Origin of the sequence: Paenibacillus cisolokensis, assembly GCF_018403665.1 — a bacterium.
In the GTDB taxonomy this organism is placed as follows: Bacteria; Bacillota; Bacilli; order Paenibacillales; family Paenibacillaceae; genus Paenibacillus_AH; species Paenibacillus_AH cisolokensis.
In genome coordinates, this window is sequence record NZ_BOVJ01000165.1 from 1 (window position 1) to 42558 (window position 42558).

Consider the following 42558-nt stretch of genomic DNA (forward strand, 5'->3'; position numbering starts at 1 on the left):
TGAACCCGCTCTATCTGTTCGTCGACGAAGGCGAGGCCCGAGCGGAGTCGCGGGCGGACTGCGGCCTACCGGTAACGCCATGACACGGCTGCGCAAGCTGGAGATGGCGGGCTTCCGGCGGGCCGACAGCGGGGTGGCGTCATGAACGCCGTCAAGCGGTCCGGCCCCGCAGAGCGGCCGGCTGCGCGGCGGGAAGCCGTATATTCCGCCGTACCGGCGGGGGCGGAAAATTCCGGCCGGCCCGTGTACCGCTGGCTCGACTGGCTCGGCTTGAGCTTTCCGGAGCGGCGGGCCGCGGGGAAGGACAGGGGCGGGGAAGCTCTTCCGGATTACGGCGAATATCATCTGAGCGCCGGCCGGTTTTGCTTCTTGCGCTGGCGGGCTGCGCGCTTGCGTTTGCGGGAGCCTATTTATTCTACCGGTCGGTCGCGCTCTCGCTATTGTTTGCGCCGGCCGGCATGCTCTTTCCGCGTTTCAGGCGCCGGTCGCTGCAGGCCGGCCGCCAGGAACGGCTGAGGCTGCAATTCAAGGAGGCGTTATTTTCGCTCACATCGTCGCTTGCGGCCGGACGCTCGGTCGAAAATGCCTTCTTCGCGGCGACGGAAGATCTCGCGCTGCTTTATCCCGATCCGCATACCGACATCCGGCGGGAGTTTGCAGCGATTTGCCACCGGTTCGAGAACGGCGAGCCGCTCGAGAGCGCTCTCCGCCATTTCGCCGACCGCGCCAGGATCGATGAAATCAGCCATTTTGCCGACGTTTTCACGACCTGCAAGCGGGTGGGCGGCGATCTTGTGGAAGTGATCAAGCGAACGTCGCAGCTGATCGGGGACAAGCTTGAAGTTCAGCAGGAAATTGCGGTCATGCTTGCCCGCAAGCGGTTCGAATCGCGCGTGATGATGGCCGTGCCGTTCGTATTTCTCGCTTTTCTCGGATTTGCAGCGCCCGACTATATGGAGCCGTTGTACGGCGGGTTCGGTTATGTGCTGCTGACGGCGGGTTTGGCCGTAATTTTGGCCTGCTGCTTGGCCATGATCCGCATTATGAGCATCCGGTTATGATGCTGTGCGGCGGCCAAAGGAGATTAGCGGAAGGGGTGAGGCTTATCGCTTGGTTGTTGACGGCTGTGCTGGCCGTCATCTGGGTGCTGCTTGCGGTCGCCGCTCGTTCGCCGCAACTTGCGCAAGCGGCTGCTCGTCCGCCGCAACGAACGCAGGCGGCCGCAGCCGGGAAACCGGCAAAGGCCGGCGGTTTCGATCTGAACGAGCATGTCATGACCTTGCCCTTTATGTGGGCGCTGGAGAGTTGCCGAGGATATGAACGGATGTCATTGTGGTTGGCCGGCCGCCATCAGCAACTGTTGGTGCTTTACGGACAGGGCTGGACGCTGGAGCGGACGAAACGTTTTGTCGCGCATGCGTTCGGGAGCGGATACGGGGCGCTGGCCGGCAGCGCGGCGATAGCCGCCGCCGGAGAGGAGACGGCCATTCTCGGCCTGGGCGTCGTGCTTGCGGCGCTGTTGCCGGCCGTCCGTTTTCACGGCGTGACCGCCCGGCTGGAGAAGCGCAGGCAGGATATCGTGCTGGCGCTGCCGGATATGCTGAGCAAGCTGATGCTGCTGGTCGGCGCGGGCGAGACGGTGCAGAGCGCGCTCATGCGCTGCGGCGACGGTTTGCGGCAAGCCGGTCATCCGCTTTACGACGAATGGGCCAGGGCGGTAAGCGCGATGCGCAACGGCGAGCCGTTCGGCAAAGCGATCGAGCAGTTCAACCGGCGCTGCGGCGTACGCGAGGTGGCCGTTTTCACGACGGTGCTGCTGCTCAATTACCGCCGCGGCGGCGATCAATTCGTTCTTGCGCTGCGCGAGCTGTCCTATACGCTCTGGGAGAAGCGCAAGTCGGCGGCGAGAGCGAGAGGGGAAGAAGCGTCCTCGAAGCTGCTTTTTCCGCTCGTCGGCATCTTTTTGTCATGATGGTGCTTGTGGCGGCCCCGGCGATGATGCTGATGTCGTAAAAGTAATGGCAGCGGGCGGGTTGCACGAAAAATCGATTTCATGATTGCGGAAGGAGAACGTATTCGATGAGAAAATGGTGGAAAGCATGCAAGCGGCGTGCGCAATCGTTTCGGCATGCGGAGGACGGAATCGGGACGCTGGAAATTATATTGATCATTGCGGTGCTCATTATAATCGCTCTCCTGTTCAAGGATTGGATTATCGAGCTGGTCAACGATTTGATGGGCAAAGCTTCCGATAAAGCCGATGAAGTGTTTGATTAACCGCGGCTGCCGTCTCGCCGTCCGATTTCGTCGCGACGACGGAAGCTTTGCGCTGGAAGCGGCGATGGTGATGCCGGTCATATTGACGATCGTTTTCGTCCTGCTGTTTTTCGGCCTGTATATGTATCAGAACGTTATGCTGTACTACACCGCTTCCGCGGCCGCGGAGCAAGCGGCTTTCGGTTGGGACAATAGCAGCCGCGATCCGAAGAGCGGTCTTGCCCCGCCGGGACAATATGACGGCTTGTACTGGCGATTGGGCAATGACGACATGCTCCGGTCGTTATTCGGCATCGGGGACGCGCCCGAGAAGACCGTCGTTGTGATACCCGGGGAACCGGGAGAAGACGATCGGCTGCCGGCGCGCAAACTGCTCAGGACGGCCGGACAGATGCCGTCAGGCTACGAAGGCGATGCCGGGTACGGACGGGAAGGGCTCCTCCGTCTGGTGGAAATAAGACTTCGCGAGCCTGTGGAATCTTCGCCCTTGGCGAAGTTCCGGCTTGAGGCCGAGCCTGCTACGCGCGCGGCGTCGGTCGTTGCGGATCCGGTCGAATTCATTCGCAGCGTCGACCTTGTCCGCTATTATGTGAACAAGTTCGGCCGGAAGCCGGAAGGTCGCACACAGGCGGGAGAAGTGCTCTCGTCCTTGCCCGGCGCGAGGGGGGAGCGTCACTGAACCGAAAGGCGAACGGCCGGCGGATCGGCGTCGGAGGGAACGATAGCGGGAAGAATAGCGGCGGGAAGGACGGCTATGGGAAGAATGGCGGCGGGGGAAACGACCGAGGATCGGTGACTGTGTTCCTGATCATTATAACTGCGGGCATGCTGCTGTTTACTTCGCTTCTGATCGATTTTTCGCGCATCGCCGCTTTCAACCGCAAGCTGGACGGCGCGACGCGGGCGGCGGTCCGCTCTGTGCTTGCCGCTTACGATGCGGGACTGTACGAGCGGTACGGGTTATTTGCCCGGGGCGGTACGCCGGATGACGAAATTATGGGTCCGGTGCTGGAAGACTGGCTGAACGGGCCGGACGGCGGCCATTTTCGCCTGCTCGACGCACGCCTTGTCGAATACGGCACCAACGTGTCGCAGGTGCTCGGCGATCATGACGTGTTTCGGCGCCAGGTGCTGGAAGAGATGAAATACAAGGCTCCCATCGATCTGACGCTTGAGCTGGCGTCGAAGCTCAAGCCGATGTCGGGCGCGATGAAGGAAGCGGCGGCGGCCGTCGATCTGCTGGAACGGCTGCGGAAGCTGTACGACCGGCGGGAGCAGCATTTGGCAGCCGCCATCGAAACGCAGCGCGAGGCTGCGAACGCGGCGAAGGACGCCAATCTTGACAGCCTGCTGCCGCTTCAGGGAACGGCCGGCCTTTCGCGGGATACCGTGCAGGACGTCGCGGCAGGCTATGCGCAATATACCGCCTGGATCGCAGCGGATGCGAGCCGTGAGGAAGGAACCGAGCCTGTGTACGCCGCCGAAATTGCCGCGTACGAGCGGATGGCGCGAGCGGTCAGTCAGGAGCTGCGGCAGTCGAGTATGCAGGCGGAACAGGCGCATCGGCGCATGGAGACGCTGGCGCTGCAGGAGCTGGAGCTGGCCCGTCAGATCAACCGGGAGATGAGCGAAACGGTCGCCCGCGCAAGAACTTCCGCCGCCGGGCGTGACAGCGGATTCGTTCGGCTCGGCGAAAGCGCGGTTCAAGGCGGCGCTGCGTCGATTCCGGCCGGCGCGGAGGACGATCTGCGGCAAATCCGGGATACGGTCGACCAGCTGCTGCTGCCGGATGACTGGTTCGGCGAATTTCGGGAGGAGATCGTAAGCCAGGCCGCCGAGTACGCATCCTTCTACGCCGAGGCCGGCGTTTTCCAATCCAGCGTGTCGGCGGCTCTGGGAGGCTACGGCGGGGACGGCTCGGCGCTGCATGACGGAGCGCGCCGGCTTCAAGCTTCGTACGGCCGGTTCTATGAGAAGTATATTCGACCGGGTACCGTTATCGCGGCACGCGAGCGGGCGCTGCAAAGCTCGAAGCAGGTCAGCCGGGAGGCCAAACGGAAACAGGCCGAAGCCGACGAGATGTGGAAGCGGGTGCGCGGCGTTCTGCATCAGCTCCGGGCGGATCCCGGGACGGAGGAGCAGCGGGAGGAGTTCCGGTTGCTGGAGCAGGCGTACCGCAGCAATCTCGCGTTCAACGAAGCGGCCGCAGGGTCGCCGCCAGAAGCGGCGGGGCTGCCCGAAGAAGCGGGCGATATGTCCGGAGATGCGGCCGGCCTGTCGGAAGGCTTGTTCGGCAGTATGGCCGACATGCTGGAGCATGTTCGCGACCCGTTGTATATAGGCGAATATACGATCCAGCGCTTCTCGACGTTCGATCCCCGGAACTTTACAGGCTTCCTTGGGGTAACCGGTCCGGGGGAAGAAGCGGACGATGCTGCGGCGGATTCGGGAGGACTGGCGGAAGCGTTCAATCTTGGCAATCAGGAAGCGGAGTATATTTTATACGGGTTTCACGATCCGGTCGCGAATATCGCTGCGGCATACGGCGAATTGTTCGCGTTCCGGTTGGCGATACGGACGATGGAAGGGCTGATCGTGAACAAGTCGCTTGCGCATCCGCTCCTTATTTTGCCGGCTGCGCTGTTGTATGGGTTGAAGATGGCGGTGGAGGACATGATTTCGTTTGCCCGGGAAGGGGCCGCTCCGCTTTCCAAATACGTGCCGGTACGTTTGACGTATGCCGATTATTTGCGCCTGTTTATGCTTCTGCACGGCGGCGACGCCGGACGGCTTTCGCGCATGATCGCCGTTATCGAGCGGAATACCGGAACGGATTTGTCGCTTACCCCGGCAGGCGTATCCGGAGAAGTGCGGGCTTCGGTCAATCTGTGGTTTTTGCCGGGCCTGATGAGAACTGTTAACCGTTTGGGAGTACTGGAAGGAAAGGTTGCCGGAAACCGATATGAGACATCCAAAACGATCGGCTGGTCCTATTGACGGGCTGCGGGGAGAAAAGGGCGGCATTTCGGTGGAAGCGTCGCTCGCGATGCCGTTGTTTCTGCTGCTTGTCCTCTTCCTGGTATGCGTCGTCAAGCTGTCCGCCGTGCAGATGGCGCTGCAGTCCGCCGTTTCGCAGACGGTGCGTCAGGCGGCGGCGACGATGTACGCCGCCTATCTGGCGGCGGACGCGGCCGATTCCGATAACGAGGCGGTCAACATGCCGATGGCGGACTGGCCCGACGCCGCTGCCGAAATCGCCGGCTGGCTGCCGGAGCCAGCCGGCTCCGTCATATCGGCGGCGATGAAAGGAGACTGGGGACCGGCCCGGGATTTAGCGGCGACGGAGCTCGGCAGGGAGGCGATCGAGCCGCTCATTCGGCGGTTTGCCGACGCGGCGGAGCTTGAGCCGGAGCGGGTCCGGTTGAGCCGGCTTTCGCTGCCCGATCTGAACGATCGGCGGGACGCTTATTTGCGATTGGAAGTATCGTACGAATTTCCGATCAAAGTTCCGTTTCTTAACCGGCCTATCGTACTGAAAGAAGCGGCGGCGGAGCGGGTTTGGGTAAGCGACCCGCAGCCGGCGATGTACGGCGGCGGCCAGGAGGAAGGGCAAAGCGCGCCGCTGCAGATCGTGTCGATCGAACCGAATCCGCTCAGGCCGGGCCGAAAAGCGCGCGTCGTCGCGAGAACGGAGCCGGGCGGCCAGGTCTCGCTCGAAGTGAACTACAAAAGCGGACGCAGCAAGGCGAAAATTTGGGCGATGCTGCCGCGAATGCGGACGGATTGGTCGAATGGACATGGCATGTTTCAGGCAACACGACGCCGGGGGTTTGGGAACTGACAGTAAAAAACGCCGCCGGGGCGAGCGTTTCCATGCATTTTGTCGTAGCGAAATCCGGAACGGCCCCGGATAACGGATAAGGAGGGATTTGCCGATGAGCGCAGCCGCGCTGGGCGCTGCGGCTTTGATTGCCGCCGCTTTCGTCACCGATATACGTACGATGCGGATTCCGAATTTGCTGACAGGCGCCGGTTTCCTGCTCGGTCTCGGCTATCATGGGGCAACCGCCGGCTGGAACGGAGCGGGTTCGGCGCTCGCGGGAGCGGCGGCGGGCTTCGTTCCGCTTCTCCTTCTCCATCTGATGAAAGGGATCGGCGCAGGGGACGTGAAGCTGTTCGGCGCGCTCGGAGCCTGGCTGGGCGTTTATGAAACCGCGCAACTGCTTATGTACTCCATCCTGTACGCCGGGGCGATCGGCTGCATCGTCATTGCCGCCAGCCGACCGTTTGCGCGGCGGCTATGGACGGGCATCGCGCTCTTCATCGCGCCGGGCCGGCTCGGCATGAAGAAGGAAGTGTGGAACGGCTGGGCGGCACAAGGGCTGAAGTTTCCGTTTATGCTGGCGGTCGCGCCGGCGGCGGTTACGCTATGGTGGTGATCACATATGCGCAGGAGGGAAAGGATTGAAATCGCTACGCATTGATTTTGCGATGAACCGGGGACATGAAATGATTGTCGATGCGGAAAACGGCATTCGCCGCAACGAACTGGACGAGATCGAGCTGAACATGCTTCAAGCCCACTCGATTCCGCGCTTGCTGCCGATGGAGTGGATCGAGCTGGACGGCTGCGTGTCGTTCCGTTACAAAACGGCGGGCAAACGGCTGCTCACGCATCGCTTTCATCTTCAGCCGCTGACGCCGGAGGAATATTACCGTCTGCTGCTCGCCATCGTGGAGACGCTTGACGATTGCAAGCATTATATGCTGAGGCCGGAAGGCTGTTTGCTGCAGGAACACTGCCTGTTCGTCGGAGAATCCGTAGACGATGTCGGCATCGCTTACTTGCCCCTGAACGATCCGAACCCGGAAAAAGGCGGAAAGGCGGGGGAACTGCTGGCGCTGGCCGTCCGCTGGACGGCCTATGTCCGGGAACCGGTCGGCATCGACCACCAACGCATTCTGCGCGAGCTTGAAGGAGGCGAATCGTGGAGCGGGCTGCGTCAGACGCTGCAGGTTATGGCTGCGCATACGGAGCAGAGCGGCAGGCATGTGCGGACCGGGGCGTCGGACGGCTGGGGCGTAGGCCGGCCGAAGATGAAAGGAAGCTATGAGTCGCTGCATGGCTCCGCTGACGTGGCTGCAACCGATGAAGACTGGCCGTCCGGGACGCCGAAGCCGTACTTCGGCAATGGCGGATGGCCTCCCGGCGAGGAAACGCCGCATGCGGACGAAGAAAAGAACGAACGGGAGGCATCGTCCGGCAGCAAGCGAACGGTCGCCGTTGCGCTTGCCGCGCTGGCCATTGCTTTCATTTGGCGGTTCGTATACGGTTCGGCGCCCGACAGGACCGGTCTTCTGTTTTCCGGCCTGCTGACTGCCGCGACCCTCGGACTGCTGGCTGCCGTTTGGCGGAAAAACGAAGCGAGCCAAGGCGAGCGGAGTTGGCGGAGCGCGGCTTGACGGAACGTGATTTGACGGAACATGATTCGGCGGAGCGCGGCTTGACGGAACGTGATTTGACGGAACATGATTCGGCGGAGCGTGGCTCGACGGAACGTGACTTGATGAAGCGTGATTTGATAGAACACGACTTGTTGAAACATGACTGGGCGGAGCGCGATCCGGCGGAACGTGACGGGACGGCGCATGGCCAAGGGAATAACGGGAAGGCGGAATATGGCCCGCAGGAACGGGGACCGATGAAACGAGTGAAACGGCCGGGATGGCTGGAACATCCGGACAAGCTGGGGCAAATGGAACGTATGAAACAATTTGAACAGATGGAACAAAAGGAACAGATGGAACAAAAGCAACAAAAGCAACAAATGAAGCAAATGGGACAAATGGGACCAATGGGACCAATGGGACCAATGGAACGGGTGCCCGGACATTTCGCATGGAAGGACGCGGCAACATGGCAAGGGCGAGCGTCCGAACCGGAGATCTCGGAGCAGACGATTGCCGATCATTCCTGGGTGGCGCAAAAGGCCGATGCTTCCGCCGATGCGACGCAATGGCTCGGTACGCGCAGCCAATCCGGAGAACCGCTCGGTACATATTGGCTGGAGCGCAAGACCGGTTTTCAGGTGGAACGGCTGCCGATCATAGGAGAACTGACACGGATCGGTCGTGCGGAGGACAGCGTGCAGGTTGTCGACCGCTCGCCGGGCATTTCGCGGATTCATCTGGAACTGGTGAACAAGAACGGGGAAGTTACCGTGAAGGATATGGGCTCGCGCAACGGCAGCACGCTGAACGGAGAGACGATGATTCCCTATAAAACATACAAGCTGCGGGAAGGGGATCTCCTGCAGCTTGCCGGGACCGGCGGTCCTGTCTATGAATTGAAAACGGGTTGAATCAACGGCCGACAAGGTTATGGACGGCGCTTTGAATATCGGGGAAGCGGAACCGGAAACCGGTTTCCAATGCTTTGCGGGGAATGACGCGCTGGCCGTCGAGCAGCAGAGTCGACATTTCGCCGAGCAGCGCCTTCATCGCGGCAGCCGGCACGGGAAGCCAGTGCGGGCGTCCCATCGCCTTGGCGAGCGCCCGTCCGAACCGGTCGTTCGTGACCGGCTCGGGCGACGTGGCGTTCACCGGCCCGGCAATGCCGGGCGTGTCCAGACAATGCAGAATGAGCCGGACCATGTCCTCGATATGGATCCACGACATCCACTGCCGTCCGCTTCCGATACGTCCTCCGGCGAACAAACGGTAAGGGAGCGCCATCAGCGGAAACGCGCCGCCGCGCCCCAATACGACGCCGGTGCGGAGCCGGATCACCCGGCCGGCCGGAATGGCGCCGGCGGCCTCCTCCCAGCGCACGGCCACGCGCGACAGGAAATCGCTCTCCACCGCCGGGCTGTCCTCATCGAACGTTTCCGTTTCCGAGGTTCCATAAATCGAGACGCCGGACGAATTGATGACGGTATGCGGGCGAGGCTCGAGCCGCTCGGCCAGCCGTGCGATCTCCCGGGCGGCGAACAGCCGGGAATCGACGATGCGCTTCTTCGCCCCGGCCGTCCACCGCTGATTGATCGTCTCGCCAGCCAGATTGACAACCGCTTCGACACCTTGCAGCTTGCCGGGCTGGGCGGCGCACTCGTCCCATGTGACGCCATGCAGCTTCTCCCGGGTTTCGCCGCCAGTTATTTTGCGCGGGGACCGGGTAATCACCCAAACTTCATCCCCGCGTTCCAGCAGAGCATTCGTCAAAGCCGAGCCGATAAAACCGGTTCCGCCGGCAATCGCGACCTTCATGCGACACGCACGCCTCCTTGCCCGTTTCGCTTTGTCCTTCATTTCACTTGCCAATTTCCGATATGTTTATATTGAACGAATATATTCAGAGATTCAGAAATCCATTGCGCAGAGCGAGCGATTGCACGGCTTCTTGAGCAGAGCGAATTATTGCACGGCTTCGATTTTGGTCAGCCACAATTGCTTGACCGATTCCTCTCCGCCGTCGACTTCTTTCTCATAATATTCGTACCGGATCTTCGTGTCCGGCTCCAGCGCGGCGACCGTCTCGGCAAGCTGCTCCTCGATCTGGAATGCGGCCGGACCGTTCGCCGTCTCAATTTCCACCGAATGGCCGTCGATCTGGCCGTTATAAATACCTTCGGCTTGCTGTACGACGGGGGCGCTGTCCGCATCGGACGATACCGGCGTGTCGGGATCGGCTACGCCCGGCTCCTCCACCGTGCCTCCGCCGCCTTCGCCAGGTTCGCTCGACGGTTGCCCCGCTCCTCCTTCATTGCTGTCGGAACCGCCGCCGGTATTGGCACTGTCACCGTCGACTGCGCCGCCGCTTCCCTGCGAGATTCCGGACGTCTCGTCGCTTTGTTCGGTTGGAGGCGTTCCGCCCAGTTCGCGGTTCTCCTGGCCATTATTCGTGCTGCCGCAAGCGGTGGCGAGCATGGCCGCCAGCAGCAAAGCCGATGCCGCGGACAGCATTTTTTTGGCATGTTTTCTCTTGGTTGTTGTCATTTCAACCACCTCCTGCTTTCTATGACGAACCATACTCCCGGAAAGTTCCAGCTTTATCGGATCGTTCGTCGTCGTTTTGCGGAAAACGAAAGGAGCAAAGGGCCTGTCCGTCAGGCATGATTCTCTTGCTGGAACAAATGCTGGTAGGCGCTGTAGTCGATCCCCTGTTTGTCGAGAAACTGCCTGAGACTGCGGTAATCGCGTTTCGGCGTCGCCAGAATGTATCCTTTGATGCAATGCTCGCGCGTCACTTCGGTCGAACCGCTTTCGACGGCCACCTGCGCGATCTTGGCTGCGATCGAATGGCGGGCGATATCGCGAAACGCTTTGGGAACGGGAGAGACAAGCTGCTCCAGAAAAGCTTTCGAATCTTCCGACCACATGCCCCGGCTCCGTTCGACCCAATAGTTTTGCCAATCCAGCTTCGATTTTCCGTCGCGCTGCGGCAGCACCTTCAGAAATTTGCGAAACATAAAAAAGCCGCCGATCGCCATAAAACCGACCATGACGACGGCCCAGAACAAGATGAAAAACATAAACCAGTTAGGGGTTCCGTTCATCCAGCTTTCACCTCTATATGAATTATAGCGTATTCCTAGATTTATTTCGATATTCCCTGTAAAATAGGAAGGTATCTAGGAAAGGGGCGATTGATGATGTTGAAAATAGGCTCCCATGTATCGTTTTCGGACAAGGGTTTGCTCACGGCGGCCCAGGAAGCCGATTCCTACGGCTCAACCACGTTCATGATTTATACCGGAGCGCCGCAAAATACGCGCCGCAAACCGATCGACAGCTTATATATTCCCGAAGGCAAGGAAGCGATGGCCAAATCGGGCGTGGAGGAGATCGTCGTTCACGCGCCATATATCATTAACCTCGGCTCCTATAAGGAAGACACGTTCGAGCTGGCGGTTCGTTTTCTGCAGGAAGAAGTGCGCCGCACGCATCATATCGGCGTCCGCAACATCGTGCTTCACCCCGGCGCCTACACGGACAAGGATGCGGAGTACGGCATCGGCCGCATCGCCGAAGGACTTAACGAGGTGCTGGACGGAACGGACGAGACGGACGTCAATATCGCGCTGGAAACGATGGCCGGCAAAGGGACGGAAATCGGCCGCACGTTCGAGGAAATCGCCCGGATAATCGATAAAGTCCGTCAAAACGACCGTTTGACGGTCTGCCTGGACACATGCCATATGCACGATGCCGGCTACGATCTGATCGGCGATCTGGACGGCGTGCTGGAGGAATTCGACCGGATCGTCGGGCTTGACCGGGTGGCGGTCGTCCATCTGAACGACAGCAAAAATCCGCGCGGCGCGGCGAAGGACCGGCACGCTCCCATCGGCGCCGGCTGGCTCGGATTCGATACGATCAACGCGGTCGTGCATCACGAGGCGCTGGCCGGACGGCCGTTCATTCTGGAGACGCCGTGGATCGGGAAAGATGCGAAGAAGCAGCGCCCGATGTACGAAGCGGAAATCGCCCTTCTGCGCGGCAACGCGATGGAGCGGTTCGGCGAGTCGTTCTTCGATCATGTCGAACGGCTGCATCATTTCTTCGGCAAACAGGATATCGATCCGAAAGTTTTTGTGCTCTCCACCTGGGAGACGCTGAAATCCGACGCCAAAGCGAAGAAGGCGGACCCGCGCGAGCCGATGGAACGGCTTTACGATCTCGTCGTCGAGCATCAGGTGCTGACCGATCTGAGCGAGGAAGAGATCAACCACCGCATTACGGCGTGGTTTGCCGGCAAGCAGCTGCTGGTCAACGCCTGACGCCTAAACCGATATTATTATTGCCAATGGAAGGAAGTAAAATTTCATGCAGCAAAACCCGTATCAAACGCAGCAGGTCAAGCGACGCGAAGACAAAAAAACCGCGCGAGAATGCTGATCTCGTGTCCGGACCGTCCGGGCATCGTGGCGGCCGTCTCGCAGTTTCTGCACGAGCACGGCGCCAATATCGTCCAGTCGGACCAGTATACGATGGATCCCGAAGGGGGCATGTTCTTTATCCGCTTCGAATTCGACCTGACCGATCTGGAGCGGGAACTGCCCGTTATTCAGGAAGATTTCACCCGGGTGGCGGACCGTTTCGACATGAAATGGCATACGTTCCGCGCCAGCCGCAAGAAGCGTCTTGCGATTTTCGTTTCCAAGGAAGATCATTGCCTGCTGGAGCTGTTGTGGCAGTGGCAGGCCGGCGATCTCGATGTCGACATCGCCATGGTCGTCAGCAATCACCCGGATATGCGGGAACTGGTGGAAAGCTTCGGCATTCCGTATATTCATATCCCGGTGACGCCCGAAACGAAGCCGGAAGCGGAACGCAAGCAGCTTGAGGCCGTGAGCGGAAAAGCGGACCTGATCGTGCTTGCCCGGTATATGCAGATTATTTCGCCGAAGTTTATCGAGCAGTTTCCGAACCGCATTATTAATATCCATCATTCGTTCCTGCCCGCATTCGTCGGAGGGAAGCCTTACCAGCAGGCGTATCAGCGGGGGGTCAAGCTGATCGGCGCGACGGCCCACTATGTCACCGAGGAGCTTGACGGCGGCCCGATTATCGAGCAGGACGTGCAGCGGGTGACGCATCGCGACAATGTGGAGGATCTGAAGCGGATCGGCCGGACGATCGAACGGATCGTGCTGGCCCGCGCCGTCAAATGGCATACGGAGGACCGCATTCTCGTCCATCAGAATAAAACCGTCGTGTTCAACTGACAGCGGAAGCGGCTTTCGTTGCCGTCCGGCGCGTTTTATCCGGGGACGGCTGTCCGTTCGAAGGGAACAAATGGCCGGGTGCCGGCGGTATTTGCCGGAGGCCCGGTCTTTTTTTACGTGGAAAACGGATAAAGGGAATGGTACAATATTTGAAAGCCATCTGGCACTGGCACCAGCGCCAACTTTCGCGAAAACCAGACATAAAGCGAACAGTCACGGCAAGATATAATTTCTAGGAGGAAACTTGTGATGACCGTAACGCAAAAATCGATTGACCAGCTTTCCATCGATACGATCCGCACGCTTGCGATCGATGCGATCGAAAAGGCGAAATCGGGGCACCCGGGCATGCCGATGGGCGCCGCGCCGATGGGCTATCAGCTTTTTGCCAAAGAGATGAAGCATAATCCGTCCAATCCGGGCTGGATCAATCGCGACCGCTTCGTCCTGTCGGCCGGTCACGGCTCCATGCTGCTCTACAGCCTGCTGCATCTGTCGGGCTACGATCTGCCGCTCGAAGAACTGAAAAATTTCCGCCAATGGGGATCGAAGACGCCCGGCCATCCGGAATTCGGGCATACCGCAGGGGTCGACGCGACGACGGGACCGCTCGGCCAGGGACTCGGCATGTCGGTCGGCATGGCGATGGCGGAAGCGCATTTGGCCGCCGTATACAACAAGGAAGGCTATAATCTGATCGATCACTATACGTACGTCATCTGCGGCGACGGCGATATGATGGAAGGCATCTCTACCGAGGCGGCGTCGCTGGCCGGCCATCTGAAGCTGGGCAAGCTGATCGTGCTGTACGATTCGAACGATATTTCGCTCGACGGCGAGCTGAGCCTGTCGTTCTCGGAAAACGTACAGAAGCGTTTCGAAGGCTACAACTGGCAGGTGCTGCGCGTCGAGGACGGCAACGATCTGGATGCGCTGGCCAAAGCTATCGCCGAAGCGAAAGCCGAAACGGAACGTCCGACGCTGATCGAGGTCAAGACGATTATCGGCTACGGCAGCCCGAACAAGGCGGGCAAAGGCGGGCATGCCGGTCCGCACGGTTCGCCGCTCGGTCCGGATGAGGCGGCGCTGACGAAACAGGCTTACGGCTGGACAGCCGAAGAGCCGTTCCATGTGCCGGACGAGGTGCGCCGCCATTTCGCCGAAGTGAAGCGCGCCGGCGAACAGGCGAATGCGGAGTGGGACGAGCTGTTCGCGAAGTACAAAGAGGCCTATCCGGAACTTGCGGCGCAGTTCGAGCGCGCCGTAAACGGCGAACTGCCGGAAGGCTGGGATGCCGCGCTGCCGGTATACTCGCCGTCGGACAAACCGCTGTCGACGCGCGTCGCATCCGGCAATGCGCTGAACGGGCTGGCGGCGAACGTTCCGCATCTTGCCGGCGGCTCCGCCGATCTGGAAAGCTCGACGATGACGCATCTGAAAGGGTTGCCGGTGTTCAAGCCGGGCAGCTACGAAGGTCGGAACATCTACTTCGGCGTGCGCGAATTCGGCATGGCCGCCGCGATGAACGGCATCAGCCTGCACGGCGGGATCAAAGTTTACGGCGGCACGTTCTTCGTGTTCACCGACTACTTGCGGCCGGCCGTCCGGCTGGCAGCGCTGATGAAGCAGCCGGTTGTCTACGTGCTGACGCATGACAGCATCGCGGTGGGCGAGGACGGTCCGACGCACGAGCCGATCGAGCAGCTGGCGTCGATTCGGGTCATTCCGGGGCTTACCGTCATCCGCCCGGCCGATGCGAACGAGACGTCCGCCGCATGGGCTTATGCGGTGCAGAACCAATCGAATCCGGTTGCGCTCGTCCTGACGCGCCAAAATCTGCCGGTGCTCGAAGGAACGGCGGAGCAGGCGCGCGAAGGCGTTGCCCGCGGCGCATACGTCCTGTCCGATGCGGCGGACGGCAAGCCGCAGGCGCAAATTATCGCGACCGGTTCGGAAGTTTCGCTGGCGATCAAGGCGCAGCAAGCATTGGCCGAAGAAGGCATCTCCGTTCGCGTCATCAGCATGCCGAGCTGGGATCTGTTTGACAAACAGGAGCAGTCGTACAAGGACGCCGTCCTGCTGCCTGACGTAAAAGCGCGGCTCGCGGTCGAAATGGCGCATCCGTTCGGCTGGGAGCGGTATGTCGGCGAAGCCGGCGATGTGCTCGGCATCGACACGTTCGGCGCTTCCGCGCCCGGCGACCGCGTGGTGAAGGAATACGGCTTCACCGTCGAGAACGTGGTGGCGAAAGTGAAGGCATTGCTGTAAAGAGATGTAAGAGAGAAAACAAAACGATATTCGGGTATACGCGGCTGGCGGCTTGCATAGAGCGTCCGGCCGCTTTTCGTCCCGATGACCGGAGAACGAGAGGAGAACGGGTATGTCCCAATTCGAAAATGTAACGATCATCAAGCAAGCGAACGTTTATTTTGACGGCAAAGTTACCAGCCGCACCGTTGTGTTCCCCGACGGGACGAAAAAACGCTCGGCATTATGCTGCCCGGCGAATATGAGTTCGGAACGGGCGACAAAGAAGTGATGGAAATATTGGCGGGAGATCTGAAGGTGCTGCTGCCGGGCGATACGGAATGGAAGCATATTCAGGGCGGGGACGAATTTGTCGTACCGGCCAATTCGAAGTTCAGGCTGCAGGTGGCGGCCGTAACCGATTATTGCTGTTCCTATATAAAAGAATAGACCGGCGCCCGGCGCGGCGCCGGTCGGGGCGCGCAGCGGCAGCTGCGCGCAAGGCATTCGGAAGCTTTTACGTTCGGAAGGATAGGGGGAGCGGACGCGGCGGCGATCGCCGCCGCTTACTTGTCCCCGCCTCCGCCGTTCAGCTTCCGGCCGGTCCATTGCTCATAGCTTTTGGCAATGGCCGACAGATCCAAGTCGCCAAGTCCGAGCGCCTGGCCGGTCTGCATGACGCTTTTGGCGGCTTCGAGCATCGGCGTCGGCACGTTCAGGCTGTCCGACAACGAGGAGGCAAGACGAAGGTCTTTGAGCATAAGTCCGAGTGAAAATTGTACGCTGTAGTCTTCGGCGAGCAGCTTCGGGCCTTTGAGATCGGCCATTTTGCTGCCGGCGCCGCCCGATTGGACGAGCTCGATGAACTGGGCGGCGTTAATGCCGCCGCTCGCGGCAATGGCCAGCCCTTCCACGAGGGCGACCGTGTTGATGCCGACAATGGCATTGTGCGCGAGCTTCGCAACGGCGCCGCTGCCGCTCTCGCCCATATACAGCACTTTGCGGCCCATGGCCAGCAGTATGCTTTCATGCTTGCGGAGCGTCGCTTCGTCGCCGCCGACCATGAAGACGAGCGTACCGTCCTCGGCCGCCGGCTTGCTGCCGGTGACGGGGGCGTCGAAAAACGCGGCGCCGCGCGTCCGGGCGTCGGCTGCCAGACGCCGCGCCAGCTCCGGAGAAATCGTGCTGCTGTCGAAGATGACGGCGCCTTCGCGAACGCCAGCGAGCACACCGTTGTCTCCGTCGTATACTTCGGCTATGGCGGCGTCGTTGCTGATCATTGTGATGACCGCGTCTGCGGCGCGCGCCGCTTCCGCCGGAGTCGCCGCTTTCCGGGCGCCGAGCCTGACGAGCTCGTCGGCCTTGGCGGCCGTACGGTTCCAGACGGTGACGGCATACCCTTTGCGAAGCAGATTGGCCGCCATCGGCGCGCCCATGGTTCCGAGTCCGATAAATCCGATATGCTGCATGATAGCCCTCCTCGTAATATCTGGTTTATCGCTTTGTTGTGCGTTGGCAGGCAAAGCCTGTCTTTATTGTAACACACCCTGATCCGCTGTTCCCTTGTTTTCGCGGGATAAATCCTTTATTCTATTGCTAGTCCCAGGATTGAAGGAGGTTTACCGATTCATGAGCAAAACGGTCCGTTTCGACTATTCCAAAGCGCTGACGTTCGTCGGCCAGCACGAAATCGATTATTTGGCCGATGCGGTACGCACGGCGCACGATCAGCTTCACAACGGCACTGGCGCAGGTTCCGATTTTCTCGGCTGGATCGATCTGCCGACCAATTACGATAAGGAAGAATTCGCCCGCATCAAGCAGGCGGCGGCCAAAATCCAGTCCGATTCCGACGTGCTCGTCGTGATCGGCATCGGGGGCTCTTATCTCGGCGCGCGCGCCGCGATCGAGATGCTCTCGCATTCCTTCTACAATCTGCTGCCGCAGGACCGCCGCAAGACGCCGCAAGTATTTTTCGCCGGCAACAACATCAGCTCGACGTATGTGGCCCATCTGCTGCAGCTGCTGGAAGGAAAGGACTGGTCGATCAACGTCATCTCCAAATCCGGCACGACGACCGAGCCGGCCATCGCTTTCCGCATTTTCCGCGCCGAGCTGGAGAAGAAGTACGGGAAGGAAGAAGCGCGCAAACGCATCTATGCGACGACGGACAAGGCGCGCGGCGCGCTGAAGAAGCTGGCGACCGAGGAAGGCTACGAATCGTTCGTCATTCCGGACGACGTCGGCGGCCGCTACTCGGTGCTGACCGCCGTCGGCCTGCTGCCGATCGCCGTCGCGGGGATCGACATCGACGCGATGATGAAGGGCGCGGCTGACGCCGCCGCCGAGTATGCGAATCCGAATCTGGCCGAGAACGAAAGCTATCAGTACGCGGCCGTTCGCAACGCGCTGTACCGTAAAGGCAAAACGACGGAAATTCTCGTCAATTACGAGCCGTCGCTGCATTTCTTCTCCGAATGGTGGAAGCAGCTGTACGGGGAGAGCGAAGGGAAAGACCATAAAGGGATTTACCCGGCATCCGTCGATTTCTCAACCGATCTGCACTCGATGGGTCAGTTCATTCAGGAAGGGACCCGCAATCTGTTCGAAACCGTCATTCAGGTCGGCGAAGTGCCCGAACAGATTACGATCGCCGAAGACCCGGACGATCTCGACGGCTTGAACTTTCTCGCCGGCCGCACGATGGATTTTGTCAACAAAAAGGCGTTCGAGGGCACGCTGCTCGCGCACACGGACGGCCAAGTGCCGAATCTGGTCGTGAATATCGCGGATTTGACGCCTTACACGTTCGGCTATCTCGTTTATTTCTTCGAAAAGGCATGCGGCATCAGCGGATATTTGCTCGGCGTCAATCCGTTCGACCAACCGGGTGTGGAGGCTTACAAGAAAACATGTTCGCGCTCCTCGGCAAGCCGGGGTACGAGAAGGAAAAGGCCGCGCTGGAAGCGCGTCTCTAATCGGGGTTCGCGGGGTTCGCGTTGATGGAACTGAATCGGTACAAGACGCTTCGGGCGCAGGGCAGCCGGGAAATCGTCATCCGCAAATCCCGTTTCATCGGCCACGCCAAGCCGGTCCAAACGGAGGAGGAAGCGGTCGCGTTCATCGAAGAGATCAAGAAGCTGCACTGGAACGCGACGCACAACTGTTCCGCCTACGTCGTCGGAGAGCGCGACGAATTTCAGAAGCAGTCCGATGACGGGGAGCCGAGCGGAACGGCCGGCAAGCCGATTCTCGAAGTGATCAAAAATCAGGGATTGAAAAATGTCGTCGTCGTGGTCACCCGCTATTTCGGCGGCATCCTGCTCGGCGCGGGCGGTCTGATCCGCGCCTATACGGACGGGGCGGTGGCGGGCATCGAAGCCGCCGGACCGATCGTCAAGGTGAAGCACAGGGAAGTCAAGGTGACCGTCGATTATACGTGGTACGGCAAAGTGGAGAATGAGCTGCACGGCCGGGGCTACCGGATAGACGGCACCGAATTTACCGACCGTGTGACGATCGTCTGCTTGCCGGAAGAGCCGCAGGCGGAGGCGTTCATCGCCTGGATGACCGACCTGACGCAAGGACAGGCGGAGATCGAGGCAGGCGGCACCGTGTACAAGATCGAGGGCGAATAAAAAGGCGCCCGTTCCGGGCGGCTTCGACAACAGATGGGCTGAAAGCATTCCGAATAAGCTTATTCGGAGGCGCAGCCCATTTTTCTTTGCATATATTAGAAATACCTATTGGAACGATCAAAAAGGCTAATTTGCCGATTGACGGAATAGCCCTTCTTTTGTTACATTATCAATACCAAGTAACTAAATAGGAATTATGAAGTAGTTTTTCGCATGTTCCGATCGATATCGGATGCAGATCTTTAGGGGGTTTACCAGGTCGTGAACGTCAGGCTGAACAGTCGATGGTGGAGCTTCGGATTTCGCAGCGCCATCATGCTCTATTTCGTTATATTGATCGTATTGCCAATCACCGGTATTTATGTGCAGTCGTTTTCGCTCGGTTTGCGGCCGTTTTGGGACAGCGTAAGCAATCCGCTGGCCTGGAAGGCCGTTTTGCTGACGCTCAAGCTCGCGGTCATCGCGACCATCCTCAATATGGCGCTAGGGACGATGGTCGGCTGGGTGCTTGTCCGCTATCGCTTTCCGGGCCGGCGGCTGCTGAACAGTCTGGTGGATCTTCCGTTCGCCTTGCCGACGGCGGTCACCGGGCTCATGATCCTGCTGCTGCTCGGTCCGGGCAGCTTCGTCGGGGAGTGGGCGGGGAAAGCCGGTATCGATATCGTATTTCATGAACCGGCGATCGTCATCGCGATGCTGTTCGTGACGTTTCCTTTTGTCATTCGCGCCGTGCAGCCGCTGCTCGAAGAGATCGATGCCTCGGAGGAGGAAGCTGCTTATACGCTCGGCGCGTCGAAGGCCAGAACGTTCTTCCGCGTCATCTTCCCGTCGATGCTGCCGGGCATATTGAGCGGCGCGATGCTCGCCTTCTCCCGGGCGCTTGCGGAATTCGGCGCGGTCGTGCTGATCGCGGGCAATATTCCGGGCAAGACGCTGGTCGCTTCGGTCTATATATTCGGCGAAATCGAAAGCGACAACCCGCAAGGGGCGGCGGCCGTCTCGATTATACTGCTGACGCTGTCCTTTGCCATTCTGTGGATCGTGAACTACGTGCAAGGCAGGAGGACTAACCGATGAGACGGCTGTGGATTGCGCTGACCTATGCCGTCATCGTGCTGCTATTGGCCGTCCCGCTCGTCAAAATTTTCAGCGGAGCGTGGGCCGACGGCTGGAGCGGCTTTATCGAAGGGCTGACCGGCCGGAAGCGCTGCACGCGCTTATGATGACCGTCATTATTGTTATCATCGTAACGGCGATTAATACCGTGTTCGGCGTCATGCTGGCCTTGTACCTTGTCAGGGCGGATTGGATCGGACAAAAGCTGAAGCGGCTGCTGAACAGCCTGGTCGATCTGCCTTTCGCCGTATCGCCGGTAATCGGCGGACTGATGATCGTGCTGCTGCTCGGACCGAATACCGTCATCGGCGCTCTGCTCGAAGGCGCCGGCTTCAAAGTGGTTTATGCCCTGCCGGGCATGACTCTGGCGACGCTGTTCGTGACGTTTCCGATTATGGTCCGCGAGGTGATGCCGGTGCTGCAGGAAATCGGCGCGCAGCAGGAAGAAGCGGCGTCGACGCTCGGCGCCTACCCATGGTATACGTTCTGGCGCGTCACCTGGCCGTCCATCCGTTGGGGCGTCATCTACGGCGTCGTGCTGACTGTCGCCCGCTCGCTCGGCGAATTCGGCGCGGTGCTTGTCGTTTCGGGCAATATTATTAACAAAACGCAGACGGCAACGACGCTCGTCTACCAGGATGTCGAAAATTTCAACGTTGCCGCGGCAAATGGCGTTGCGCTCGTGCTTGCAGCGTTCTCGGCCTTGCTCCTGCTTATGATGGAATGGGCAAAAAAGCGAAAGGAAGTGCATTAAGGCATGCATATCGAGGTTCGCGGATTAAACAAATCGTTCGGCGATTTTCACGCGGTCAGCGATGTCAGCTTCGAAATTGAAAAGGGCAAGCTGATCGGCCTGCTCGGTCCGAGCGGCGGGGGCAAGACGTCGGTGCTGCGAATGCTGGCGGGTCTGGAAACGCCGACGTCCGGCGACATTCTGTTTCACGGCAAACGGGTCAACGATTTGCCGCCGCAGGAGCGGGGGATCGGGTTTGTATTTCAAAACTACGCGCTGTTCAAGCATATGACGGTGTACGACAACGTCGCCTTCGGACTCAAAGTCAAGAAGCAGCCGAAAGATCGAATCCGGGAGCGCGTCATGTCGCTGCTGGAGCTGACGGGTCTCAAAGGGTTCGAGCACCGCTACCCGCATCAGTTGTCCGGCGGCCAGCGCCAGCGGGTCGCGTTCGCGAGGGCGCTGGCCCCCGAGCCGCAGCTGCTGCTGCTCGACGAGCCGTTCGCGGCCATCGACGCCAAAATTCGGACGGAGCTTCGCACATGGCTCAAGGAATTGATCGACCGGGTCGGCATTACTTCGATTTTCGTCACCCATGACCAGGACGAGGCGATCGAGGTGGCGGACGAAATTATGATCATGAACAAAGGGCGGCTGGAGCAGAAAGGAACGCCCTGGGATATTTATAAAAACCCGGAGACGCCGTTCGTTGCAAGCTTTATCGGGGAATCGACGATCGTTCACGACATCGGCCGGATCAAAGGATTCGAGGAGGCGGCGGTCTGGGAAGGAACGACCGCTCTCATCCGGCCGGAATATATCGAGATCGGCAAGGCGGGCGAAATTCGGCTGCAGTCCGCCACGATGGAAGGGCGTATCCGGCAGCTGCATTTTCGGGGGAGCGAATGGCTTGTCGAGGTCGACGTGAACGGCACGACGCTGAAGACGTACCGTTCTTTGGAGAAAGAGGCGTTTCATCCGGGCGAGGAAGTGAGCGTTCTGGTGCACCGGGCATATCTGTTCAACGAGCGGGACAGCTGGATGATGGAGAACAGGCTGAAGGAAGATCCGATGCCGATTCATATTTAATTTTACTTTTGCGGCGAGAAAGCGTTGTGGAATGATGATAAGGAATCGAGTGAATCGCATATTAAAGCTGGCTTTCGCCTCGCTGCCGTCATCGCCGCCGTTGCTGTCGCTCGCGGCCGTCATTCTGCTGGCGGCGCTTCTGGCGGCCGGCTGCTCGCGCGCGCCGGCGGAGAAGCAGCATGGGGCGATATCCGAAGGCGCGGCAAGCGATGGCGGTGATGTGACCCTGGTGATCGGCGCGTATTCGGTCGTGAAGGATGCGTTCGCGGAGCTGCTGCCGAAATTCAGGGACGAGTGGAAAGCGAAGACCGGACAGACGGTGTCGTTTCAGGAATCGTACGAAGCGTCGGGCACGCAGGCGCGGGCCATCGCCGGCGGCTTCGAGGCCGATGTTGCCGTACTGGCCATGGAAGGCGACATCGACAAAGTGGCGAATGCGGGTTTGATTACGCATAATTGGCGGAATGTCCCGTATGACGGCATGATTACCCGCTCCATCGTCGTCATGGGCACGCGGGAAGGCAATCCGCTCGGCATCCGCGATTGGGAAGATCTGACCCGCAAAGGCGTCAAGGTGCTCTATCCGAACCCGAAAACGTCGGGCGGCGCGCAGTGGGATATTAATGCGATGTACGGAGCCGGGCTGAAGCGTTCCGAGGCCGAGACCGGAAGCAAGGACCCCGCCTACGCCAAAGCGTTCCTCAAGCGGATTCACGCCAACGTCGAGTCGCTCGACAAGAGCGGACGGGCCTCGATGGCCGCTTTCGAATACGGTGTAGGCGATGTGATCGTCACCTACGAGAACGAGCTGCTGGCGCGCATCAAGCAAGGCGTCCCCTACAGCATCGTCGTGCCGGAGGATACGATTCTGATCGAGAATCCCGCCGCCGTCGTCGACAAAAATGTCGATAAGCACGGAACGCGCGAAGTGGCGGAGGCTTTCGTGGAGTTTTTGCGCGGAGAGGAAGCGCAGCGGATACTCGCCGATTACGGGTTCCGTCCGGTGAACGAGAAGGCGGCCGAAGAGGTCAAGGATCGCTACGTCGTGCCGGCCGGGCTGTTCGATATCGGCTATCTCGGAGGTTGGCCGGAAGTGCGCAAGACGCTTTATTCGCCAGAGGGCATCTGGTTTCAAGTGTTGGCCGATCTGTAGCGCTTGCCGGCCGGCGGTCATAACGTCAAACAGGCTCCTCTTGGGAGCCTGTTTGACGTTTCCCGCCTATTCCTGTCCGAGCACGAACTTCTCGATGACGTGCCGCACGCCTTCGTCATTGTTCGAGCGGGTAACGTAATCGGCGATTTCCTTCAAGGCCGGAACGGCGTTATCCATCGCCACGCCGAGTCCGGCGGCCCGGATCATTTCGCTGTCGTTCCACGAATCGCCGATCGCGATCACCTGATCCATGCCGCAGCCGACATGTCCGGCCATAAACCGGAGGGCGTCGCCTTTCGTTCCTTCCTTATGCAGAAACTCCAGAAAATGAGGCTTCGATTTCGTCATATGCACCTTGTCGCCGACGACCGGCCCCAATTGTGCGGCGATCCGGTCAAGCTCTTCCGGGTCGTCGATGATAAGCATTTTCGTGGAAGGCTGCTGCAGCAGCTTGCCGAAATCGGGTTCCACTACATACGGGATGTTGGATATCCGCGAATAACCGCGAACTTTGTCATTGTCTTCCTTCGTATAAAGAACATCGTCGATATAGAGCTGCAGATGCAGCCCGTGCCGCTCGCAATAGCGGTTGATTTCATGCGCGGCATCCGCCGGCACGGAGCGCTCGTACAGCACACGTCCGTCGAACGGGGTTTTGACAAGCGAGCCCTGGTACGTAATGATCGGGACGTTCAGCCCGATCTGCTTCGCGACCTGGGCGGCGGAAGCGAACATGCGGCCGGTGGCAAGCGTAATCGTTACGCCTCTCTCGATCGCGTCGGCCATCGCCCGGCGGGTTCCTTCGGTAACGGTCAAATCGTCGGTCAGCAGCGTATCGTCCACGTCGATGGCAACAAGTCGGTACATGGAAGGTCAAATCTCCTCTCTGTTTTTCGCGCCGTATTCAAAGTATAAGAAAGCATGGTCTCTCTTTGATGAAGCCAGGTTGATTGTAACGAAAATCGGGACCGTCATCAAGGCGGGAGCGGGTTTTGGGGCGATGGCGATTTTATGTGGCGCCTTCCGATGTAGTATAATGGTTCCATATCCGATGGACAACAAACGATGTTCGGCGTTCCGAAACGACTTCGGAACAACTGCAGAACGGTTTGTACGAAGATAGGAACGGAAAAGGCCGATTGCGCCGGCCGCCGGACGATCCGGACGATCCGGGCGAGTCCGGGGCACCGGGCGTTCCGGCGCTGACAGGGACTGGAGATGAGAGAATGCAACGAATCGGAAACGTAAGCCGCCGTCGATCTTTTCTTTGGACGGCAATCGGGATCGCGCTGGTTGCGCTCGGCTTTGTAGGGGGAAGATTGTCGCTGATCGCGCAGCATCCGATCATAGCCGAGCCGGCCTTCCGCAATCTGAGCGCCTCCTATAATGAGATCCGTGCGGATTTTTTAAAGAATACGGACCCTTCCGATCTGATCAACGGAGCGGCGGAAGGGATGGTCGCTTCGCTCGACGATCCGTATTCGCGCTTTTTGTCGAAAGAGAAAGGCAAAGCTTATGTGGAAAGCTACGAGGGCGAGTTTGTCGGGATCGGCGTGACCGTACGACAGGAAGACGGCAAGTTCATTATCACTTCCGTTATTAAGGATGCGCCGGCGGATAAGGCCGGCTTGCGCGCCGAGGACGTCATCGTTCAATTGGAAGGCAAGCCGGTCGAGGTGAAGACGACCGAGGAGCTCGCGCAGAAGCTGCGCGGCAAAGAAGGGACCAAAGTAACGATCGGCATTAGCCGCTCCGGGCTGAGCGAACCGTTTCAGGTGACGCTTACACGGGCGCCGATCAAGCAGGAGTCGGTTTCTTACGAGATGCGGGAAGGCGGCATCGGCGTTGTGACGGTGACGCGGTTCGCCGAGCGGACGGCGGAGGAATTCGACAAAGCGGTAGAAGCGCTGGAGAAAGACGGCATGAAGGCGCTGCTGCTCGATCTGCGCTCCAATCCGGGCGGGCTGCTTACCCCGACGATCGACATTGCAAACCGGCTCATTCCGAAAGACAAGACGATTCTGCAAGTCGTATACAAGGATGAGAAGCGGGTTATTACGTACCGCTCCAAGCAAGAGAAGCCTTGGGAGCTGCCGATCGCGGTTCTGACGGACAGCCACTCGGCGAGCGCTTCGGAAGTGTTGGCGGCCGCTTTGAAGGAATCCGCCGGCGCCACCGTTATCGGCGAAACGACGTACGGCAAAGGCGTCGTTCAACGGTTCAGGCAATTTTATGACGGTTCGGTGCTCAGCCTGACGGAAGCGCAATGGCGGACGCCGAACGGACAATGGATAAATGAGAAGGGCGTCGAGCCCACTATAAAAGTATCGCTTCCCGAATACGCCTCTCTTCCGCCGCTGCCTTCGGGTACGCTGCTGAAGGAAGGATCGTACGGAGAGCATGTCAAAACGCTGCAGTCGATGCTCGAAGCGCTCGGGTATCCTGCGGACGGTACGCCCGGCTTGTTCGACGAGGCGACGAAGCGGTCGCTGGAATCGTTCCAGCGGGATGAGAAGCTGGATGTGACGGGAGAGCTGAACGACCGTACGTCCTACCGCATCGTTCAGCGTTTGAGCGAGAAGCTGAAGAAGGAAGATGCCCCGCTGCTCAAAGGCATCGAAACGTTGAAACAGCAGCTGGGAGCGCGTACCTGAGCGGCCGCAGCAGCATGCCGGCAAGCCGTTTGCCGCAATGCGCGCGAAGATTCGCGCCGGGGCGGAGGAGCGCCTCCGTCTTGCGGCCGTTTGCATTAGGGCCGGCAGGGACGGCTTCCGTATTTTTGCCGGAATGTTTGTTTTCATCCGCTTCGCCGGCGCGGCGAAGGGCCGCACACGCCATAAGCAAGGCATGCCGGACGCATATGCAATCCGGCATGCCTTGCTTTGCTTACCCCTGATCGGTCAAGACGACCGGACCGTCCTCCGTAATCGCCACCGTATGTTCGTATTGAGCGGACAGCTTGCCGTCGACCGTCCGCGCCGTCCATCCGTCGGCATCGATGAGCATGTGGTAAGTGCCTTCGTTGATCATCGGCTCGATCGTCAGCACCATGCCTTCTTTCAGCCGAAAACCTTTGCCCGGTTTGCCGATATGCGGGAAGCTGGGCTCTTCGTGTATTTCCCTGCCTATGCCGTGACCGAGCAGATCGCGCACGACGGAGAATCCGTTGGACTCGGCATGATTCTGGATGACGCTCATGACGTCGCCGATCCGGTTGCCGACGACGGCCTGGCGGATGCCGAGCTCCAGACATTCCCGAGTGACCCGCATCAGCTTCTCCGCCTGCTTGGAAATCCGGCCTACCGCGTAGGTCCAAGCGGAATCGGCGGCCCACCCGTCGAGCTGCGCCACCGTATCGATGGTGACGATATCGCCTTCCTTGAGCGGCGTCCGGTTCGGAAAACCGTGGGCGATGACGTCGTTGACCGAGGCGCAGGTGGCGAACGGATAGCCTTTGTAGCCGATCGTCATCGGTATTCCTCCGCGCTCGCGGATGAAGCGTTCCATAAAGGCGTCGATTTCCAGCGTGGTGACCCCCGGCTGAATCATCGGGGCCATCGCTTTGTGACATTCGGCGACGAGCTGCCCGGCCTTTTTCATCCGTTCGATTTGTTCCGGCGTTTTTAATGTAATCAAGCTTCACATTCTCCTTTCTAAATCATGATCTTGGCTGACTTGCTCAAAAGCCGTAGGCCGAAGAAAGTTTATGTTAGATCATCATACGCTACACGGTTGCGGTTTGCAACGATGGCAACTGCAACCTAAACAAGCAGCCGGACAAGGGCTGTCCCTTGTCCGGCTGCTTGTCTAACCGGCGCCAGTTTACGTTCTCTTCGGTCCGTCGGAGCGCCTGTCTTCCGTCTCATCGTCACCGGTCCGCCGGAGCGCCTGTCTTCCGTCTCATCGTTTCCGGTCCGCCGGAGCGCCTGTCTTCCGTCTCATCATCTCCGGTCCGCCGGAGCGCCTTGTTTTCCGTCTCATCATCTCCGGTGCGTCGGTATGTTCCGCCTCAGCGTCCCCCGTCTTCCGGCAGATTGCTTTGGCGAATACTGCAAAAGTGCAGGAATTTTGGACCGAATAGATGACTATGGCGTGAAATCCTGCAAAATACAGTATTTTTTAGTGATTTTCCCATATATGGATTGAATGCACCAAAAAACTGTATTATAGCAGCAATTTTCACGTTTTGGTTATTTTTCGCCCGGAAAAACTGCACTTTTGCAGCATTGTTCATTTATAAGGTGTTTATCTTCCTTTCTGATGCCGGCCTACCACGGAGCCGAAGTAAAGCAATTTCGCAAACGGTGGCAGTTCACAGCGGGAATGGCGGGAACGAAAAGGCCCTTGAGGTTCGCAAACAGGCGCATGGCGGGGGTGGTGCGCCGGAATAAGGACTTGGAGATTCGCAAACAGGCACATGGCGAGGGTTGGTGCGAACGAAGAAAAACTGGAGGTTTGCAAACGGGCGCCCAGCGGGAATGGAGCGAGCGAATAAAACCTGGGGGTTCGCAATGCGGGGCGCATGGCCCGTGGGTGGCGGCTCGAGCGAATTAAGGCCCTGGCTGCAGCGTCCTCAGACTGGGACGACGGAGTCGTTTCTGCTTGTCGTCTATTTCAGCGTGAAATTTCCCGAACCCGTACGCACGTATAATTGCACCTCGCCGGAGCCGAACGAGCCTTTGACGACATCGCGCTCATCCGATTCCTGCTCGTACACGAAGCCGTCCCATTGAATTCGGCCCTGACCGGAACCGCCGCGGTAATCGACGTGCAGCGATTCCGGACGTTCGGCAAGTTTGACGGTCACATTGCCGCTGCCGGTTTTAAGATCCGCATCGTGCAGCAATTCGCGGGTTTCGACAAGAATATTTCCCGATCCGACCTTTCCTTTGATTTCGGCCTGCCCGTCAATCAGCTTCACATTGCCGCTGCCCGCGTCAAAAGCCAACGAATCGGTTTCGAGCCCATCGATCGTAATATTGCCGCTGCCCGTTTCAACGTCCACCGTATTCCATTGTTTTTCCGGTAGGGTTACGTCCAGGGTAACATTGGTGAAATTGAAGAAGAACCAGAATTTTTCGGGCATCTCCAAGCCCAGCTCAAGCGTATCGCCTTGCTGTTCGACATGAAGGTCGATATTGTCCGCATAATGGCGCCCCGCGCTTCCTTGCAAACGTACATACGCTTGTTCCGACTCGCCTTTGACAATTCGCACGTTGGCGCTGTCCGTATGGATCCGAATATGTTCAACCGCCCCCACATCGACGGCTTTCTCGATATTCACCTCGCGCGACAGCAAGGCTCCTATGCGGTGCAGCGAAATATCGCCTCCCGACCAGACGTGATACAAGCCGGCTACTCCTGCGATTACCAAAATAATCCCAAACAATCTTCTCATCTTCCGATTTCTCCTTGCTCCGACATTTTTCTTCTTACCGAACACGCCGTCCCGATTTCTATAAAACAGTGTAGCATCAGCGCCGGTATGCCAAACACCGGCTCCCGAATGAGATTTGCACCCGTCTCAGGTCCAGGAACAAGGCTTGCCGCGTGATGGGCATTCACCTACTTCCGCTCCGATGAGTAGTATAGGTTCGAGGGAGATTCAATTCGGGAGGTGCCTGTATGGGATGCAAGTGGAATCCGGAGTTCGCACCTGCGTCGAGGATGTCGATCCGGGCGGCGGCAGGAGTGGCGCGGTTTATACGGGCAATTGTCGCAAGTGGAGGGCGGTTTCCGGTTTTGGGGCAGCTTGGGATAACCTATAGGAAGCAAAAAAAACGTTGACAATCCAAAAAGCGGCTGATATGATTTATATACCCAACTAAAAAGGTAGGAATACACGTTTATGCGACCGGACGACCGTAGTAGACAATGTGAACTTATCCGCCATTATTTTGAGAGGTGTTATTCGTGAGCGCATTTTCCTCCGCTCGTCTTTTTGTTATCATCCTTGCATTTTCGCTGGCGCTGACCGCTTGCGGATCCGCCAACGAAGAGTCCGGATCTGGCGGCGGTTCCGTGGAAATTGTGAATGTATCCTACGATCCGACCCGCGAATTTTACGTCGAGTATAACGAAGCATTTGCAAAGCATTGGAAAGAGGAGACCGGGCAGACTGTGACCTTCAAGCAGTCGCACGGCGGCTCCGGTAAGCAAGCCCGCACGGTCATTGACGGTCTGAAGGCCGACGTTGTCACGCTGGCGCTCGGCTACGACATCGATGCGATTGCCGATGCCGGACTGATCGAACCGGATTGGCAGCAGCAGTTCGAAAACAACAGTTCGCCGTACACGTCGACGATCGTGTTCCTGGTGCGCAAGGGCAATCCGAAAGGCATCAAGGATTGGGACGATCTGATCAAACCGGACGTCGAGGTTATTACGCCGAATCCGAAGACGTCGGGAGGCGCGCGCTGGAACTATTTGGCCGCATGGGGCTATGCGCTCAAGCAGAACGGCAATGACGAAGCGAAAGCGAGAGAGTTTTTGAGCGCGTTGTTCAAGAACGTGCCGGTGCTCGATTCCGGCGCCCGCGGAGCGACGACGACGTTCGTCGAGCGCAAAATCGGAGACGTGCTGCTCGCCTGGGAGAACGAAGCGCTCCTGTCTCTTGAGGAATTCGGGGAAGACGAGTTTGAAATCGTGACGCCGTCGATCAGCATTCTCGCGGAGCCGCCGGTGGCGATCGTCGACAAGAACGTCGATGCGAGAGGTACGCGCGAAGTGGCCGAAGCCTATCTCCAATACTTGTACTCGGAAGAAGGCCAGGATCTGGCCGGGAAAAATCATTATCGTCCGACGCTGCCGGCCGTTGCCGAGAAATATGCCGATAAATTCCAAACGGTCGAGCTTCTTCAGATCGACCGGGATTTCGGCGGATGGCGCGAAGCGCAGCAGAAGCATTTTGACGATGGCGGCATCTTCGACCAAATTTATGTGCCGGGTTCATAAGGCGGCGGGGGAATAAGGGAGCTGACTTCACATGAAAGGTTCCAAATCGAAGAACGTCTTGCCCGGCTTCGGATTGTCCATGGGTTTTACGATTTTCTATCTCTGCCTGATCGTGTTGATTCCGCTTGCCGGCGTGTTCATTAAGACGGCCGGATTGTCGTGGAGCGAATTTTGGGATGCCGTTGCGAATCCCCGGGTGCTGGCGTCATATCGCGTCAGCTTCCTGACTGCGCTGTTCGCGGCGGCGGTCAATGTAGTGTTCGGACTGCTGGTCGCCTGGGTCCTTGTCCGGTATCGATTTCCGGGCAAGAAGATCGTGGACAGTCTGGTCGATTTGCCGTTTGCGCTGCCGACCGCCGTGGCCGGCGTCGCACTGACGGCGATCTATGCGCCGAACGGTTGGATCGGCCAGTATGCCGAACGACTGGGCCTTTCGATCGCCTTCACGCCGCTTGGCATTACGATCGCACTGATGTTCATCGGCCTTCCGTTCGTCGTCCGCACCGTTCAGCCGGTGCTGCAGGATTTGGAGAAGGAGGTGGAGGAGGCGGCCGTCATGCTGGGCGCATATCGCTTCCGCACATTCCGCAGCGTCATCCTGCCGGAGCTTGTGCCGGCGCTTCTGACCGGATTCGCGCTCGCTTTCGCAAGAGGGATCGGCGAATACGGGTCGGTCGTATTCATCTCCGGCAATATGCCGATGCGAACGGAAATTGCGCCGCTGCTCATCATGACGAAGCTCGAACAGTACGATTATATGGGTGCGACCGCGATCGCTCTCGTTATGCTGGTCGTGTCGTTTCTGATGCTGCTTCTCATCAATTATTTGCAGTGGCGGGCGAATCGCCACACGACGACTTCATAAGGAGGGACGCCGATGGCAGGAGCCGTTACCGCGCATTTGTCGCCCGAATCGGCGAATCGTCCGAAGCATATTACGGAATCGGCGCCGGTAAGATGGATTTTGATCGCTGTCGCCTTACTGTTTTTGACATTCATCGTCGGCTTGCCGCTAATTACCGTATTTGTCGAAGCGTTCAAAAAAGGCGTCGGGGTTTACATCGCATCCATCACCGAGAAAGACGCATTGTCCGCCCTGCGGCTCACGCTCTTGACTGCTGCGATCGCCGTGCCGTTGAATACCGTATTCGGCATTGCCGCCGCCTGGGCGATCACGAAATTCCGGTTTCGCGGGAAAATGCGCTGATCACGCTCATCGACTTGCCGTTCTCCGTATCTCCGGTCATTGCCGGGCTGATCTACGTGCTGCTGTTCGGCGCACACGGATTTCTCGGTCCTTGGCTGGACGAACGAAACATTCAGATCATCTTTGCGCTGCCGGGCATCGTGCTCGCGACCGTCTTCGTCACTTTCCCGTTCGTCGCCAGGGAGCTTATCCCGCTGATGCAGGCGCAGGGCGTACAGGAAGAAGAAGCGGCGGCCAGCCTCGGGGCCAAAGGATGGCAAATTTTCCGCTACGTTACGCTGCCGAACATCAAGTGGGGCCTGCTGTATGGCATCATTCTCTGCAATGCGCGGGCGATGGGCGAGTTCGGAGCGGTATCCGTCGTCTCCGGCCATATCCGCGGCGAGACGAACACGCTGCCGCTGCATGTGGAAATTTTATATAACGAATATCAATTTTCGGCGTCGTTCGCCGTTTCTTCCTTGCTGGTCTTGCTGGCCGTTGCAACGCTGATCGCGAAGGCGGTTATCGAGCGTAAATCGGCCGCGCGCCCTAACGTAGAAGAAAAGACTTGACCGGGGCGCGCCGCAGTATCGGGCAACGGGGCTTCAAACAAAGTTAGGAGGCGAAAAGCATGGCAAAGGCTTTGAAAGTTGACCAAGTGATACTGGAACGGATTTTGGAGCGGGTAAACGGCTTGGAATACGGATCGGTTGTCATTACGGTTCATGACGGCAAGATCGTTCAGATCGACCGTACAGAGCGCAAACGGTACAATGACCATGATACGCCTGCCGTCAGCACCGGGAATCAGAAGGACTTATTGTCGCTCAATTAACCGGGTTCGTCCCGTGCCGGCGATCGCGAGGCGCGTTCGCCGCCGAACGATATTCCGTGTATGACAGGCGCTTCCCCGGCGACGGCGAGAAGATGAAGCCTGGCCCGGACCATGCGGCCTGCGGTTCGCTGCCGAAGCTGTGGTCCATTGCCGAAACGGCCGTCAGGCTGCCGTTCGCCGTCATCAACGATGCGCGGCGGCAGCCCGTTTCCCGAACGGCCGCCGCCGGCCAGGGCCGTGGCCGTGGCCGGCCGGAATCGCCTCCTTCGCAGCATCAGCAGCAACAATCGAAGCCCTTGTAAGTGCGGCGCGGCATTTTCGACAATCCGGCGCCGTACAGCACTCTCTTTCCGTCAACCGGCGTCCCGTATCGGGAGCATGCCGTCCAGCGGCGCAATCGGCTGGACGGCTGCTCGATCGAACCGAAAGATGATGCAGTCTATGGCCAGATCTTCAACAAGGTGCCTGTAAACGCCATTTCTCATCCATCGCATATTCTCTTCTCTCGACCCCTCCTATTCCTGAACGGATCGGCCTCCGCCGCGGCACTGCCGCGGTTCGAATTAACATCCGCCGAAATGCCCTTCGCCTTTATGGAGCGTAAACCAGTCCCTTCGGACGAATGTATGGTATGATGACAGCAAAAAAGGTAAAGGATGTGGGAAGATGGTACAGCATGAAGGGATTCATCATGTCAGTCTGATCGTGACCGACTTGCAGAGGGCGAAGGCGTTTTATGAGGAAGTGCTCGGGTTAAAGACGATTGAGCGGCCGCCTTTCGACTTTCCGGGGGAGTGGTACGCGGTCGGCGATACCGGTCAGCAGCTGCATCTGATCGTCCATAACGGGGAAACGAAGCGTACGGGCGGAATCGATACGCGCGACGGGCACTTTGCCATACGCGTCCGCGATTTCGATGAAACGGTCGACTGGCTGCGCCGGAAAGGAATCGAGCATACGGCCAACCGGGACAGCGTAACCGGGTTCGCCCAAATTTTTCTGCTCGATCCCGACCGTAACGTAATCGAGCTGAACGCGGCGAAAAAATGAAGCGACCCTGAAATACCGCGGGGCGGGGCGGCAGCAGGGAGTCGGACGGTACCCGCCGGCCGATTACCGGCGCAGCAGATGCAGACAGAAATCGAGATCGGCCTGCAAATGCTCCTGCATTTGCCGCTCCGCCCTGTTTCCGTCATGCGCCTTGATCGATTCGTATATTTCCTCGTGTTCGTCGATCAGGAACGGGCGCTTATGGTAGACGACCGTTCGGCGGAACAGATAAATAATCGACTGCATCCGGTCGATAATATGGATAATCTCGGGATTGTTGCTCGCCTGTACGATGATATCGTGATATAAACAACGATGGCTTAAATAACATTGATTTTCGGAAAACGGCAAAAATGCCCGGCATTCCTCGCTATTGAGGAATGCCGGGCATTTTTTGTCGGATCTCTCTGCGCCGCCGTCAATCGATAGTCAGCACAACTTTGCCGCGGCCGTGTCCGCTCTCGACATCCCGATGGGCGTCGGCCGCCCGGTGCAAAGGATAGACGCTGCGGATATGGACCTTGAGGCTTCCCCGTTCGTGCATGGCGATCAGCTCGGCAAGCCGGGCTGCGGTTCGCTGGCTTCGGAGCCACTGTATGCCGAGCGCTTCGGCGCGGTCGTAGGCGACGATCGTGCCGATCCGGCTGCGGTCGGCGACCAGTGCGAGCGACGCGTCCACCGCATCGCCCCCGGCGGCGTCAAGCGCCGCGCTTACGCCGTCCGGCGCGAGCGCTCTGACTCTGTCGGCCAATCCTTCCCCGTAACGGACCGGGATCGCGCCGAGCAAACGAATATAGTCATGGTTCGCCTCGCTTGCCGTGCCGATGACGCTCGCTCCCCAGGCCCGGGCGAGCTGAACCGCCATCGATCCGACGCCGCCGGCGGCGGCATGGATCAGCACGGTATCGCCCGGTCCGACGCCCAGCGCCTGCAGCGCGGTATGCGCGGTCTGACCGGAGGCCGACAGCGCGCCGGCCGCTTCCCAGGCCATGCCGGGCGGCTTCCGGACGATCTGGTCGGCGCTGACCGTCACATATTCGGCGTAACAGCCGAGCGTCCGAAAGCCGAGCACCTCGTCGCCGACGGCGAAGTCGTCGACCCCGTCCCCGACCTGGTCGACAATGCCCGCGAATTCATTGCCTAATATTAGCGGGAAACGGATCTCTGCGCCGGGCGGCGTCCAACCGCCGCGCGCTGCCGTGTCCGCGGGTTGAACGCCGGCAGCTTTGACGCGGACCCGCACCTCGCCCGCCCGCACCTCGGGCGCATCGAATTCCATGACGCGCAGCGCATCGGCCGGACCGAATGCGGTGATGGCCGCCGCTTTCATTCGAATCGCCTTTTTCATTTCTCCTCAACCTTTCTCCGGCGGTTGGCCTGCCGTATGGTATGAAACCGATCGCAACCGGACCTTATGCTTCGACTTGCCGATCGCTCCGAAGCGCCAGCGTCAAAGCGACGAACCGGTCGACCGCGCGTTCGACCCGCTCTCTCGTCTTCTCGTCGGCCGGTGCGCCGTCGGGACCGAAACGGCGGAATTCTCCTCCGATCGAGATCCATTCCGGACAATTGACGCCGTGCAAATTGCGCACGATGCTCTGCAGGTGAGTGAGCGAGCTGACGCCGACCGGTCCGCCCGAGGAGCTTGCGACGAGCACCGGTTTTCCCGATACGTGGCTGATCTCGATGTAATCCAATGCGTTCTTCAGCACCCCGGAGACCGATCCGTGATATTCGGGGGTCGCCAGAATCAGGCCGTCCGCCTCGCGGACCGCTTCCAGCAAAATCCGGACGTTCGGATCGGCATCTCCGGCATCGGGCGAATAGAGCGGCAGCGGCAGCCGGTGCAAGTCGATCAGCTCCGCCCGGATGTTCCGGGCCGCCAGCCTGTCGCCGATATGCCGGAGCAGAAGCGTACTGGTGGCGTTCCGGCGGTTGCTGCCGGCAATCATCGCGATTTTGATCATTTCGTTTTCCCCCCTAACAATCTGTAATAAAGCAGCATGAGGATCACGACGAGCAGGGCGAGAACCAAATAAAGATTGCTGTATACGGGAGCGGGGGTATGAGCGCTTAGCGGATTCCATACCGCCGCCGCTCCCTGGTCGACGATTCGGCTGTACACGCCGGTGGCGACCGCTCCGCTCATAAAGTTCAGCATCGATAGAAGTCCCATGCCGACGCCGCTCTGCTCCTTCGGCACCATTCGGGAAATCGCATTGGAAAGGGCGATTAGCATGAACGAAAGTCCCACGTTGCCGAATATGAGAAAGATGGAGACGAGAACCGGAGACACGGTTGCGAACGACGACATCAGCACGAAGCAAGTAAGCAGCGACGCGGCGGCCGTACAGAACAGAAAGGTGTTGCCTTTCGTATCCGCCATTTTGCCGCCATGTCTTCCCAGAATGGCGGTCGCGACGGCGGCCGGCACCATGACGAAGCCGACGAGCCCCGGCGCAAGACGGTTGACATCGGTCAACAGCTGCGGGCTCAAAAAGACAAGCGAATACCCGATGCCGGTGCTGAGGAAGGCGATCGCAAGTCCGGTCGAATAGCCTTTGTTCCGGAACAGCCCGGGGCGGATGAACGGTTCCGGCGCCGAACGGATGCGGATGGCGAACAAGACGAGCAGCAGACAGCCGGGAATAAAGGCCCATCCTCCTCCCGTAATCGCGATCAGCAGGAAGGCGACCGTGCCGGCCAGCAGTCCGCCGCCGAGCCAGTCGATGCGTTCTTCGCCGGCCTGGCGGTTGTCGTCCAAATTTTTGCGATAGAACGGAATAGCGATCAGCGTGAACATCGGCAGTATGAACAGCCACCGCCAATGGACGAAACTGATCGCCAGGGCGGCGGCAACGGGACCGATTGCGCTCCCGATCGCAAGCCCGGTCATCGTGATGCCGAGGGCCCGCCCTCTTGTTTCCGCGGGGAAATACTTGACCGGAATAATAGAAGCCGTCGCCGGAATGACCGCTGCGCCGGCCGCCTGCAAAATCCGTCCGAGCAGCACCGACCAATACGCCTCGGCGGCCAGTCCGACGACCGATCCGAGGGCGAATACGGCAAGCCCGACCGCGACGAGATGTTTTAGTTTGTAAATGTCGGCCAGTTTCCCGTATATGACCGTTCCGATCGCATAGATGAGCAGATAGGCCGACGTGACCCAACTGACCTGCGAGACCGACAGCGCGAATTCGGCCCGAATTTCGGGCAGCGCAATATTGAACATCGTCGCGTTCATGACCGATATGACAAGCGTGAAAGCCAGAATAAGGAGCAGCTTTTCACGATTCGGCTTTTCTGCCGCAACTTCCATGACACTTCTCTCTCCTTTGTCTCCGAATCGTTAACGCGAAATAACGTGACTTGCTGGCTTTATTGTATAATGGACTGTAAATAAACAAAAATATATTTTCAATCATATGTTATATATACCGAAGTATATAAGCGAAGGAGAGAACGAGATGGAACTGCTGCAGCTGCAATATTTTCGAACGGTGGCTCGGTTGGAGCATATCACGAAAGCGGCCCAGGAGCTGCGGATCGCACAGCCCGCGCTCAGCAAGACGATCGCCAGACTGGAGGAAGATATCGGGGTGCCGCTGTTCGACCGGCACGGCAGGCAAATACGGCTTAATTCGTACGGCAAGGCGTTTCTGGAACGGGTGGAAGCGGCGCTCATGCTGCTGGAAGAGGGGCGAAAAGAAGTATCCGAGCTTGCCGGACTGGAGCATGGCGGCATCCATCTGGCGACGTCGACACTGGATCGGCTGGCGGAACCGATCGGAAAATTTCTGGCTCTTCATCCGAAAGTGCAGTTCCGGATTACCCAGGCTTCCTTGAAGGAAATGGCGCAGCTTGTCGAAACGGGCGAGGTCGACCTGTGCTTTACGCCGCTGCCGACGGACCGGACCGGAATTCAGACTGAACTTCGCGCGATAGCTGTGCTGAGCGAGGAGGTATACCTGGCCGTTCCGCCCGACCATCGGCTGGCGAAGCGGAAAAGCATCCGGCTAAGCGAGGTCGCGAGCGAACGGTTTATCGGGTACAAGGAAGGGATTCCGTTTCAGCAGATGAACGAAGATTTTTTCCGGGCGGCCGGTTTTACGCCCAATTTCGTCTGCCGGGTAGACGAACCTTCGGCCATCTCCAGCCTTATCCAGGCGGGACTGGGCGTTGGGCTTGTCGGCAATTGCGCAGGTCCGAACAATTCTTTGCATATACTGCGCATCGAGCAGCCGGTTTGCCGCCGGCATTTTCATCTCGTGTGGCATGAACGGCGGTATCTTTCTGTTGCCGCACGCCAATTCAGGGATTTTGTGGTACAGTATTTTAGGGAACGGAAGCAGACCCCTCATATGGAATCGGAGGCGAAATCAGTTGAACGAGCAATGGTTTGACGCGCATGCCGGGTACTGCAAAATTCATGCGTTCGATCTCAATACGCGGGATCGTGTGCCGCTCGGCATTCCCGAATCGAATCCGGCGGACAGCTTCCTGATCAGCGCGTATGACGGCAGCGGGGTTCGCCATGTGCTGCTCGATGCGGGGAAGAAGGGACAGGCGGCGAGCGTCATTATCCCTTATCTGAAGGCGAACGGCATTCGCACGATCGACCGGCTCATTCTGTCCCATCCGCATAATGATCATTTTGGCGGCATGATCGATCTGCTGCGGGATCCGGCGTTGACGGTCCGGGAGTTTCTGTACTCGCCGATCTCCGAGTCGGCGATGGCGCATTGCGATTTGGGGGAACCGAACATCGCGTTATGGAACGAGCTGCACGAGCTTATGCGGGCATGCGGCCAGAACGTGACGCGGATCGGAGAATCGCATATCGGCAGCACGATTCGCATTAACGACGATCTTGGCTTCGATGTCATTGCCGTGCCGGACGAGTCGTTCGTGCAAGAGGGCGCGCGGGTCAACCTGAACAACCTGAATCTGGTTCTCAAGATGAAGTACAGGCGGTTTACCGCGCTTTTTCCCGGCGATTGCGGAGCGGTGCAAGCGGAATCGATTATGCGTTCCGGCCAGTACGGGGAAGTAAAAACATCTTTTTGCTGAAAGCGGCGCATCATGGCGGCAACGAATCGACGACGCCGGAGTTCGTCGCAGCCTGCAACCCGCAAATCGTCATCATTCCCTGCAATTCGCTTATCGCGGAAGAACGTCCGGCCTTTATCCGAAATTTGCACGAATTCGGCCGCCGCGGCGCCAAAGTGTACAGATGCGACCATTACCGCGACATCGATATTGCCACTGACGGCAGGACCGTGCAATGTCTGGGACGGACGGATACTTTTGTCGAGCATACCGTATTTCGTCTCCATTGAGAGGGGGGGTTCACGGTTTTCGGCCGGACGGCCGGATGTTCAATGGCCGCGAAGTCTGTTATGCTGCATGGGCAAGGACGCCTGCATAATTTTCGTAACGTAAGAGGGTGAACGGAAATGAAGACGGTTACCGTATACGACATTGCCAGGGAAGCCAACGTCTCGGTTGCGACGGTATCGCGCGTGCTCAACAACACGGCGCCGGTCAAGAAAGCGACCCGGGACCGGATCATGGAGCTGATTCACAAGCACCAGTTTCAGCCGAACGCGCTGGCCAGAAGTTTGCTCAAGAAGGAAACGGGCATGATCGGCATTATACTGCCGGACATTACGAATCCGTTCTTCCCCGCGGTGCTTGCCGGCGTAGAACAGGAGGCGAGGAGCAGAGGATACACGTTCTTCCTGTGCGATACGGTTTCCACGAACCGCGATTCCGCGGACCAGTACGTGCGCGAATCCCAATATTTGAGCCTCCTTATGGAGAAGCAGGTCGACGGCATTATTATGATCGGGGGGCGCATCAATCTGGCCCGGCCGGACAAGGAAATGGTTCAGGAGGTGGTGGAAGCGGGGAAGCGGGTGCCGATTTTGCTCCTTAACGGCAATTTGCCCGGTGGCGGATTGTATCGCATCTACACCGACGAAACGGAAGGGGCGGAACTGGCGACGCAGCATCTGATCGAGCTCGGTCACCGGGACATCGCGTTCGTCGGGGGGTATCGGCACATGTCGAATACGATCCAGCGTCAGCAAGGCTTCACGAAAACGATGCGCAGGCACGGCCTGCAGATCCGCCGGGAATGGATATTGGACGGCGGATTCTCGGTAGAAAGCGGCAAGGCGTTGATGGAGCGGCTTCTTCGCGGCTCCGAACGGCCGACGGCGGTTTTTGCGCCAACGACCTGGTGGCGATCGGCGCATTGAAGACGGCCCATAAAGCCGGGCTCAGGGTGCCGGAGGATCTGTCGCTCGTCGGCTTCGACGATATTCCGTACGCCTCAAACAGCATTCCGGAGCTTACGAGCGTTTCGCTAAAATGCCACGAGCTTGGCCGGACGTCGGCGGAGCTGCTGCACCGTCTCATTACCCGGGACAAAGTGAAAAAGAATACGAAATTAAGGCCGGAACTGATCGTCAGGGAATCGACCGCTCCGCCCGGAAAACGGAGGTGAAACGAAATTTTTCCAAACGCATTGACAACGCTTTCACTGTCAAATAAAATCAAGTTACATCGAGGCGGAGCACAATTGCGGAACAAAATGAAACCCGTTTCATTCATGTTAATGAAACCCGTTACATACACAATTATGAAATGGGTTTCATCGGTAGCGCCCAACAAGCGGATTGGGAGGGAGCGATTTGAGCAAGGCTGTCGAAGGAAGAATGAACGTGCGGTTTGAAACGGATGCCGTCCGGATCGGCGGCGAGCCCCTGATTTTGCTATGCGCCTCGCTGTTTTATTTCCGTATCCCGAGGCTGCTCTGGAAAGAACGGATGGAACAGTTGAAAGCGATCGGCTACAACAGTATCGATGTGTATTTTCCATGGAATTACCACGAGCTGCGGGAAGGAGAGTGGGATTTTGAGGGCGAGCGGGACGCGGACGCTTTTTTGAAGCTCGCGGCCGAGACGGGACTGTGGGTGGTGGCCAGACCCGGACCGTACATCTGCTCCGAATGGGACGGAGGCGGATTGCCCGCCTATCTGCTTGCCCGGCCGAATCTCCGTCTGCGCGACAACGACGCCCGCTTTTGCGCGACGTATCCCGGTGGTTCGACCGGATTATGCCGATTCTGAAGGCGAACCAGGCGGGGGAAGGGGGAACGGTGATCGCCGTTCAACTGGATAACGAGCTCGACTTTTACGGTTGCGGGGACCCGCGCGGATATATGTCCGCCTTGCGGGACATGGCGCTCGAATGCGGCATTACCGTACCGCTTTTCGCTTGCGCGGGCCAGGGCGGGATCGTCCAGGCGACCGGGCTGGCGGACGGGGTTATGCCGACATGCAATTTTTACCCGGATAATCGCGATCCCGAGCTGGAGGCGAAGGTGCTTCATTACCGGGCGTTGCTGGAAGAACGGGGATATCCGCTGCTCGTAACGGAAACGAACCGGTCGCACACGCTGCTCCGGCGCCTCCTATCCTGCGGCGTGAAGCTGTTAGGTCCGTATTTGCAAGTGTCCGGCACCGATTTCGGCTTTACGAACGCGACGAACAATTGGGGCCGGCCGCTCGCCTTCCTGACAAGCGACTACGACTTCGGGGGGATGATTTCGCCCGAAGGGCATATCCGGGAGGAAGCTTACGAGGGGAGACTGCTGAGCCGGCTGATCGCGGCTTACGGCGCTCCGCTTGCGCGGGCGGCTGCGGCCGGCGTCCGGCCGGCGCTGGCCGGGCAAGCCGTCGGCGTCGCCGGTCCGGCGGCGCTGAAGCTGCACGGCGGCGGGAGCCTCCTGTTCTTGACGAACTTGACCGATGACGACAAGACCGTAACGGCAGCGGTGCCGGGGGCGGAAGAAGCGGGCCGCGAACCGGCCACAATTACGATTCCGGCGGGGAAGTCGGTCGCGTTGCCGTACGGCGTGCCGCTCTCCATCTGGGGGTTCGCGGGAACGATCGTAAGCTCGACGGCCGAACTGCACATGGCCGTTACCGGAACAGAAGGCGCGGCGCTCGCCTTCCATGCCGAAGGCGAAGGAACGGTCGTGCTGCGCCTGGAGGAGCCGGCCGTAATTGCGGCGGAGCATGCATCCGCCATCCGGCGGGACGGCGACGTGGTCGTAACGTTCGATTCCGGCCGGGAGGCGCGCTGCCTTATCCGGTTTCAGGACGGCCGGTTGCTCAGGCTCATCATGACAAATAGATTGAAAGCGCTCTATATGGATGAATTAAAAGAGGATGGGTCGGTCCGTCTAGTCAAGCCTCCGCAGCGTTCGAATGCGGCGGAACAGGCGGTGCAGGAATGGAGGCGCTGCGATGTCCCGCCCGCGCTGCCGACAGCCGGCCCGGACGGCTGTAAAAAGCTGGCGTCGCCCTCATGGCTGGAGACGGAAGGCATATACAGGGGCTATGCATGGTATGGGGCGACGGTGCCGTCCCGCCCGGGCAGGCCGCCGGTGAAGGGCGTGCTGATCCGCCGGGGCAGCGATGTCATTTCGCTGTATGCGGACGGCCGTTACGCCGGAACCGTCGTACCCGGCGGGAGCAGCCGCTATGTGCCGCTCGCTGCGGAAGCGCCGGTCGAACGTCTTGCGGCCCGCACTGAAATATGGGGTCATTCGAACTTCGACGATATCCGCCTTCCCGGCTTGCGGCTGTCGGCCATGAAAGGAATGAAAGGGATGGCGGCCATTACGGACGTTCGCAACGTGTCGGGCAACTGGCGGGTGCGGCGGACTGCCGGCCCTGCCGGTCAAGCGGAGCCGGAGGACGGCATCGACAGCGGCCTGCTGCCGGTCGTCTCGTTCGGAGGCTGGCTGTCGGCGGACCATCCCGCTCGCGAATGCTACAGCCGCACGGTTCCGACATCGGAAGCCGCCGATTCCTGGACGCTGCACTTCGATGGGCTGCAATCGCTCGTTCGCTTGTATGTGAACGGCCGGGATACCGGCGAGGTGAATCCGTTCGATCCTTATGTCGACATTACGCCCTATGTCGTCCCGGGCCGGCCTGTGAAGCTGACCGTTTACGCCGAGAGAATGCTCGGTCTGCCCGCCGGAAAGGTGCTGCTGTACGAAGGGGTGGAGGCGGCGGATTGGACGCTCGGCGCAGCCGGAGAGCGGGAACTGTTGGCGCAGGCGGTAGATGTGCGGGACAGAGCCGCGCTCGCGGAGTTCCCGCTTGAGCTCGAACCGGGCGGCACGGCCTGGCTGTACGGCACATGCGATAATTCCGCGGGCGGGAAAGGGTGGCGCGTCCGTGTCGACGGCAGCGGCCTGAAGCTGACCGTCTGGATGGAAGGGCGCATCGTCGGCCGCATATGGACGCCTGGCGGCGACGCAAGGCCGATCATGACCGGGGGCAGCCCGGATACGTTCTACCTGCCGGGCGTATGGTTCCGGGATCGCCGCGCGGAGCTTTGCCTGTGGCTGGAGGCGGTGGACCGCAGCCGTCCCGGACGGCTGAACGCGTTAACGTTCGTTTCGGTATGACCATAAAGAAATCGCAATGGCGAGCAAGGAGGGATGAGATGGACACGGCTGTAAAGG

General features: G+C 59.2%; 37 protein-coding genes and 6 pseudogenes. 32 read left to right on the top strand and 11 right to left on the bottom strand.

Features of this window, described 5'->3' with window-relative positions:
- Positions 1-362 precede the first annotated feature (362 nt).
- The 9 genes from PACILC2_RS20920 to PACILC2_RS29790 all read left to right on the top strand — a co-directional run bounded on the left by PACILC2_RS20920 (position 363) and on the right by PACILC2_RS29790 (position 8639).
- Entirely contained in the window at positions 363-1061 is a 699-nt protein-coding gene (locus PACILC2_RS20920) for a type II secretion system F family protein (protein ID WP_244863700.1), read from the top strand.
- A gap of 35 nt (positions 1062-1096) precedes the next feature.
- On the top strand, positions 1097-1972 hold the full coding sequence (locus tag PACILC2_RS20925; protein ID WP_213530618.1) for a type II secretion system F family protein: 876 nt from the start codon (positions 1097-1099) through the stop codon (positions 1970-1972).
- Between the two features lie 107 nt (positions 1973-2079).
- The gene (locus PACILC2_RS20930) at positions 2080-2277 is read left to right on the top strand and encodes a Flp1 family type IVb pilin (protein WP_213530620.1); all 198 of its coding nucleotides are present in this window, start codon (positions 2080-2082) and stop codon (positions 2275-2277) included.
- On the top strand, positions 2270-2956 hold the full coding sequence (locus PACILC2_RS20935; protein WP_213530622.1) for a TadE/TadG family type IV pilus assembly protein: 687 nt from the start codon (positions 2270-2272) through the stop codon (positions 2954-2956). The genes PACILC2_RS20930 and PACILC2_RS20935 overlap by 8 nt, the downstream gene beginning before the upstream one ends.
- 119 nt (positions 2957-3075) lie before the next feature.
- Positions 3076-5274, top strand: coding sequence for a hypothetical protein (locus PACILC2_RS20940; protein ID WP_213530624.1), 2199 nt, complete (start codon positions 3076-3078; stop codon positions 5272-5274).
- Between the two features lie 31 nt (positions 5275-5305).
- Positions 5306-6118: a hypothetical protein gene (locus tag PACILC2_RS20945; protein WP_213530626.1), complete on the top strand. Its 813-nt coding sequence runs from the start codon at positions 5306-5308 to the stop codon at positions 6116-6118.
- 94 nt (positions 6119-6212) lie between these two features.
- Positions 6213-6716, top strand: a complete 504-nt coding sequence (locus PACILC2_RS20950) for an A24 family peptidase (protein ID WP_062495140.1) — start codon at positions 6213-6215, stop codon at positions 6714-6716.
- 25 nt (positions 6717-6741) lie between these two features.
- Entirely contained in the window at positions 6742-7740 is a 999-nt protein-coding gene (locus PACILC2_RS20955) for a DUF6382 domain-containing protein (protein ID WP_213530628.1), read from the top strand.
- The gene (locus PACILC2_RS29790; protein WP_213530630.1) at positions 7737-8639 is read left to right on the top strand and encodes an FHA domain-containing protein; all 903 of its coding nucleotides are present in this window, start codon (positions 7737-7739) and stop codon (positions 8637-8639) included. The genes PACILC2_RS20955 and PACILC2_RS29790 overlap by 4 nt, the downstream gene beginning before the upstream one ends.
- A gap of 1 nt (position 8640) precedes the next feature.
- Here the strand turns inward: PACILC2_RS29790 and PACILC2_RS20965 are convergent, their stop codons facing one another.
- The 3 genes from PACILC2_RS20965 to PACILC2_RS20975 all read right to left on the bottom strand — a co-directional run bounded on the left by PACILC2_RS20965 (position 8641) and on the right by PACILC2_RS20975 (position 10832).
- Complete coding sequence (locus tag PACILC2_RS20965; protein WP_213530632.1) at positions 8641-9543, bottom strand: TIGR01777 family oxidoreductase; 903 nt, start codon at positions 9541-9543, stop codon at positions 8641-8643.
- Between the two features lie 147 nt (positions 9544-9690).
- Positions 9691-10272, bottom strand: coding sequence for a LytA/YqiH family protein (locus PACILC2_RS20970; RefSeq protein ID WP_213530634.1), 582 nt, complete (start codon positions 10270-10272; stop codon positions 9691-9693).
- Between the two features lie 110 nt (positions 10273-10382).
- Positions 10383-10832 carry a DUF2621 domain-containing protein gene (locus PACILC2_RS20975; RefSeq protein ID WP_062495133.1) on the bottom strand — a complete coding sequence of 150 codons (450 nt, stop codon included), beginning with the start codon at positions 10830-10832 and terminating at the stop codon, positions 10383-10385.
- Positions 10833-10928: 96 nt separating this feature from the next.
- On the opposite strand from PACILC2_RS20975, the gene PACILC2_RS20980 reads away from it, so the two are divergent.
- The 4 genes and pseudogenes from PACILC2_RS20980 (at position 10929) to ppnP (ending at position 15701) form a co-directional block, all read left to right on the top strand.
- Positions 10929-12056 carry a deoxyribonuclease IV gene (locus PACILC2_RS20980; RefSeq protein WP_062497187.1) on the top strand — a complete coding sequence of 376 codons (1128 nt, stop codon included), beginning with the start codon at positions 10929-10931 and terminating at the stop codon, positions 12054-12056.
- Positions 12057-12167: 111 nt separating this feature from the next.
- On the top strand, positions 12168-13004 hold the full coding sequence (purU, locus tag PACILC2_RS20985; RefSeq protein WP_213530636.1) for a formyltetrahydrofolate deformylase: 837 nt from the start codon (positions 12168-12170) through the stop codon (positions 13002-13004).
- A gap of 249 nt (positions 13005-13253) precedes the next feature.
- Positions 13254-15272, top strand: coding sequence for a transketolase (gene tkt, locus PACILC2_RS20990; RefSeq protein ID WP_213530638.1), 2019 nt, complete (start codon positions 13254-13256; stop codon positions 15270-15272).
- A 112-nt stretch (positions 15273-15384) separates the two neighbouring features.
- Positions 15385-15701 (top strand): annotated as a pseudogene (gene ppnP, locus PACILC2_RS20995) (pyrimidine/purine nucleoside phosphorylase).
- A 116-nt stretch (positions 15702-15817) separates the two neighbouring features.
- Here ppnP and PACILC2_RS21000 read toward each other — a convergent pair.
- Positions 15818-16720 carry an NAD(P)-dependent oxidoreductase gene (locus PACILC2_RS21000; RefSeq protein WP_213530640.1) on the bottom strand — a complete coding sequence of 301 codons (903 nt, stop codon included), beginning with the start codon at positions 16718-16720 and terminating at the stop codon, positions 15818-15820.
- Between the two features lie 160 nt (positions 16721-16880).
- Here PACILC2_RS21000 and PACILC2_RS21005 point away from each other — a divergent pair.
- The 6 genes and pseudogenes from PACILC2_RS21005 to PACILC2_RS21030 all read left to right on the top strand — a co-directional run bounded on the left by PACILC2_RS21005 (position 16881) and on the right by PACILC2_RS21030 (position 22980).
- Positions 16881-18229: pseudogene (locus PACILC2_RS21005) on the top strand (glucose-6-phosphate isomerase).
- Between the two features lie 24 nt (positions 18230-18253).
- Complete coding sequence (locus PACILC2_RS21010) at positions 18254-18889, top strand: YigZ family protein (protein ID WP_062495122.1); 636 nt, start codon at positions 18254-18256, stop codon at positions 18887-18889.
- 261 nt (positions 18890-19150) lie between these two features.
- Positions 19151-19966, top strand: a complete 816-nt coding sequence (gene cysT, locus PACILC2_RS21015) for a sulfate ABC transporter permease subunit CysT (RefSeq protein WP_280515358.1) — start codon at positions 19151-19153, stop codon at positions 19964-19966.
- Positions 19963-20759 (top strand): annotated as a pseudogene (locus PACILC2_RS21020) (sulfate ABC transporter permease subunit). Before cysT (PACILC2_RS21015) ends, PACILC2_RS21020 begins: the two are co-directional and overlap by 4 nt.
- Before the next feature lie 3 nt (positions 20760-20762).
- The gene (locus PACILC2_RS21025; RefSeq protein WP_213530642.1) at positions 20763-21827 is read left to right on the top strand and encodes a sulfate/molybdate ABC transporter ATP-binding protein; all 1065 of its coding nucleotides are present in this window, start codon (positions 20763-20765) and stop codon (positions 21825-21827) included.
- Positions 21828-21909: 82 nt separating this feature from the next.
- Positions 21910-22980, top strand: a complete 1071-nt coding sequence (locus tag PACILC2_RS21030) for a sulfate ABC transporter substrate-binding protein (protein WP_372447195.1) — start codon at positions 21910-21912, stop codon at positions 22978-22980.
- Positions 22981-23046: 66 nt separating this feature from the next.
- Here PACILC2_RS21030 and PACILC2_RS21035 read toward each other — a convergent pair whose 3' ends face one another.
- Entirely contained in the window at positions 23047-23847 is an 801-nt protein-coding gene (locus PACILC2_RS21035; RefSeq protein WP_062495119.1) for a Cof-type HAD-IIB family hydrolase, read from the bottom strand.
- Between the two features lie 359 nt (positions 23848-24206).
- On the opposite strand from PACILC2_RS21035, the gene PACILC2_RS21040 reads away from it, so the two are divergent.
- The gene (locus PACILC2_RS21040; protein WP_213530644.1) at positions 24207-25634 is read left to right on the top strand and encodes a S41 family peptidase; all 1428 of its coding nucleotides are present in this window, start codon (positions 24207-24209) and stop codon (positions 25632-25634) included.
- A gap of 232 nt (positions 25635-25866) precedes the next feature.
- On the opposite strand, the gene map is transcribed toward PACILC2_RS21040, so the two are convergent.
- Both map and PACILC2_RS21050 read right to left on the bottom strand, forming a co-directional pair.
- On the bottom strand, positions 25867-26616 hold the full coding sequence (gene map, locus PACILC2_RS21045) for a type I methionyl aminopeptidase (RefSeq protein WP_213530646.1): 750 nt from the start codon (positions 26614-26616) through the stop codon (positions 25867-25869).
- A gap of 973 nt (positions 26617-27589) precedes the next feature.
- Positions 27590-28378, bottom strand: a complete 789-nt coding sequence (locus tag PACILC2_RS21050) for a DUF4097 family beta strand repeat-containing protein (RefSeq protein ID WP_213530648.1) — start codon at positions 28376-28378, stop codon at positions 27590-27592.
- A gap of 515 nt (positions 28379-28893) precedes the next feature.
- Here PACILC2_RS21050 and PACILC2_RS21055 point away from each other — a divergent pair.
- From PACILC2_RS21055 to PACILC2_RS21085, 7 genes and pseudogenes are all read left to right on the top strand, one after another.
- On the top strand, positions 28894-29934 hold the full coding sequence (locus tag PACILC2_RS21055; protein ID WP_062495112.1) for a sulfate ABC transporter substrate-binding protein: 1041 nt from the start codon (positions 28894-28896) through the stop codon (positions 29932-29934).
- A gap of 31 nt (positions 29935-29965) precedes the next feature.
- Complete coding sequence (gene cysT / locus PACILC2_RS21060) at positions 29966-30799, top strand: sulfate ABC transporter permease subunit CysT (protein ID WP_062495110.1); 834 nt, start codon at positions 29966-29968, stop codon at positions 30797-30799.
- A gap of 12 nt (positions 30800-30811) precedes the next feature.
- Positions 30812-31695 (top strand): annotated as a pseudogene (cysW, locus tag PACILC2_RS21065) (sulfate ABC transporter permease subunit CysW).
- Positions 31696-31754: 59 nt separating this feature from the next.
- The gene (locus PACILC2_RS21070; protein ID WP_062495106.1) at positions 31755-31958 is read left to right on the top strand and encodes a YezD family protein; all 204 of its coding nucleotides are present in this window, start codon (positions 31755-31757) and stop codon (positions 31956-31958) included.
- Between the two features lie 92 nt (positions 31959-32050).
- Positions 32051-32260, top strand: a complete 210-nt coding sequence (locus tag PACILC2_RS21075) for a hypothetical protein (RefSeq protein WP_213530650.1) — start codon at positions 32051-32053, stop codon at positions 32258-32260.
- Entirely contained in the window at positions 32261-32593 is a 333-nt protein-coding gene (locus PACILC2_RS21080; protein WP_213530651.1) for a hypothetical protein, read from the top strand.
- 31 nt (positions 32594-32624) lie between these two features.
- Positions 32625-33008, top strand: coding sequence for a VOC family protein (locus tag PACILC2_RS21085; RefSeq protein WP_213530654.1), 384 nt, complete (start codon positions 32625-32627; stop codon positions 33006-33008).
- Between the two features lie 63 nt (positions 33009-33071).
- On the opposite strand, the gene PACILC2_RS21090 is transcribed toward PACILC2_RS21085, so the two are convergent.
- The 4 genes from PACILC2_RS21090 to PACILC2_RS21105 form a co-directional block, all read right to left on the bottom strand.
- Positions 33072-33359: an FCD domain-containing protein gene (locus tag PACILC2_RS21090; RefSeq protein ID WP_372447193.1), complete on the bottom strand. Its 288-nt coding sequence runs from the start codon at positions 33357-33359 to the stop codon at positions 33072-33074.
- Positions 33360-33426: 67 nt separating this feature from the next.
- Positions 33427-34338, bottom strand: coding sequence for an NADP-dependent oxidoreductase (locus PACILC2_RS21095; protein ID WP_213530674.1), 912 nt, complete (start codon positions 34336-34338; stop codon positions 33427-33429).
- Positions 34339-34420: 82 nt separating this feature from the next.
- Complete coding sequence (locus PACILC2_RS21100) at positions 34421-34972, bottom strand: NADPH-dependent FMN reductase (protein WP_213530676.1); 552 nt, start codon at positions 34970-34972, stop codon at positions 34421-34423.
- Positions 34972-36327 carry an MFS transporter gene (locus tag PACILC2_RS21105; protein ID WP_213530656.1) on the bottom strand — a complete coding sequence of 452 codons (1356 nt, stop codon included), beginning with the start codon at positions 36325-36327 and terminating at the stop codon, positions 34972-34974. Before PACILC2_RS21105 ends, PACILC2_RS21100 begins: the two co-directional genes overlap by 1 nt.
- Before the next feature lie 148 nt (positions 36328-36475).
- On the opposite strand from PACILC2_RS21105, the gene PACILC2_RS21110 reads away from it, so the two are divergent.
- The 5 genes and pseudogenes from PACILC2_RS21110 (at position 36476) to PACILC2_RS21135 (ending at position 42501) form a co-directional block, all read left to right on the top strand.
- Complete coding sequence (locus tag PACILC2_RS21110) at positions 36476-37411, top strand: LysR family transcriptional regulator (RefSeq protein WP_213530658.1); 936 nt, start codon at positions 36476-36478, stop codon at positions 37409-37411.
- Entirely contained in the window at positions 37392-38078 is a 687-nt protein-coding gene (locus tag PACILC2_RS21115; protein ID WP_213530660.1) for a ComEC/Rec2 family competence protein, read from the top strand. The genes PACILC2_RS21110 and PACILC2_RS21115 overlap by 20 nt, the downstream gene beginning before the upstream one ends.
- Complete coding sequence (locus PACILC2_RS21120) at positions 38072-38347, top strand: ComEC/Rec2 family competence protein (RefSeq protein WP_213530662.1); 276 nt, start codon at positions 38072-38074, stop codon at positions 38345-38347. Before PACILC2_RS21115 ends, PACILC2_RS21120 begins: the two co-directional genes overlap by 7 nt.
- 117 nt (positions 38348-38464) lie before the next feature.
- Positions 38465-39519 (top strand): annotated as a pseudogene (locus tag PACILC2_RS21125) (LacI family DNA-binding transcriptional regulator).
- A 211-nt stretch (positions 39520-39730) separates the two neighbouring features.
- Positions 39731-42501: pseudogene (locus PACILC2_RS21135) on the top strand (beta-galactosidase).
- Positions 42502-42558 lie beyond the last annotated feature (57 nt).

Bases quoted from the DNA above. Each gene is read 5' to 3' on its own strand.
- PACILC2_RS20975 (WP_062495133.1), bottom strand. From the start codon at position 10,832: ATGAACGGAACCCCTAACTGGTTTATGTTTTTCATCTTGTTCTGGGCC.
- tkt (WP_213530638.1), top strand. From the start codon at position 13,254: ATGACCGTAACGCAAAAATCGATTGACCAGCTTTCCATCGATACGATC.
- PACILC2_RS20965 (WP_213530632.1), bottom strand. From the start codon at position 9,543: ATGAAGGTCGCGATTGCCGGCGGAACCGGTTTTATCGGCTCGGCTTTG.
- PACILC2_RS21040 (WP_213530644.1), top strand. From the start codon at position 24,207: ATGCAACGAATCGGAAACGTAAGCCGCCGTCGATCTTTTCTTTGGACG.
- PACILC2_RS20950 (WP_062495140.1), top strand. From the start codon at position 6,213: ATGAGCGCAGCCGCGCTGGGCGCTGCGGCTTTGATTGCCGCCGCTTTC.
- PACILC2_RS20970 (WP_213530634.1), bottom strand. From the start codon at position 10,272: ATGACAACAACCAAGAGAAAACATGCCAAAAAAATGCTGTCCGCGGCA.
- PACILC2_RS21105 (WP_213530656.1), bottom strand. From the start codon at position 36,327: ATGGAAGTTGCGGCAGAAAAGCCGAATCGTGAAAAGCTGCTCCTTATT.
- PACILC2_RS21085 (WP_213530654.1), top strand. From the start codon at position 32,625: ATGGTACAGCATGAAGGGATTCATCATGTCAGTCTGATCGTGACCGAC.
- PACILC2_RS21110 (WP_213530658.1), top strand. From the start codon at position 36,476: ATGGAACTGCTGCAGCTGCAATATTTTCGAACGGTGGCTCGGTTGGAG.
- purU (WP_213530636.1), top strand. From the start codon at position 12,168: ATGCTGATCTCGTGTCCGGACCGTCCGGGCATCGTGGCGGCCGTCTCG.
- PACILC2_RS21095 (WP_213530674.1), bottom strand. From the start codon at position 34,338: ATGAAAGCGGCGGCCATCACCGCATTCGGTCCGGCCGATGCGCTGCGC.
- PACILC2_RS21035 (WP_062495119.1), bottom strand. From the start codon at position 23,847: ATGTACCGACTTGTTGCCATCGACGTGGACGATACGCTGCTGACCGAC.
- PACILC2_RS20930 (WP_213530620.1), top strand. From the start codon at position 2,080: ATGAGAAAATGGTGGAAAGCATGCAAGCGGCGTGCGCAATCGTTTCGG.
- PACILC2_RS21050 (WP_213530648.1), bottom strand. From the start codon at position 28,378: ATGAGAAGATTGTTTGGGATTATTTTGGTAATCGCAGGAGTAGCCGGC.
- PACILC2_RS21075 (WP_213530650.1), top strand. From the start codon at position 32,051: ATGAAGCCTGGCCCGGACCATGCGGCCTGCGGTTCGCTGCCGAAGCTG.
- PACILC2_RS21070 (WP_062495106.1), top strand. From the start codon at position 31,755: ATGGCAAAGGCTTTGAAAGTTGACCAAGTGATACTGGAACGGATTTTG.
- PACILC2_RS20980 (WP_062497187.1), top strand. From the start codon at position 10,929: ATGTTGAAAATAGGCTCCCATGTATCGTTTTCGGACAAGGGTTTGCTC.
- cysT (WP_062495110.1), top strand. From the start codon at position 29,966: ATGAAAGGTTCCAAATCGAAGAACGTCTTGCCCGGCTTCGGATTGTCC.
- PACILC2_RS21010 (WP_062495122.1), top strand. From the start codon at position 18,254: ATGGAACTGAATCGGTACAAGACGCTTCGGGCGCAGGGCAGCCGGGAA.
- PACILC2_RS21000 (WP_213530640.1), bottom strand. From the start codon at position 16,720: ATGCAGCATATCGGATTTATCGGACTCGGAACCATGGGCGCGCCGATG.
- PACILC2_RS21025 (WP_213530642.1), top strand. From the start codon at position 20,763: ATGCATATCGAGGTTCGCGGATTAAACAAATCGTTCGGCGATTTTCAC.